At 57.2% G+C, this 57110-nt stretch carries 52 protein-coding genes and 1 pseudogene (1 of these 53 running past the window's edge); 26 read left to right on the top strand and 27 right to left on the bottom strand.

What is annotated here, in order from left to right; translation table 11 throughout:
- Positions 1-739, bottom strand: partial view of an NlpC/P60 family protein gene (locus AC27HQ_RS02445; RefSeq protein WP_487154263.1) — the 5' portion only. 89 nt of this gene lie to the left of the window's left edge; only the first 739 of its 828 coding nucleotides appear in the window; its start codon is at positions 737-739; the stop codon falls past the left edge of the window.
- A gap of 249 nt (positions 740-988) precedes the next feature.
- On the opposite strand from AC27HQ_RS02445, the gene AC27HQ_RS02440 reads away from it, so the two are divergent.
- Complete coding sequence (locus tag AC27HQ_RS02440; RefSeq protein ID WP_487154262.1) at positions 989-1900, top strand: response regulator; 912 nt, start codon at positions 989-991, stop codon at positions 1898-1900.
- 2 nt (positions 1901-1902) lie between these two features.
- Here the strand turns inward: AC27HQ_RS02440 and phoR are convergent, their stop codons facing one another.
- The 4 genes from phoR to AC27HQ_RS02420 all read right to left on the bottom strand — a co-directional run bounded on the left by phoR (position 1903) and on the right by AC27HQ_RS02420 (position 5480).
- A complete protein-coding gene (gene phoR / locus AC27HQ_RS02435; protein ID WP_487154260.1) occupies positions 1903-3198 on the bottom strand; it encodes a phosphate regulon sensor histidine kinase PhoR in 1296 nt (431 codons plus the stop codon).
- Positions 3199-3266: 68 nt separating this feature from the next.
- A complete protein-coding gene (phoB, locus tag AC27HQ_RS02430; protein ID WP_487154259.1) occupies positions 3267-3956 on the bottom strand; it encodes a phosphate regulon transcriptional regulator PhoB in 690 nt (229 codons plus the stop codon).
- Between the two features lie 92 nt (positions 3957-4048).
- The gene (ubiA, locus tag AC27HQ_RS02425) at positions 4049-4939 is read right to left on the bottom strand and encodes a 4-hydroxybenzoate octaprenyltransferase (RefSeq protein WP_487154257.1); all 891 of its coding nucleotides are present in this window, start codon (positions 4937-4939) and stop codon (positions 4049-4051) included.
- Positions 4940-4961: 22 nt separating this feature from the next.
- The gene (locus AC27HQ_RS02420) at positions 4962-5480 is read right to left on the bottom strand and encodes a chorismate--pyruvate lyase family protein (RefSeq protein ID WP_487154256.1); all 519 of its coding nucleotides are present in this window, start codon (positions 5478-5480) and stop codon (positions 4962-4964) included.
- A 141-nt stretch (positions 5481-5621) separates the two neighbouring features.
- Between AC27HQ_RS02420 and AC27HQ_RS02415 the strand changes: the two genes are divergently transcribed.
- The 3 genes from AC27HQ_RS02415 (at position 5622) to AC27HQ_RS02405 (ending at position 7433) form a co-directional block, all read left to right on the top strand.
- A complete protein-coding gene (locus AC27HQ_RS02415) occupies positions 5622-5789 on the top strand; it encodes a rubredoxin (RefSeq protein WP_487154255.1) in 168 nt (55 codons plus the stop codon).
- Between the two features lie 18 nt (positions 5790-5807).
- A complete protein-coding gene (locus AC27HQ_RS02410; RefSeq protein ID WP_487154253.1) occupies positions 5808-6962 on the top strand; it encodes an NAD(P)/FAD-dependent oxidoreductase in 1155 nt (384 codons plus the stop codon).
- A gap of 198 nt (positions 6963-7160) precedes the next feature.
- Positions 7161-7433, top strand: a complete 273-nt coding sequence (locus AC27HQ_RS02405) for an HU family DNA-binding protein (protein ID WP_487154252.1) — start codon at positions 7161-7163, stop codon at positions 7431-7433.
- Between the two features lie 71 nt (positions 7434-7504).
- Here the strand turns inward: AC27HQ_RS02405 and AC27HQ_RS02400 are convergent, their stop codons facing one another.
- From AC27HQ_RS02400 to AC27HQ_RS02390, 3 genes are all read right to left on the bottom strand, one after another.
- Positions 7505-8908 carry an HDOD domain-containing protein gene (locus AC27HQ_RS02400; protein ID WP_487154251.1) on the bottom strand — a complete coding sequence of 468 codons (1404 nt, stop codon included), beginning with the start codon at positions 8906-8908 and terminating at the stop codon, positions 7505-7507.
- A gap of 104 nt (positions 8909-9012) precedes the next feature.
- A complete protein-coding gene (gene recG / locus AC27HQ_RS02395) occupies positions 9013-11097 on the bottom strand; it encodes an ATP-dependent DNA helicase RecG (RefSeq protein ID WP_487154250.1) in 2085 nt (694 codons plus the stop codon).
- 9 nt (positions 11098-11106) lie between these two features.
- Positions 11107-12027, bottom strand: a complete 921-nt coding sequence (locus AC27HQ_RS02390) for a hydrogen peroxide-inducible genes activator (RefSeq protein ID WP_487154249.1) — start codon at positions 12025-12027, stop codon at positions 11107-11109.
- A 63-nt stretch (positions 12028-12090) separates the two neighbouring features.
- Here AC27HQ_RS02390 and AC27HQ_RS02385 point away from each other — a divergent pair, with 63 nt between their 5' ends.
- The gene (locus tag AC27HQ_RS02385; protein ID WP_487154248.1) at positions 12091-12939 is read left to right on the top strand and encodes an SDR family oxidoreductase; all 849 of its coding nucleotides are present in this window, start codon (positions 12091-12093) and stop codon (positions 12937-12939) included.
- 176 nt (positions 12940-13115) lie between these two features.
- Here the strand turns inward: AC27HQ_RS02385 and AC27HQ_RS02380 are convergent, their stop codons facing one another.
- The 4 genes from AC27HQ_RS02380 to gmk form a co-directional block, all read right to left on the bottom strand.
- The gene (locus AC27HQ_RS02380) at positions 13116-13496 is read right to left on the bottom strand and encodes a RidA family protein (protein ID WP_487154247.1); all 381 of its coding nucleotides are present in this window, start codon (positions 13494-13496) and stop codon (positions 13116-13118) included.
- Between the two features lie 17 nt (positions 13497-13513).
- Positions 13514-15655, bottom strand: coding sequence for a bifunctional GTP diphosphokinase/guanosine-3',5'-bis pyrophosphate 3'-pyrophosphohydrolase (gene spoT / locus AC27HQ_RS02375; protein ID WP_487154246.1), 2142 nt, complete (start codon positions 15653-15655; stop codon positions 13514-13516).
- Positions 15656-15738: 83 nt separating this feature from the next.
- Complete coding sequence (rpoZ, locus tag AC27HQ_RS02370) at positions 15739-15996, bottom strand: DNA-directed RNA polymerase subunit omega (protein ID WP_487154245.1); 258 nt, start codon at positions 15994-15996, stop codon at positions 15739-15741.
- Between the two features lie 84 nt (positions 15997-16080).
- On the bottom strand, positions 16081-16704 hold the full coding sequence (gene gmk / locus AC27HQ_RS02365; protein WP_487154243.1) for a guanylate kinase: 624 nt from the start codon (positions 16702-16704) through the stop codon (positions 16081-16083).
- Positions 16705-17160: 456 nt separating this feature from the next.
- Between gmk and AC27HQ_RS02360 the strand changes: the two genes are divergently transcribed.
- From AC27HQ_RS02360 to AC27HQ_RS02300, 13 genes are all read left to right on the top strand, one after another.
- Entirely contained in the window at positions 17161-18471 is a 1311-nt protein-coding gene (locus AC27HQ_RS02360; protein WP_487154242.1) for a nucleotide sugar dehydrogenase, read from the top strand.
- Positions 18472-18615: 144 nt separating this feature from the next.
- On the top strand, positions 18616-20043 hold the full coding sequence (locus AC27HQ_RS02355) for a mannose-1-phosphate guanylyltransferase/mannose-6-phosphate isomerase (protein WP_487154240.1): 1428 nt from the start codon (positions 18616-18618) through the stop codon (positions 20041-20043).
- Positions 20044-20096: 53 nt separating this feature from the next.
- Positions 20097-21602 (top strand): glycosyltransferase family 2 protein, encoded by a 1506-nt coding sequence (locus tag AC27HQ_RS02350; protein WP_487154595.1) that lies wholly within the window; start codon positions 20097-20099, stop codon positions 21600-21602.
- A 23-nt stretch (positions 21603-21625) separates the two neighbouring features.
- A complete protein-coding gene (locus tag AC27HQ_RS02345) occupies positions 21626-22789 on the top strand; it encodes a PilZ domain-containing protein (protein WP_487154238.1) in 1164 nt (387 codons plus the stop codon).
- Positions 22790-22798: 9 nt separating this feature from the next.
- Entirely contained in the window at positions 22799-24229 is a 1431-nt protein-coding gene (locus AC27HQ_RS02340; protein WP_487154236.1) for a tetratricopeptide repeat protein, read from the top strand.
- Positions 24226-25608 carry an alginate export family protein gene (locus AC27HQ_RS02335; RefSeq protein ID WP_487154234.1) on the top strand — a complete coding sequence of 461 codons (1383 nt, stop codon included), beginning with the start codon at positions 24226-24228 and terminating at the stop codon, positions 25606-25608. Before AC27HQ_RS02340 ends, AC27HQ_RS02335 begins: the two co-directional genes overlap by 4 nt.
- Positions 25609-25622: 14 nt before the next feature.
- The gene (locus AC27HQ_RS02330; protein WP_487154233.1) at positions 25623-27050 is read left to right on the top strand and encodes an MBOAT family O-acyltransferase; all 1428 of its coding nucleotides are present in this window, start codon (positions 25623-25625) and stop codon (positions 27048-27050) included.
- A gap of 9 nt (positions 27051-27059) precedes the next feature.
- Entirely contained in the window at positions 27060-28160 is a 1101-nt protein-coding gene (locus AC27HQ_RS02325; protein ID WP_487154232.1) for an alginate O-acetyltransferase, read from the top strand.
- An 18-nt stretch (positions 28161-28178) separates the two neighbouring features.
- Positions 28179-28826: an alginate O-acetyltransferase AlgF gene (locus AC27HQ_RS02320; RefSeq protein ID WP_487154231.1), complete on the top strand. Its 648-nt coding sequence runs from the start codon at positions 28179-28181 to the stop codon at positions 28824-28826.
- 25 nt (positions 28827-28851) lie between these two features.
- The gene (locus tag AC27HQ_RS02315) at positions 28852-30255 is read left to right on the top strand and encodes an alginate O-acetyltransferase AlgX-related protein (protein WP_487154230.1); all 1404 of its coding nucleotides are present in this window, start codon (positions 28852-28854) and stop codon (positions 30253-30255) included.
- Complete coding sequence (locus AC27HQ_RS02310) at positions 30246-31355, top strand: alginate lyase family protein (protein ID WP_487154228.1); 1110 nt, start codon at positions 30246-30248, stop codon at positions 31353-31355. Before AC27HQ_RS02315 ends, AC27HQ_RS02310 begins: the two co-directional genes overlap by 10 nt.
- A gap of 18 nt (positions 31356-31373) precedes the next feature.
- A complete protein-coding gene (locus AC27HQ_RS02305; RefSeq protein ID WP_487154226.1) occupies positions 31374-32855 on the top strand; it encodes a right-handed parallel beta-helix repeat-containing protein in 1482 nt (493 codons plus the stop codon).
- Positions 32856-33500: 645 nt separating this feature from the next.
- Complete coding sequence (locus tag AC27HQ_RS02300; RefSeq protein ID WP_487154225.1) at positions 33501-34610, top strand: alginate lyase family protein; 1110 nt, start codon at positions 33501-33503, stop codon at positions 34608-34610.
- A gap of 105 nt (positions 34611-34715) precedes the next feature.
- On the opposite strand, the gene AC27HQ_RS02295 is transcribed toward AC27HQ_RS02300, so the two are convergent.
- A complete protein-coding gene (locus AC27HQ_RS02295) occupies positions 34716-35582 on the bottom strand; it encodes a YicC/YloC family endoribonuclease (RefSeq protein ID WP_487154594.1) in 867 nt (288 codons plus the stop codon).
- Between the two features lie 122 nt (positions 35583-35704).
- On the opposite strand from AC27HQ_RS02295, the gene rph reads away from it, so the two are divergent.
- Positions 35705-36424, top strand: a complete 720-nt coding sequence (rph, locus tag AC27HQ_RS02290; protein ID WP_487154224.1) for a ribonuclease PH — start codon at positions 35705-35707, stop codon at positions 36422-36424.
- A gap of 54 nt (positions 36425-36478) precedes the next feature.
- Positions 36479-36859 carry a DUF4870 domain-containing protein gene (locus AC27HQ_RS02285; protein ID WP_487154223.1) on the top strand — a complete coding sequence of 127 codons (381 nt, stop codon included), beginning with the start codon at positions 36479-36481 and terminating at the stop codon, positions 36857-36859.
- Positions 36860-36930: 71 nt separating this feature from the next.
- On the opposite strand, the gene AC27HQ_RS02280 is transcribed toward AC27HQ_RS02285, so the two are convergent.
- The gene (locus tag AC27HQ_RS02280) at positions 36931-37710 is read right to left on the bottom strand and encodes an exodeoxyribonuclease III (protein ID WP_487154221.1); all 780 of its coding nucleotides are present in this window, start codon (positions 37708-37710) and stop codon (positions 36931-36933) included.
- Between the two features lie 70 nt (positions 37711-37780).
- Here AC27HQ_RS02280 and pyrE point away from each other — a divergent pair, with 70 nt between their 5' ends.
- The gene (gene pyrE, locus AC27HQ_RS02275) at positions 37781-38443 is read left to right on the top strand and encodes an orotate phosphoribosyltransferase (protein WP_487154220.1); all 663 of its coding nucleotides are present in this window, start codon (positions 37781-37783) and stop codon (positions 38441-38443) included.
- Positions 38444-38494: 51 nt separating this feature from the next.
- The gene (locus AC27HQ_RS02270) at positions 38495-39088 is read left to right on the top strand and encodes a DUF4124 domain-containing protein (RefSeq protein WP_487154218.1); all 594 of its coding nucleotides are present in this window, start codon (positions 38495-38497) and stop codon (positions 39086-39088) included.
- Between the two features lie 7 nt (positions 39089-39095).
- Here AC27HQ_RS02270 and AC27HQ_RS02265 read toward each other — a convergent pair whose 3' ends face one another.
- Genes AC27HQ_RS02265 through coaBC form a run of 5 tightly spaced genes read right to left on the bottom strand, consistent with a single transcriptional unit; the run spans position 39096 to position 44701 of the window.
- Positions 39096-39542 (bottom strand): acyl-CoA thioesterase, encoded by a 447-nt coding sequence (locus AC27HQ_RS02265; RefSeq protein WP_487154217.1) that lies wholly within the window; start codon positions 39540-39542, stop codon positions 39096-39098.
- Complete coding sequence (gene argB, locus AC27HQ_RS02260; protein WP_487154216.1) at positions 39543-40448, bottom strand: acetylglutamate kinase; 906 nt, start codon at positions 40446-40448, stop codon at positions 39543-39545.
- Between the two features lie 22 nt (positions 40449-40470).
- Positions 40471-42987: a phosphomannomutase/phosphoglucomutase gene (locus AC27HQ_RS02255; protein WP_487154214.1), complete on the bottom strand. Its 2517-nt coding sequence runs from the start codon at positions 42985-42987 to the stop codon at positions 40471-40473.
- Between the two features lie 34 nt (positions 42988-43021).
- The gene (gene dut / locus AC27HQ_RS02250) at positions 43022-43477 is read right to left on the bottom strand and encodes a dUTP diphosphatase (protein ID WP_487154213.1); all 456 of its coding nucleotides are present in this window, start codon (positions 43475-43477) and stop codon (positions 43022-43024) included.
- 9 nt (positions 43478-43486) lie between these two features.
- Entirely contained in the window at positions 43487-44701 is a 1215-nt protein-coding gene (gene coaBC, locus AC27HQ_RS02245; protein WP_487154212.1) for a bifunctional phosphopantothenoylcysteine decarboxylase/phosphopantothenate--cysteine ligase CoaBC, read from the bottom strand.
- A 166-nt stretch (positions 44702-44867) separates the two neighbouring features.
- Between coaBC and radC the strand changes: the two genes are divergently transcribed.
- The 3 genes from radC to rpmG all read left to right on the top strand — a co-directional run bounded on the left by radC (position 44868) and on the right by rpmG (position 46131).
- Positions 44868-45542: a RadC family protein gene (radC, locus tag AC27HQ_RS02240; RefSeq protein ID WP_487154211.1), complete on the top strand. Its 675-nt coding sequence runs from the start codon at positions 44868-44870 to the stop codon at positions 45540-45542.
- Between the two features lie 185 nt (positions 45543-45727).
- On the top strand, positions 45728-45964 hold the full coding sequence (rpmB, locus tag AC27HQ_RS02235) for a 50S ribosomal protein L28 (protein WP_487154209.1): 237 nt from the start codon (positions 45728-45730) through the stop codon (positions 45962-45964).
- An 11-nt stretch (positions 45965-45975) separates the two neighbouring features.
- Complete coding sequence (gene rpmG, locus AC27HQ_RS02230) at positions 45976-46131, top strand: 50S ribosomal protein L33 (protein WP_022960960.1); 156 nt, start codon at positions 45976-45978, stop codon at positions 46129-46131.
- A 68-nt stretch (positions 46132-46199) separates the two neighbouring features.
- Here the strand turns inward: rpmG and AC27HQ_RS02225 are convergent, their stop codons facing one another.
- Both AC27HQ_RS02225 and desA read right to left on the bottom strand, forming a co-directional pair.
- On the bottom strand, positions 46200-47081 hold the full coding sequence (locus AC27HQ_RS02225) for a peptidoglycan DD-metalloendopeptidase family protein (RefSeq protein ID WP_487154592.1): 882 nt from the start codon (positions 47079-47081) through the stop codon (positions 46200-46202).
- Positions 47082-47178: 97 nt separating this feature from the next.
- Positions 47179-48372 carry a delta-9 fatty acid desaturase DesA gene (gene desA, locus AC27HQ_RS02220; protein WP_487154208.1) on the bottom strand — a complete coding sequence of 398 codons (1194 nt, stop codon included), beginning with the start codon at positions 48370-48372 and terminating at the stop codon, positions 47179-47181.
- Between the two features lie 212 nt (positions 48373-48584).
- Here desA and AC27HQ_RS02215 point away from each other — a divergent pair, with 212 nt between their 5' ends.
- On the top strand, positions 48585-49112 hold the full coding sequence (locus tag AC27HQ_RS02215) for a fasciclin domain-containing protein (protein ID WP_487154206.1): 528 nt from the start codon (positions 48585-48587) through the stop codon (positions 49110-49112).
- Between the two features lie 270 nt (positions 49113-49382).
- Here AC27HQ_RS02215 and AC27HQ_RS02210 read toward each other — a convergent pair whose 3' ends face one another.
- From AC27HQ_RS02210 to AC27HQ_RS02185, 6 genes and pseudogenes are all read right to left on the bottom strand, one after another.
- Positions 49383-50516, bottom strand: coding sequence for a hypothetical protein (locus AC27HQ_RS02210; RefSeq protein WP_487154205.1), 1134 nt, complete (start codon positions 50514-50516; stop codon positions 49383-49385).
- A 92-nt stretch (positions 50517-50608) separates the two neighbouring features.
- On the bottom strand, positions 50609-51550 hold the full coding sequence (locus tag AC27HQ_RS02205) for a hypothetical protein (protein ID WP_487154203.1): 942 nt from the start codon (positions 51548-51550) through the stop codon (positions 50609-50611).
- Between the two features lie 134 nt (positions 51551-51684).
- Positions 51685-52647: a hypothetical protein gene (locus tag AC27HQ_RS02200; RefSeq protein WP_487154202.1), complete on the bottom strand. Its 963-nt coding sequence runs from the start codon at positions 52645-52647 to the stop codon at positions 51685-51687.
- Entirely contained in the window at positions 52644-55913 is a 3270-nt protein-coding gene (locus AC27HQ_RS02195) for a toxin VasX (protein ID WP_487154201.1), read from the bottom strand. The genes AC27HQ_RS02200 and AC27HQ_RS02195 overlap by 4 nt, the downstream gene beginning before the upstream one ends.
- A complete protein-coding gene (locus AC27HQ_RS02190) occupies positions 55910-56773 on the bottom strand; it encodes a DUF4123 domain-containing protein (protein WP_487154200.1) in 864 nt (287 codons plus the stop codon). Before AC27HQ_RS02190 ends, AC27HQ_RS02195 begins: the two co-directional genes overlap by 4 nt.
- A 6-nt stretch (positions 56774-56779) precedes the next feature.
- Positions 56780-57110, bottom strand: a pseudogene (locus tag AC27HQ_RS02185) (hypothetical protein); the annotation flags it as partial.

Genomic DNA, 57110 nt, shown 5'->3' with positions numbered 1-57110 from the left:
TGTTGCCCTCAATGACGTACAGAATGCCGCCTTCACTGAGCTCAACAACCATACCGATATGGCCTGCATGTGGGTTGCCCGGGGCATCACGGGTCCAGACCACGATGTCACCGGGTCCGGGAAGCTGTCCCTTGCTCGGGTCAATCCGCCATCCCCGTCGGGTAAACTGGTTGAGGATGTCCCGCGCGCCCAGGCTGTAGTTGTAAGGACAGCCCTGAGGGTGCTGGCTGTAGCACCAGCTGACAAAGCCGGCGCACCAGGGCAGGGGCGGCTTGCCGTTGGGATGCAGATACTTTTTGACGAACTCGCCATTATTGTTGCTGCCGATCTCCCGGGCGCCGGCATCACGTTCGGCAAAAGCCACCTGCAGGGCCTGACGGCCGCGCTGGGAGCCGCCGGCAGGTAATGAGGTAACGCGTGTGGGAATAGGTTGTTCGGCGGGTTGCGGCGCAGGAATCTCGATATGGACCAGGCGCCAGGCGGTCAAGGGCCCGACCAGTCCATCTGCCGCAAGTGGCAGGCCGCGTTCATCCAGTTGAGAGGCTTGAAAACTGCGCACAGCGCGTTGCGTATCAAGATCAAACAGATCGCCTGCGGCCTTGGTCAGAAAACCCAGAGCATGCAATCTGGTGTTCAGATAACGCACCTGCTCACCCTGTGAGCCGCGTCTGAGCAGCGTTCGCCTGACGTGATCGAGGAAAGCTTGATCAGCCTTGTTTAATGCTTTGCCTTTCGCCATGACCCACACTCCATGTTGGGTACCGACGACTGCGATGCTTGGCAGCATCCTGACGATAAACTAGCTTGCAATACGATGGTTTGCGTAACGATAGCTCAGGACAAAAGACTGTCAATGCTGGCAAAGTGAATATTTTCTGTGCTGGCAAATTGATCCCATACTTTTTATGACCTATCAGTCTGCATGTTGGCTGTGGTTTGCTGGCAGTCTGCGCTAAGCTTGCAAGATGGGCAGCTAAAGAGATGTGATATGGCCAAGGTGACTATTCTGGTAGTAGACGATGCACCCTTTATCCGTGATCTGGTGAAGAAGGCGCTGCGCAGCCTGTTCCCTGGTCTGCAGATCGAAGAGGCTGTGAATGGTCGCAAAGCCCAGCAGTTGCTCAGTCGGCAGCGTTTTGACCTGATTCTGTGCGACTGGGAAATGCCGGAAATGAGCGGGCTGGAATTACTGCAGTGGTTCCGTACCCAGCCGGAATCGGCCAAGACACCCTTTATCATGGTGACCAGCCGGGGTGACAAGGAGAATGTCATCGAGGCCATCCAGTCGGGTGTCAGCGATTATATCCCTAAGCCCTTCACTAATGATCAGCTCAGTGCCAAGGTCAAGAAGGCCTTGCAGCGCACCGGCAAGCTTGAGCAGTTGATGGGTCGCCAGCCTCAGGCCAGCGGGCCGACGGCCCAGGATTCGATTGCCAACCTGATGGGTGGGCGTCCAGCCCAGGCGGCACCAGCCGCGCCCGTTGCCAAAACCTCAGCTCCCAGCGCCGCGCAGGCTTTCGCCAAACCAGCCGCGAGTGCGCCGCCAGCCGCTGCCAGTCAGTCGGTCAAGGGTCAGGCGCAATTGCGTCTGGCGGGCGAACAGTTCGCCTGCGTGATCAAGACCTTGAGTTTGCGCGATGCGCTGGTGGTTGTCCGACGTGGTGAGCGCCTGCCTCAGGTATTTGAAAGCGGGGTGCTGGATCTGGAGCAGGAAGGTGACAAGTCAGTCGCCCGCATCAACGCCTATGTACATGCTGTCGCAGCACTTGAGGCCAACGTCGATTGCGAGTGGCTGAAGGTGACGCTCAAGTTTGTCGATCAGGATCCGCAGAAACTGGATTACCTGTCACGTTTGATTGCGTCGGGTAGTGCCCAGCGACATTATTCCCCCGGTGCCTGACCTCAGACGGCTACGCGTTCGCTAGGAAAGTGACAGGTAAAACTGCTGCCCTTGCCCAGACTGCTGCTGATATCCAGCTTGCCCTGATGACGTAACAGCACGTGCTTGACGATGGCCAGTCCCAGCCCGGTGCCACCAGTATTGGTGCTGCGGCTGGAGTCGACCCGATAGAAGCGCTCGGTCAAGCGATTGATGTGCTGGGGCGCAATCCCGCTGCCATTGTCACTGACGCTCAGGTGAGCCCCACGCTCGTCCTGCCACCAGCGAATCTGGATATCACCACGCTCAGGTGTGTACTTCACCGCATTGAAAACCAGATTGGAGAAGGCGCTACGCAGCTCGGGATCTATCCCCAGCAGGCACAACCCCTCATCGGCTTCCAGGCTGATGCGATGATTGCGTTCAGCTGACAGGGCAATGGCGTCCTGCCGGATCCCCAGCAACAGGCGAGGTACATCGACCCGCTGGACTTCACTGACCTCATCCGTGGTTTCCAGCCGCGCCAGCATCAACAGATCGTTCAGCAGGCTTTGCATGCGCTTGGCCTGTTGTTGCATCTGTTGCAGGGCTCGCTTCCAGCGTGGACTCAGGGGTTCATCGCTGTCCTCCAGGGTTTCCAGATAGCCGACCACCACGGTCAACGGCGTACGCAGCTCATGGGATACGTTGGCAACGAAGTCCTTGCGCATCTGCTCGAGGTTGTGCAAACGGGTTGTATCGCGCGCCACCAGCAGGCGGTCGCCGTGGCCATAGTGGGTAATGCCATATTGCAACCAGGTGTTTTCGTCCACCGGCGAGGGGATATCCAGGGGTTCGCTGTAGTTGTCCTGCTCAAAGAAACTGACGAATCGCGGGTCGCGAATCAGATTGGTAACATGTTGGCCGCTGTCATCCGGGGCACGCAGACCAATCAGGCGTTCGGCGGCGTGGTTCCACCACTCCAGGCGCCCATCCTTGTCGATCATTACCACGGCGTCGCTGAGGGCGGCGGTCGAAGCCTGGATACGGTCTATGACCATCTGCAAGCGCGTACGCATGCGGTTGTCACGGCGTTGCAGGCGGTAAATGCTGTCAAAGATATCACCCCAGACACCTTTGGTTTCCGGCGGCGGTTCATCCGGATGAAGGGTTATCCAGTTGTGAAAACGCAGCATCTGGCGCAGGTTCCAGACCAGGTAAAGGCTCAGGCCCACTACCAGCGTCCAGGCCAGATAACCGCTCAGCAGTCCGATGATCAGACACAGCAGCAGAGTCCAGAGCAGACGCTTGAGCACGCCGCCCAGCCAATTGGTTCTCAATCCGTTTCTCCCGATTACCTGTGTCATACACTACGATATAGCTGTGCTGACGTCATGTCTGGAACGGATCAGGTCTTGGTCGAAAAGCGGTAGCCAGTACCACGCACGGTCTGAACCAGATGTTCGTACTGATTGCCCAGAGCCTTGCGCAGACGCCGGATATGCACATCCACAGTGCGCTCTTCGACGTAGACGTTACCGCCCCAGACCTGATCCAGCAACTGGCCACGTGTATAGGCGCGTTCCTGGTGGGTCATGAAGAACTGCAGCAAACGATATTCTGTGGGCCCCATGTCGGCGGGCCGATCATCGATCGTCACACGGTGACTGGCCGGATCCAGATGCAGGCCATCGATGGTGATGGGGGCCTCGTTATCGACCGGACCGGCGCGACGCAGCACAGCTTTCAGGCGTGCTACCAGCTCACGGGGTGAGAAAGGTTTGGTGATGTAGTCGTCTGCGCCGACTTCCAGGCCCTGGATCTTGTTATCTTCCTCACCTTTGGCGGTGAGCATGATGATCGGGATTTCAGCGGTCAGGTCGTTGCGCTTGAGCCGGCGTGCCAGCTCAATACCGGTGGTGCCGGGCAACATCCAGTCAAGCAGGATCAGATCGGGTTGGCGGTCGATAATGCAGGCATGCGCCTGTTGGGTATTTTCCGCTTCGATGCAGTCGTATCCAGCCATTTCCAGTGCGACGGCAATCATCTCGCGAATCGGTGCTTCGTCGTCGACAATTAATATGGTCTTGCCAGTCATTGGGTTACCGTCCGTTGCAGAACATTCTCTTGCGCCGATTAGATAACACTTTTATTGCAGTTGTGTGACGGCGGCTTTGCCAGAAGATGAATTCAATGCAGCCAGAAGTCCAATGCCAGTCCGGCAAACACCAAGAGGCCGGCCCAGTGATTCGATAGAAAGGCGCGCAGGCAGGCCTGGGCTTCCCGCTCACGGATCAACCATTGCTGCCAGGCAAAGCCCAGTAACATGCCGAGCAAGCCGAGATAATAATACAGACCCAGCTCAAAGCGGCTGCCCACCAGGAGCAGGCAAAACAGCGCAAGGCCCTGCAACACGCCTATGACAAGGCGGTCCGCATCGCCAAACAGAATGGCGGTGGATTTCACACCAATCATCAGGTCATCGTCCCGGTCACACATGGCGTACTGGGTATCGTAGGCCACAGTCCACAGCAGGTTGGCCAGATAGAGCAGCCACAGGGTCATGGGCAAACTGTTGCTCTGGGCGGCAAAGGCCATCGGAATAGCCCAGGAGAAAGCGGCGCCGAGTACCAGCTGTGGATAAAAGGTGAAGCGCTTGCAGAATGGGTAGATGGCTGCCAGCGCCAGGCCGACAAAAGCCAGCTGGATGGTCAGGCGGTTAGTCAGCAGTACCAGCAGGCCACTGATACCGACCAGAATGCCAAAGGTAATCAGTGCCTCGCGGCTGCTTATCCGACCGGTGGCCAGAGGGCGCTGTTTGGTGCGACTGACATGACCGTCGATAGCGCGGTCTGCATAATCGTTTATAACGCAGCCTGCCGCGCGCATGAGGAACACGCCGATGACAAAGATCACCAGAACGCGCAGGTCTGGCAGTCCTGCGGCAGCCAGCCACAAGGCCCAGAGCGTTGGCCAGAGCAGCAGCCAGGTGCCGATTGGCCGATCAAGGCGCATCAGCTGAATGAAGTCCAGGGCGCGTGGATGGAGTCGAGCGAACGTGCGAGTAATCAGACCGGACACAAGGTGCTCCCTATTGTCAGATTCAGCGGGTTGGCCAGCCGGCCAGAAAAACCTCACAGACCAGCAATTGCAGGGGGCCGTCGCTGAACAGTGAGCGTCTGGCCCAGCAGTCAGGCGTACGCCAGGCAACGGGCAACCAGGCAGCGGGGTAGCGGCTGATTTCCAGTTTGCCACGGGATACCCGCGGGTGGCTGAACAACTGCAGGCCCAAACTGCGAGTACCGACATTCTGCAGGTCTATCCCGTCATGTGCCAGCGAAGACAGTGGCGCCACGCTGCGGGCAAAGACGCGTGGGGCGCCAGCGGTATGCAGCAATACTTCGCGCACCCATACCGGCTCACCGACGTTCAAACCGAGCGCCTCAGCTTCGTCTGCCCTGGCCGGCTGACTACACTGGCTCAGTACCTCAACACGGAAGTCGTCCTTACCCGCAGCGGTCAGGCGCAGTGTCAGTGAGCCCTCGTCGGTCAGCCAGTCAAACAGGACACTATCGGGTTGTTCAGGGTGGAGCTCGGCGGGGTGCCAGTTGGGCTGCGTCACAGGCTGATCTGATTCGGTTAAATGGGAAGATGCAAGATTAGCATGTTTGCAAAGCATGTCGCTTGGCTGTGACGGCCTTGGCCTTGCAGGCCATTTCGGGTAGTGTCCTTGGCAGTCTTTTAACCGCTCTAGGGTGTCGACATGAAGAAGTGGCAGTGCGTGGTATGTGGCTATATCTATGACGAAGCAATGGGCTGGCCGGATGACGGTATTGCCGCCGGCACGCGCTGGGAAGATGTTCCCGGCGATTGGCAGTGCCCTGACTGCGGTGTGGGCAAGGAAGACTTTGAAATGATCGAGATCGGTTGAGCCGACGAGGGATTCAGCATGTCCGATTCAGCAGCATTGGTCATTGTCGGTACCGGTCTGGCCGGTTACAACCTGGCCCGGGAATTTCGCAAACTGGACAAGACACGGGAGCTGGTGCTGATCAGTGCCGATGACGGGCGGTTTTATTCCAAGCCAATGCTGTCGACCGGGTTTGCCAAGGGTAAAGGCGCTGAGCAGCTGGTCATGCAGGAAGCTGCCAGCATGGCCACAGAGCTGAATGCGCGGATTATTACCGACATCCGTATCGAGCGTATCGATCCGGTCAGTAAAACGCTGCATTGGCAGGGTGGCGATCAAGCCTACGGCGAGCTGGTTCTGGCCTGTGGAGCCCATGCCCGTGCCTTGCCCGGCGCAGAGGCACTGACGGATAGCCTGTTGTCGATAAACAACCTGCAGGATTACGCGCGTTTTCGCGCCCTGCTGGGTGAGCGCCAGCGCGTGCTGATCATTGGTGCCGGTTTAATAGGGTGCGAGTTTGCCAATGATCTGGCTGCCGCTGGCATTCAGGTTCAGGTGGTGGCGCCGGATGTGCAGGTGATGCCGGGGTTGTTGCCGGCGGCTGTGGCCACGGCGGTGCAAACAGGGTTGGAATCCCTGGGCGTGCGCTTTCATCTGGGTCGCACAGTGACCGAATTGAAGGCGACCAACGTGGGCCTCGAAGCGCTGCTGGATGACGGCCAGCGCCTGCAGGCCGATATCGGCCTGTCTGCCATTGGTCTGATTGCCAATACCCAGTTGGCGCAGACAGCCGGATTGGCCTGTGGCAGGGGCGTCCAGGTCGACAGGCAGCTACGTAGCTCAAACCCGCAGATATACGCCTTGGGCGACTGCGCGGAAGTGTCCGGCCTCAATCTCATGTACGTGATGCCTTTGATGGCCGCAGCACGGGCTCTGGCGCAGACCCTGGCAGGCAATCCAACGGAGCTGAACTACGGTCCGATGCCGGTCATGGTCAAGACTCCGGCCTGTCCGTTGGTGGTGTCGCCGCCGGTCACCAGTAGTGAGGGTGAGTGGCAAGTCAGTGGCAGTGGTACGGATATCAGTGCCCTGTTCCATGACGCGCAGGGCGTGCTGCACGGCTATGCCTTGAGTGGCAGCTGTGTGTCCGAGAAATTGCAGCTGAACCGGCAATTGCCACCCTGGTTGGCCTGATACGACTGACCATTCGTGCCTTTTGTCGGGAAAACAGTGACGGACCCCACAGCCAGCGGGCATTGGCACTGGCGCGTCGCGCAGACTCGTGCCATGCTGGTTTCGCTGCAAAGGCCAGCCCAGAGAGCTCAGGATGGCTAGAGGAGTCGCTGCTAGGAAGCAGTGAGTGAACAACAAAAACAACAGAACGAGGTTTTTATGCGTAAACCGGATCTCGCAGCGGCTATCGCCGACAAGGCTGACCTGACAAAAGACCAGGCAAACCGCGTGCTTAACGCCATTCTCGATGAAATTACCCAGGCCTTGAGTCGCAAGGACACCGTTACTCTGGTAGGTTTTGGGACCTTCCTGCAGCGCCATCGTGGCGCGCGTACCGGCAAGAACCCACAGACCGGTGCACCGGTCAACATCAAGGCTAGCAACACTGTATCCTTCAAGCCTGGCAAAAGTCTGAAAGAATCAGTCAACTGAGTCAGTTTTGACGTAAGCCCGGCGCAGCCTGAGGCTGTCCGGGCTTCGTATCCCCGCCATCCATTTCCTGATTACTCGGCCTGAAAGTTGTGCACCAGCAACTTCAGCGCATCCCGTGCATCCAGAACCTTGTGCAATACCTTGACGGCATCTGCTTCGCTCAATTGCAGCCGTTGCAACAGACTGTCCGGAATCGGCATGAGCGGACCACTGCCAATACCTTCCTGACGCAGCAGAGCCAGAGACAGATAGACCAGATTGGCGTAGGTGCTGTCTGGACCCGCGTACTCGGCATCGTGTTGATAACGTATGGCTGTAGCGATCTCGCTGGGCATGTCCCAGAAGCGCATCAGCCAGCTACCGATCTGATCACGGGTTACACCCAGCAGATGTTGGTCGATCAGGTGTGCCGGTACATGTGGGTTGGCCTCCTGATGACGGCAAATGGTCTTGAAGTAGGGCGGAAAGATATAGGCCAGTACCAGGTAGCCAAAGTTATGCAGCAGGCCGGCCAGATAATTCAGGCCCAGCTCCGGGCGTATCGTTTTCGGCATGGCCTTTGCCAGGCCTTCAATCACCGCAGCGGTATAAATGGCCTGCTCGCGGTAAGGGGTGGTGTCCTCGGGCGAGTCCTTGGGCAAGGTAAAGGTTTTGCCCAGTGCCAGACCTACGGCCAGATTGATCACCAGATCAAAACCCAGTACGCGGCCGATGGCATCTTCTACTGAGCGAATTCGCCCTGGCGCAGCGTAAAACGGAGAGGAGGCCCAACTGACCACCTGAGCGGCCAGGCTGGGGTCGGTTTCCACCACATCGGCCAGGTCGTCGACCGTAGCGTCCGGATTGACCCGCAGCTTCATGACCTTTTGTGCAGTAACCGGCATGGGTGGGATTTCGATGGTTTCTTCCAGTCGCTGGCGCATGCGTAGAGCAGTGAAATTGCTGACGGCGCGGGTCAGGTCATCGCTGTCCTGCGCCGGGTCAAGGGGCAAGTTGCCGAGACTGTCTAGGGGTACGGCAAAACGCGCAGCGCTGGCTTTGGCCAGCAGGGTGCGTACATCGTTTTGGCCAAGCTCCAGACTCCAGCCAGCCAGCCCACTTTCAAGCCACAGGCTCGGCTGCTCGAGCAGGCTGTGCTCAAATACGCAAGGGGAGCTGAACAGGATCGGTAGCCCAGGCAGGTGATTCAGCTGATGTTTGCTGAGGATACGTTGCAACTGGCTGGCGCGCACTGGCTCCAGTTCACGGCCAAGCAGGCTGCCCAGGGCTTTCAAGTCGAGCAGGTGATCCTTGGGCAGCAATACCAGTACGGTGCCCAGGGTGTCGCACAGCAGGCAGGGCTGAACCTGGCAGGTATCGGCGCCGGCCAGTCGGGTTGGGCGCAGTTGATAACTGATATTTTGTTGTTGCAGCAGTTTTTCGATCAGGTGTGGCAAGGTGGCGCTGGCGTCCTCATGGAGGGCAAGGGTATTCATGGATAGCTTCCTTGTGCTTGACCGTGTTGCCTGGGCCTGAATGATATCAGCCCAGTGAGCATCTGCCTGAATAGTAGCACGGGGTCGGGCAGGGCGCTGTGCCGTCAGACCTGGGCGAACTGCTGTCCGTCGGCCAGCCAGCGGTCAATCAGGCGTTGGCTGTTGTGCGGATGGCTGACCTGCAGTTGTCTGGCGGCCAGTTGAACGCGCGGCAACAGGTCGGCATCACGCACCAGATCAGCAATGCGAAACTGCACCAGACCGGTTTGACGGGTGCCCAGTACTTCACCCGGACCGCGCAATTGCAGATCCTTTTCCGCGATCACAAAGCCATCGCTGCTTTCGCGCATGATGCTCAAGCGTTCACGGCCAAGGTGGGACAGCGGGTTGTGATAAAGCAAGACGCAGTGGCTGGCGGTGCTGCCACGACCTACACGCCCGCGCAATTGATGCAATTGGGCCAGGCCAAGGCGCTCGGGGTTTTCGATGATCATCAGGCTGGCATTGGGCACATCAACGCCGACTTCGATCACCGTGGTGGCGACCAGCAGATGCAAATCGCCGTTCTTGAAGGCGGCCATGATCTCGCCTTTCTCGCTGGCTTTCATGCGCCCGTGAATCAGCCCGATCGACAACTCCGGCAGGCTTTCACAGAGCGCCTGCCAGGTAACCTCGGCGGCTTGTGCCTGCAGCTGTTCGGATTCCTCGATCAGGGTACAGACCCAGTAAGCCTGGCGGCCCTCGGCGCAGCCGGCACGAACCCGTTCGATAACTTCGTCGCGGCGCCCATCGGCCACCAGTACGGTGTTGACCGGCGTGCGCCCGGGTGGCAGCTCATCCAGCACCGAGGTGTCCAGATCGGCGTAGGCGCTCATGGCCAGGGTGCGGGGTATGGGGGTGGCGGTCATGATCAACTGGTGGGGTGAAAAGCGTCCCGCGGCACCCTTGTCCCGCAGGGACAGGCGCTGTTGCACGCCAAAGCGGTGTTGCTCATCAATGATCGCCAGCCCGAGGTTGTGAAAGCGGACCTCGTCCTGAAACAGCGCATGGGTACCGACCACCATGGCCGCCTCACCCGTGGCAATCATCTGCAACTGGTTGTGCCGCGCCTTGCCCTTCAGTTTGCCGGCCAGCCAGGCGACGGAAATACCCAGTGGCGCCAGCCAGCGACTGAAATTGGCATGGTGCTGCTCGGCCAGTATCTCGGTCGGAGCCATCAGCGCCACCTGCCAACCAGCTTCCAGAGCCTGCAAGGCAGCCATCGCAGCGACCAGCGTCTTGCCCGAGCCCACGTCGCCCTGTACCAGCCTGAGCATGGGTTGGCGTTGCTGCAGATCATGGCTGATGTCGGCCCCGACGCGCTGTTGAGCGCCGGTCAGTGCAAAGGGCAGGTGTTTCAGAAAGGCTGTGGCCAATTCGGTACTCGGCGGCATGGCCGGGGCTTCCCGGCTGCGGATCTGCGCGCGCAGTCGCAACATGGCCAATTGATGGGCTAGCAATTCCTCAAAGGCCAGACGGTGTTGTGCCCAGTGCCGGCCTTCCTCGAGCGCCTGCAGGTCTATCGAAGGTGGCGGCCGATGCAACAGCTGAATGGCGTCCTGCAGGGACGCCTGCTCAAGGTCATCGAGCAGCTCGGTGGGCAAGAGCTCGGGCAGGCTATTGCCCTGTGCCAGCCAGGCCAGTGCGGCCTCGCTGAGGCTGCGCAGACGCTGCTGGGAAAGCCCTTCGGTGCTGGGGTAGATGGGCGTCAGGGTCTCGTTGACCGGCAGAGGCGTGCTGCTGTCGAGGTTCTGCAGCTCGGGATGGTAGATCTCCAGGCCTGAAGCGCCAGGTCGCACTTCGCCGTAACAGCGCCACTGGCTGCCGCGCTGCAAGTTGGCCTTGAGCGCAGCAGAAAAGTAGTAGAAGCGCAGGCTTAGCGTGCCGGTGCCATCCTGAATCTTGCACAACAGGCTGCGGCGTCGGCCCATGACCACATCGGCGCCGAGCAGGCTGCCTTCAATGACCGCATCCATGCCGGGGCGCAGGGCGCCGATCGGCATCACCCGAGTGCGGTCCTGGTAGCGCAGGGGCAAGTGAAACAGCACATCTTCAACCGAGCGCAGACCGAGTTTACCAAGCTTGTCCGCCAGCGCGGGGCCTATGCCCTTGAGCACTGTCAGCGGTGTGCTGTCCTGCCTGCTCGACATGGGGGTTGATCAGCTCCGTGGGGATGGCTGGCTGACCGAGCACAGACGGATCGAGTCGCTAAGCATTTCAATCGCTTTGGGCCGAGGGAAACTGGCGCGCCAGGCAATGGCGACGGTACGGTAGGGTACCGGCGCCTTGAATGACTTGGTGACCAGCAGATCGGAGCTGTAATAACGATCATCAGCGGCGGACATGGGCAGCACCGTCATGCCAATGCCGGAGGCAACCATATGCCGAATGGTTTCCAGCGAGCTGGATTCAATGGTGGTCTGACGTGCCTGCTCGTCACTCTTGCGCAGACTGGGGCAGGCTTCCAGCACCTGATCGCGAAAGCAATGGCCTTCGCCGAGCAGCAGCAGCTTGTTGTCGTCCAGTTCATCCAGGCTGATGGTGTCGCGCTTGGCCCAGGCGTGATTGGCTGGGATCAGTAAACTGAACGGCTCGTCATACAGGGGTTTGGTCAAGACATCCGGTTCGTTGAATGGCAGCGCGATAATGATCGCATCCAGGTCACCGTTGCGCAGCTTGTCGCGCAGCACGTGGGTAAAGTTTTCTTCGATATACAGTGGCATCTCGGGTGCAACGTTGTGCAGTTGCGGTACCAGATGAGGAAACAGATAGGGGCCGATGGTATAGATGGCACCGACCTTGAGTGGGGCGGACAGCTGGTTCTTGCCGGCGGTGGCCAGCTCCCGGATAGTCAGAGCTTCTTCCAGCACGCGCTGCGCCTGGGCAACAATGCGTTCGCCAATCGGTGTTACCCGCACGGCGCTCTTGCTGCGCTCGAAAATCATCACGCCCAGTTCGTCTTCGAGTTTCTTGACACCAACGCTCAGGGTCGGCTGCGACACATGGCAACGTTCCGCAGCATGGCCAAAATGCTGTTCCTGGGCCAGGGTCACGATGTAGCGCAGTTCGGTCAGGGTCATGGCGTATACTGCTCTTGTGTTAGATTTCCCCAAGCATAACGGGTTGATCAATAGAGGAAAACAATGAAACAGGTACTAATTGCCGGTTGTGGTGACCTGGGCACGGCTCTGGGCGAACGGTTGGCGCAGCGTGGCTGGCAGGTAACCGGTCTGCGGCGTGATCCTTCCGGGCTGCCAGAGGGTATTCAGCCGCTGGCGGCGGACCTGCTGCAGGAGCAAAAGCCTGAGGGTCTGCCGAGCCGAGTCCATTATCTGGTGTATTGTCCCGCCGCCGGCAAGCGCGATGCGCAGCTGTATCAACAGCTCTATGTTGAAGGCTTGCAGCGCTTGGTCGGCTGGTTGGGCGAGAATGCCAAACCGCTGCGCTTCCTGTTGCAGGTCTCGAGTACCGGTGTCTATGCGCAACAGGACGGCGAATGGGTAACGGAAAACAGCCCGGCGCTGGCCGACAGCGATACGGCCAAGGCATTGATTCGTGCCGAGGACGTGGCTTTGCGCAGCGGTGTGCCGGCGTCTGTCGTGCGTCTGGCGGGTATATACGGCCCCGGGCGCAATCGCCTGATTGAACAGGTCAAAGCCGGGGTTTGGGTGCCGCCCGAACCGGAACAGTTCAGTAACCGTATTCACCGTGACGATGCGGCGGCGCTGCTGGAGCATCTGCTGGTGCTGGCCGATGAAGATGAACTGCTGGCGCCCTGTTATCTCGGCGTGGACGACGAACCGGCAGCGCTGCATGAGGTCTGCAGCTGGCTGGCCGAACAGCTGGGCACCCGGCTCGACCCGCAAGCCAAACCCCTTGGCCGTACCGGCAGCAAACGCTGCAGCAATGCGCTGGCGCGGGAAAGCGGTTGGGAGCCGGTGTATTCGGGGTATCGGGAGGGCTATAGCGCACTGATTGGAAAGAATGCGTAAAAGCGGTTTTTAGCTGGAAGCTGGAAGCGTGAAGTGGTCCGTGTGATGGCGGGTTTTACGCGTTCAAGCATAGACATTTCTGGTTGACATGGCTGAATGCGGCCCCAGACTTTTCCAGCTTCCAGCTTCCAGCTTCCAGCTTCCAGCTTCCAGCTTCCAGCTTCCAGCTTCCAGCTTTAGCCCACCACCATCACCCCATCCATTTCCACCGGTACACCCTTGGGCAGCGCGGCGACGCCGATGGCGGCGCGGGCCGGGTAGGGTTGGGTGAAATAGCGGGCCATGACTTCGTTGACCAGGGCAAAGTGGCCCAGGTCGGTGAGGAAGATATTCAGTTTGACGATATCCTGCAGGGTGCCGCCGGCGGCCTCGGCCACCGCGCCGAGGTTGTCAAAGACCTGGCAGATCTGCTTCTCGATGCCCTCAACCACTTGCATGCTGGCCGGGTCCAGCGGAATCTGCCCGGACAGGTAGACGGTATTGCCGACCTTGACGGCCTGGGAATAGGTGCCGATGGCGGCCGGTGCACGGTCGCTTGTGATTACTTGCTTGTTCATGTCAACTCCAGAGGGGGTCAGTTTTTCATTCGGGTGATACGCATGACACCGCTGAGGGCGCGAATACGTTTGATCAAGTTGGACAGATGCAGGCGGTCGCGTACGCGCACGACCAGCTGAACCACGCTGATGCGGCCATCGCGCTCATCGACGCTGATCTTGTCGATACTGGCATCCGCCATGGTGATACTGGTGGCGAGTTGGGCAATGATGCCGCGCACATTCTCCAGCTCGACCTTGAGTTCGACGGTAAATTCGCCACTGACATCCTTGTCCCAGGTCAGATGAAGGGTTTTTTCGTTGCTGTGGCGGTGCTCCGACAGCTTGCTGCAGTTTTCCTGGTGGATCACCATGCCCTTGCCCGAGGTCAGGTAGCCAACAATGGGATCGCCCGGGATCGGGTTGCAGCAACGCGCGAAGCCGACCACCATGCCTTCGGTTCCGCGGATGGCCAGCGGCCGCTCGTCGCTACCACCAGGCTGTTCGATGATGGATACGCGCGACTCGTCTTCAGTCGGGTTGTCGCTGGCCATCAGGCGCCTTGCAACCACGTAGGCCATGCGATTGCCCAGGCCAATATCCGCCAGCAGGTCCTCCATCAGCTCCATGTCACATTCCTTGAGCACTACTTGCATGCGTTGCTCGGGAATATCGGCCAGACAGGTGTCGAAACTCGCCAGTACCTTGTCCAGCAGGCGCTCACCAAGCGCAATGGACTCCGAGTGGCGCTGGTGCTTGAGGAAGTGCCGGATATTGCTGCGGGCCTTGCCGGTAATGACAAAACTCAGCCACGCCGGGTTGGGTCTTGCGCCGGGTGCGGTAATGATTTCCACCGTCTGGCCGCTTTGCAGGGGTTCCGACAGCGGTGCCAGCCGACGATTGACGCGGCAGGCAATGCAGCTGTTGCCGACATCGGTGTGCACCGCGTAGGCAAAATCGACCGGGGTCGAGCCCTTGGGCAGTTCCATGATGCGGCCCTTGGGGGTGAAGATATAGACTTCGTCAGGGAACAGATCAATCTTGACGTTTTCAATGAACTCGAGGGAGTTGCCGGCGTTTTGCTGTAGTTCAAGCACACTTTTCAGCCATTGACGGGTGCGGGCATGGTGCCCGTTGATGACCTCGTCCTTGGATTTGTAGACCCAGTGCGCGGCAATACCATTGTTGGCCATGTCTTCCATTTCCGCCGTGCGGATCTGGATCTCGATGGGTACCCCGTGCAGGCCGAACAAGGTGGTGTGCAGGGATTGATAGCCGTTGGCCTTGGGGATGGCGATGTAGTCCTTGAAGCGACCGGGAAACGGCTTGTACAGGCCATGGACGGCGCCAAGAACCCGATAGCAGGTGTCGGGGCTGTCCACTATGATGCGGAAGGCATAGACATCCATGATTTCATTGAAGGCTTTGCGCTTGCCACGCATCTTCTGGTAGATGCCGTACAGGTGCTTTTCCCGGCCCATGACCTGGCCTTCGAGACCGGCGTTGGCCAGGCAGGCCTGCAAGGACTCAAGAATCTTGTTCAACAGTTCCTTGCGATTGCCGCGGGCACTGCGCACAGCACGGTCGATCATGTTCGAGCGCATGGGATGCATGGCCTTGAAGCCAAGATCCTCGAATTCGGTACTCAGGCTGTGCATGCCCAGGCGATTGGCAATCGGCGCGTAGATTTCCAGGGTTTCCTTGGCAATTCGCCTGCGTTTCTCCGGGGCCAGGGCGCCCAGCGTGCGCATGTTGTGCAGGCGATCGGCCAGTTTGACCAGAATCACGCGGATATCCCGGGCCATGGCCAGGGCCATTTTCTGGAAATTTTCGGCCTGGGCTTCGGCTTTGGTTTCGAAGGTCATCTGGGTCAGTTTGCTGACCCCGTCGACCAGTTCGGCCACGGTGTCGCCAAACTGGCTGACCAGTGCGTCCTTGGGGATGCCGGTATCTTCGATCACGTCATGGAGCATGGCGGCCATCAGGCTCTGATGGTCCATGTGCATGTCGGCGAGAATATTGGCAACAGCCAGGGGGTGGGTTACGTAGGGTTCACCGCTGCGCCGGGTCTGGCCATCGTGGGCCTGTTCGGCGTAGTAGTAGGCGCGCCTGACCAGATTGACCTGATCAGGCTCAAGGTAGTTGTCGAGGCGCTCGGCAAAGGCTTCTATACCAGGCATGACAATCTCCTGACCGCAGCTGGGTGCGATCTGGCGCCAGTGGCTGGCGCACGCGCGTGGCCTGTCACCGGTCGAGGCAAGTGTTACTCCTCGAAATCGGCTTCCAGCGAGTACAGCGGCTCCTGCTGATCCTGAATGGCTTCCTGTGCCAGTATCTCGTTGGAGACCAGGCCGGCGGCGATTTCACGCAGGGCCACGACGGTAGGCTTGTCGTTTTCCCAGGCCAGCTTGGGCTCCTTGCCACCGGTGGCCAGTTGGCGTGAACGTTTGGTGGCCAGCATGACCAGCTCAAAGCGGTTTTCTACATTTTCCAGGCAGTCTTCAACGGTAACGCGGGCCATGGGTGTACTCCGGAACGGCTTGAATATCGTAATTCGACGCGCTCCATATGGAACGCAGGACCAGACAGTCTACTTAATTGCCTGTCAGTCTGACAAGAGCGCTGACAGTAATGCCTGATAACGACGCTGTTGCAGCGGTTGTGACAGGCGACCATTACGCATGATGGCCTTCAGGTCGTCGAGGGCGATATGGAATTCGTCGTTGATGACCAGAAAGTCATATTCCACGTAATGACTGATTTCATCCACTGCCTGGGCCATGCGCTTTTCAATGACCTGCAGGTCATCCTGGCCGCGGTTTGTCAGGCGGTCGCGCAGAGCGTCACGGGAAGGGGGCAGGATAAAGATGGACTTGGCCTGTGGCATGGCCTTGCGCACCTGCTGAGCTCCCTGCCAGTCAATTTCCAGAATCAGATCATGGCCCTGCAGCAGGGTCTGCTCGACCGTGCTCTGTGAGGTGCCATAGAGGTTGCCGAAAACTTCGGCATGCTCGAGAAAGTCACCGCTGCCCACACGCTGCAGAAAGTTTGAGCGGTCAGTAAAGTGGTAGTTCACGCCATCCACCTCGCCAGGACGGATCGACCGGGTGGTATGCGATACGGATACGCGAAGTTGCTCGACCTGGTCCAGCAGGGCCTTGACCAGGCTGGTCTTGCCGGCCCCTGAGGGTGCTGAAACGATATAAAGAGTACCGCTGGCGTGCGTCATCGGGTCGGGTCCTGATTGCGAGGATATGGCCTTGAGCGACGATTATAAAGAAGTTCGCAGGTTCAGTCATTGTCGTGCTTGTACAGGTCGTTTCGGGCTTACCGATCAAGCCTGCGTGACAATTAATTATTGACGTCAACATTCCGAAGTCCTTTCAGTTCTGCGCACTTTTTCAGTGCGCTACCGAACATAAGAAACCACATGGCACAATGACAGCGCCTGATATTTGGCGCATTTTACAAGATTTCAGAAATTGTCAAAAAAACAGCTTTGCGCGCTTGCGCCGTCATATTTACTGGGATATACCTTGTCCCATAAGTGATGCAATACACCTTTTTGATGTATCGCCCGATACGCAGTTCATACCAAAAAAATCAAACCAAACCAGACTAAAAACAAAACCAACAAGGCTGTTGGGTTTGGCGTTTGCCATTTCGAGACATATGGAGAGTGACTATGAAAATCAGCATCTTTGGTTTGGGTTATGTTGGCGCAGTGTGCGCGGGGTGTTTGTCCTCGCGCGGGCATCAGGTAGTTGGCGTAGATGTATCGCAGGTCAAGATTGACCTGATCAACCAGGGCAAGTCGCCCATCGTTGAGCCGGGTCTAGAGGAGTTGCTGCAACAAGGCCTGCAACGTGGCCTGTTGAAAGGTAGTACCCAGGTTGAGCAGTCTGTTCTGGATACCGACATATCCTTTATCGCCGTTGGCACGCCAAGTCTGCGTAATGGTGATCTGGACCTTGGCTACATGGTTACTGTCTGCGAGCAGATTGGTGAGGCGCTGCGCAACAAGACCGAGCGGCATACCGTGGTGGTGCGCAGTACCGTGTTGCCGGGCACCGTGATGAATGTGGTTGTTCCCGCGCTGGAGAAAGCCTCTGGCAAGCGCGCCGGTGCCGACTTCGGTGTCGCTGTGAATCCCGAGTTTCTGCGTGAAAGTACCGCCATCAAGGATTACGACTTTCCGGCCATGACGGTAATTGGTGAACTGGACAGCCAGTCAGGCGATCTGCTCGAGGCGCTGTACAGCGAACTCGACGCACCGATCTTTCGGCGCCCGATTCAGGTCGCGGAGATGATCAAGTACACCTGCAACGTCTGGCACGCGGTCAAGGTGACCTTCGCCAACGAAATTGGCAACATCGCCAAGGCCTGTGGTGTTGATGGCCGAGAAGTGATGCAGATTGTCTGTGAAGACAAGAAGCTGAATATCTCCTCCTACTACATGCGCCCGGGTTTTGCCTTCGGTGGCTCCTGTCTGCCCAAGGATGTGCGTGCCCTGACCTATCGAGCAGGTCAGATGGATGTTGATCACCCGATGCTGGCCGGCGTCATGGCCAGTAATCGCAACCAGGTGCGATCTGCCTTTGCGCTGCTGGAAGGCTATGGCAAGCGCAAGGTTGGCATGCTCGGTCTGAGTTTCAAGTCCGGTACCGATGATTTGCGCGAGAGCCCGCTGGTCGAATTGGCGGAAATGCTGATTGGCAAGGGCTATGACCTGCGCATCTTTGACAAGAACGTCGAATACGCCCGCGTCTTTGGCGCAAACAAAGAATATATAGAATCCAAGATCCCCCATGTTTCATCTCTTTTGCACTCCGACCTGCTACAGGTAATCGAGGCCAGTGATGTCATCGTGATCGGTAATGCTGATCCGGTGTTCGCCGAGATTGTCAAAAATCCCCCGCCCGGCAAACAGATCCTTGATCTGATTGGCTTCATGGACAAGCCCACTGAGGGTTTGCTCGAAGGTATTTGCTGGTAATGCGATACAACCTGGCAGCGCGTGCATGGCGCGCCGGGTTGGCGAGGGACGGTTTGAACGGGGCAGTTGCCCAATAAACCACATTCAGTCTGACAGTTTGTGCGTACCCGCAATGCGAGTGCGTTACAGACAGGGAGAAATATCATGATTCCTCTGGTTCTTTCCGGTGGAAACGGTACGCGGCTTTGGCCTTTGTCGCGCAAACAGTTTCCCAAGCAGTTTCATGCACTGACCGGCGACCTGACACTCTTTCAACAGACGCTAAAGCGCCTTGAGGGTTGTGTTGATGAGTCACCGATGGTGGTCTGCAATCGTCAGCATCGCTTTGTTGTCAATGAGCAGTTGAGTCAAATGGGTATGGAGGCCTATGCCGTCATGCTCGAACCCTTCGGACGCAACACCGCACCGGCTCTGGCCCTGGCTGCCATGCAACTGGTTGCTGATGGTCGTGATGAGTTGATGCTGGTATTACCGGCGGACCATCTTATCGCCGACGTGTATAGCTTTCGCGCGGCGCTCAAGCTGGCTGCTGAAGCAGCAGAAGCCGGGGCCATGGTGCTGTTCGGTGTACCGGCCCGGCATCCGGAAACTGGTTACGGCTATATCAAGGGTGGTCAGCCTGGCAGTGGACCGGTCAAGGGCTCGGTCAGCGTCGAAGCCTTTGTTGAAAAGCCCGACCATGAGCGCGCTATGGAGTACGTAGCCGATGGTGGCTATTACTGGAACAGCGGTATGTTCGTATTCCGCGCCAGCCGCTTTCTCGACGAGTTGCGCGAGCACTCACCGGATATCTATGACACCTGCCAACTGGCATTGAGCCGCAGCAAGCACGATGGCCATCATATCGACATTGATAGTCAGGCCTTCCAGTGCTGTCCGGACGACTCTATCGATTATGCGGTGATGGAAAAGACCCGTTCAGCCTGTGTTGTCCCGCTGATTGCCGGCTGGACCGATGTCGGATCCTGGTCAGCCCTGTGGGAAGTTCAACCCAAGGACGCCCAGGGTAATGTGGTACGCGGTGATGTCACCCTGCAGGACTGCCGTAACAGCTATGTGCACAGTACCAACAAGCTGGTCTCTATGATCGGTCTTGAGGATGTGGTGGTGGTTGAAACCAAGGATGCCGTGATGGTTGCCCACAAGGATCGGGTGCAGGATATCAAGCAGACCGTCAACCGTTTGGAGAAGCAGGAAAGGTCCGAGGTCATCAATCACACCCAGGTTTACCGGCCCTGGGGCAGCTACGACTCGGTTGATCTGGGCAGTCGCTTTCAGGTCAAGCGTATTACCGTGAATCCCGGCGCCCGTCTGTCGTTGCAGATGCACCATCACCGTGCCGAGCACTGGGTCGTGGTGTCCGGTACCGCCGAGGTGACCTGTGATGACAAGGTCTTCCTGTTGACCGAGAACCAGTCGACCTATATTCCGGTTGCCTCGGTTCACCGCTTGGCCAACCCGGGCAAGATTCCACTCGAAATCATCGAAGTACAGTCCGGCGGTTACCTGGGCGAAGACGATATTGAGCGGTTGGATGATGTCTATGGACGGACTGAGGCGCTGACGCAGTGACAAACGATCCTGTACGGGGTGCCGAGGCAGCGGATCTCGGCCCCCGCGATTTCATGGAAACGACGTTTCATACACCAGGTTGGCGCAGTCTCTGTGGCTGGGCCTGCCTGTTTGCCCTGATTGCGCTGGCCTCGAATATGGTCGATCCGAGCTATCTGGATCCAGCGCACCACAAATTCATCTTTCTGATTGGCGCACTGGGTATCTGGCGTTACACCAACGCCGTTACTCATTATTTGCGCGGCATGTATTTCCTGCATTGGCGTTTCCCGCGTATCCGCCGTGCGGTGGAGAAAATGGGTGACGCTGCGTTGCCGTCACACATGTATATGGTGGTCACCAGTTTCCGTATTCCAACGGAGACCACCTTCAAAGTCTATCGCTCGGTATTCCGCGAGCTGCAGCAGCTGCCGGTGCCAAGCACCATCATTGCCTCGATTGTGGAAAAGGCCGATGAGAATTTTATCAAGCAGTTGATGCGTGATGAGATACGCGACCGCGATGATATTCAACTGGTCATTGTCCGGGCCCGTGGCACCGGTAAGCGTGACGGCCTGGCACATGCCTTCCGGGCCTTGTCCAGACGCATGCCAGTGGAAGATGCGGTGGTCGGCGTAGTGGATGGCGACACCATCATGCTGCCGGGTTGCATTGAGCGTGCGGTCAAGCTGTTCGCCTATTTGCCGACGGTTGGCGGCGTCACCACCAACGAGTTCTGTGAGGTGGAAGGCAGCCGGATGATGCGTGAATGGCACACCATGCGGTTTGTGCAGCGGCATATCAACATGTGCTCTATGTCGCTATCCAAGCGCGTGCTCACGCTCACAGGGCGTCTGTCGTTCTTCCGCGCCAGCATCATGACTGAGCCGGAGTTCATCAAGGATGTCGAAGCGGATTTTCTCGCGCATTGGCGTCTTGGGCGTTTCCAGTTTCTCACCGGCGATGACAAGTCATCCTGGTTCAGCCTGATGCGTGCTGGCTGGGATACCTTTTATGTACCCGACAGCCATACCCTGACGGTCGAGCACCCGCCGGATAGCAACTTTTTCCGTGCTACGCGACAGCTGATGTACCGCTGGTACGGCAACTCTCTGCGGCAGAACTTCCGCGCCACCCGCGAATTGGGTTGGTCACGTCTGGGGCTGTTTGCCAGCTATGTACTGTATGACCAGCGCATCTCCATGTGGACCTGTCTGGTGGGGCTGACTGGCTCCATCGTTGCCGGTCTGTTCCTGGGCATTCAGTACCTGTTGATTTACCTGTTCTGGATTCTGTTGTCGCGCACGCTGGTGTGCCTGCTGTTTTTCCTGACGCGGCATCCGGTGCATCCGCTGTATCCATTTGTTCTTTATTACAACCAGATAGTCGGGTCAGTGATGAAGGTCTACTCGATGTTCCACATGGATCAGCAAAGCTGGACCCGGCAGAAAACCACGCTGGGAAAAAATAATGATTTTGATGCGGGGCTGAACTACTGGACCTCGAAAATGATGCTGGTGTCGTCCATCGCCATTTTCTTCGGTGTGATTTCGGCGCTGCTGGATATTTCGCAACTCTGAGTAATGGATTAGGGGCAAAGGACATGAGCACATCAATTTTGAAAGATCAGGTTGTCCACGAGGCAATCGACGAGCGCCAGCACATTCGTACCCGCATTCCGGCGCAGGCCAGACTGACCGGCAGCCAAGGTGAAAGCATCCTCTGTGATGTACAGGATATCTCCTTGGGTGGCATCGGACTGGTTTATCCCGAGCCATTGAAAATGGGCAGCCTGTACGAAGTGGCCATCACCCTGGGCATGAGCCGGGTTGATTTGAGTTTCAAGGCCAAGGTTAAAGTGGTGTCCCAGCACGATGATCAGGTAGGCACCCAGTTTGTCGATCTGGATCCGCAGAAAGCCGACATTCTGCGTTATCTGATCTCTTCCTATATGTCCGGTGAAATCGCTGATATCAATGGCTTGTTCAATGTCATGCAGCGGGAAAACTACATCAAGGAGCGCAAGCAGAAGCACAATACCCATCGCACCCCGGGTGAAAGACTTAAGGCGGCTGCCGGCTCACTGGTCTTTCTGCTGATTGGCCTGCTGGCCTTGGTTTATGTGCTGTTCAAGGCCTACGAGCTGATGTTCCGCATCCCGGCCAGTCAGGCTCTGGTGAGTGCAAACAGTTTTGTGGTCAGTATGCCGGAGAACGGTAACGTACGTTTTCTGGTTCCTGAAGGGCAGACCCAGGTGACCACCGGCCAGCCACTGGCGAGTATTTCAACCCAGCTGAGTACCAGTATCACCACGCCGGCCGATATCGCGGCAATGATGGATCTTGCGCCGGGTGACGTCGAGGCGCTGCTGGGCCGCACCAATATTGAAACCGTGATTTCCAGCCCCTGTGATTGCACGGTGTTTTACCCTGGCAGCCGGATGAACGGCTTTGGCTACAAGGGCGATCCGTTGTTGCACCTGCTGCCGAACGACCAGCCGATGTTTGTTCAGGCCAGCGTGCCCTTCGAAAAACTCGACACCCTGCGTCGCACCCAGCGCGTCAGCTTGCAGCCCTATGGTGCTGAACAGGCGATCAGCGGCCGTCTGGTCAGCGCCTCGGTCAATCAACAGAACCAGATGATCCTGCTGAATATCGAACCGGAAACTGCATTGTCCATGGAGGACTACCAGAAGCCGGTTTGGGTCGAGTTTGTACTTGGCCTGCCCGGTGTACCCGGTAGCGATGTCATCAGTGAATTGCGCTAGGTAATGACCATGCGTTCAATCACTCTGCTATTACCGCTGGCCCTGGTGGCTGTGTTACTGAGCACGCCAGCTCAAGCGCGCGGGCTTGAACAGATTCGTTATGAGCTGTTCAAAAACCCGCAGGCGGATGTTGAGGCTGACTTGCGTCGTCTGGTGGCACGCGGTGATCTTGAGGCCATGCATCTGCTGGGTGATGTATTGGCCGCGGCTGAAATATCCTCTCACCGGGAAACCATCTCGCTCTATGGGGCAGCCTTTGCCCGTGGACAAGGAGACGTATCTGCATTGGCCTCCCTGGCTAGGCTCATGGAGCGCTATCCCTTCCGCCGTGACCAGTATCGCCCCTATTTTCGGCAGGCCCTGCAGTTGTACCCACATAGCCGTGATCGGCAAACCCTGGCAACGACGCTGGAGGTTTTCCTTACCTATCCGGAGTTGTTTGACGCTGCGGCCGCCGAGAGCCTGATTGAACTGCATCAACGCGCTTGTCTGCTTGATTGCGCCACCGAGCTGTATTGGGCGGTATTGGCCGAGCGTCAGGGCGACCTGCAGACAGCAGACAGCTACTACCGTGCAGCCATGCTCAACGATGCTCGTGCTGTTGAACGTTACTACAGCTTTCTAGGTGACCAACAGGACCAGAGATTCCCGCAGGCTGCTCAGGAACTGGAGCCACGCATCGACGAAATAAGTGCGGATGCAGCGAACCGCATCAGTATGGTGCTAGACCGTATCAGTGATCTGTATCGCATCAATGAGCAGGTTGCTGAGCGCCAGCAGCGTGAGCAGGCAGAGTTACAGGGCATTCAGCTGGCGCCTAATCCCGTCGGATTTGTTGCCGAATCGCAACGCCTGCGTAACCAGGCACTGCGTTGGGCCGAGCATTCCGCAGCGCGCAACTGGTTGCCAGCGCTGGTCTCAAGCTTCTACTTCATGACCTCCATGCCGGATAACTACAGTGGCGCTGAAGCCATGCAATTGATCGAGCGCATCAGGCTGCAGGATCCGGTTCGTGCTCGTTCCTTGCACGCCAGCGCCCTGATGGTAACCAACTGGAACACACTCAACCCCGGCAAAGCCCATGAGCTAATCCAAGGGCTGATTGCCGACGGTTATGCAGAAGGCTCGATGCTGTTGGGTGATCTATACAGCCGAGGTGGTCTCGATGAGCCTGACCAAGAAAGGGCCCTGGCGCAATATCAGCAAATGGCCGAGCTTGGCTCGGCTGCCGCCTACTACCGGCAAGCCTCATTGTATGCCTCTGGCAGAGCCATCTGTCACGACCACGTCAGGGCCTATGCCTATGCCATGGTGGCGGTCGATTTTGGCATTGTGCGCGCGCGCGGCTTGATGCGTCAGCTTGAGTACCATCTGGATGACGCTGACAAATCCAGGGCGTTGGCCCTTCGCGACACCATTATCAGGGAGTTTGGCATATGAACGGATTGTCACCACGCCGGACAGCAGCGATTGGCCTGTTGTTGGCCGCCAGCCAGAGCACTTGGGCACAGGACGAGTCTGCCGCGCAGCTCGGTGAGTTGCCCTTCTCTGAAGAGATCATTACCTCGGAAGTGCGTAACAAGCTGACTTTGCAAGGTGGTTACGGCCCAGAGGATTCAGTGCTTGGGGCTGATCGGGAAAGCTTTTACAGTCTGCGCTACGAACCCACCTTTATCTGGTACTCACCGGAAAAACGCTGGTCGCGCTGGCAGGTATTCACCCGTGGCTGGTTGGCTTATGACTCAAGCGCTGCTGCTACGCCACTGCAGGAAGACAATCAGGAGCAGGTCGAAGGCTTCAACGCCGAGCTGCGCGAGTTCTATGTACGTCGCAATCTGCTGGGTGACGATCCACGTTTTTCAGTGACGGTCGGTCGCCAACGCTTCGCTGACCGATTGGGGATCTGGTGGGACGATACCTTTGAAGCGGTACGCTTTGATTACAACGACAGTTTTTCGCGTGGCTTTGTTGCGGCCGGACAGCAGTTTTATTACTACAACTCTGATGTGCACCAACTTGACCCTCTCGACGAGAAGATTTTCCACCTCTTTGGCGACTATGCCTGGCGTTGGCAGAACAGCCACTGGGCGGGTGTGCGGATGATGTACGAGCGCAATCATTCCGGCCGTGAGCTGGATGATCCGAACGACTTCGATGGCTTTCGCTATGGCGTGTTTGCCACTGGCGACGGCATCGTCTCGCCCTGGCTGAGTGATTACCACATTGAGTTGGCCGCCGTGCATGGCGAGCGTGAGACCTTCAACCAGCTGGGCAGCGAGAATACCGATATCCGTGGCTGGGCCCTGTTGACCGAATTGGGCAAGCGATACGACGACCTGCCGTGGAAACCCAGGCTGGTCATGCGCAGCGGTCTGACTGATAAGCCGAGTGAGGATGCTGACGGTTTCTATCTTAACCGCATCCAGTCGGATCGCCTGATTAACCAGGACACCTACAGCACTCGACTGGTCAGCTCCTTTGTACGGCTGGATATCAGTAACCTGGTGTATTACGGCCTGGGAATCGATCTGCAGCCGACGGAAAGAACCAGCCTGGATATGCGCCTGAGTCAGCTTTGGTTGCGTAACAGTGAGGGCAGCCTGCCGGTGCGTACCAATACCCCTCAGGACACCAGCAGTAGCAATGTCGGTCAGGTACTGGATCTGAACTACTACTGGCAAAGCTTTCCGCTGGCCTACCGTGGTCGGCAATTTGATATGAATACCCTGCTCAGCGCCAGCTACTTCCGGGCGGGTTCAGCCACAGGAGACCTGGATGATGATTATCAGGTTTCCTTCGGCATCGTCATGCGTTACTGACAGGGACGTCGGCCATGGTCTTTAGCTCAAACATATTCCTGTTTTTATTCCTGCCAGCCTTTCTACTGCTGTATTACGTCGTAGGCACACGCTGGCGGTCATTTGTGATTGTGTTGGGCAGCTACCTGTTCTATTCGTGGTGGCGGCCAGACTTTCTGTTCCTGTTTATCGGCATAACCTACTGGAACTACTGGTTTGCACTGCGGATCAAGGCCAATCTGGATGCGGACAACAAGCAGCGGGCATTTCGCTGGTTGACGGTCGGCGTTGTCGGAAATCTGGCTACCCTCGGTTATTTCAAGTATGCCAATTTCGGTGTGGATGTCATTGCCGCTGCCCTCGAGCCACTGGGGATCAATACCTTTACCCTGGAACATATCATCCTGCCCCTGGGGATCTCGTTCTATGTATTCCAGGCCATCAGTTACATCGTCGATATTTACCGAAAGCAGGCTGAACCAACGCGAAGCTTCATTGACTTTGCCGCCTACATTGCCCTGTTTCCGCAGCTGATTGCCGGTCCGATCGTGCGCTATAAGCTGGTCGACCTGCAGCTCAAGCAGCGTACGCATTCCATGGAGCTGTTTTCCCTGGGTGCGAGCCGGTTCATGCTTGGTTTTATCAAAAAGGTGCTGATTGCTGATTCGCTGGCACCGCTGAATGTGATGTTTATCAGCGAAAGCGAACCGCAGTTGATGGATGCCTGGCTGGGCATGCTGATTTCAATTCTGCAACTGTATTTCGACTTTTCCGGCTACTGCGATATGGCCATCGGACTGGGCATGATGATGGGTTTCCGTTTCCCGGAAAACTTTAATCAGCCGTTTTTGGCTCAGAGCATTACCGAGTTCTGGCAGCGCTGGCATATGACGTTGGCAGACTTTCTGCGTGACTATGTCTACATGCCTTTGGTGCGCAAGCGTGTTGCCGGTCTTATGGTCGCCTTGATTTACACCATGCTGCTTTCAGGTTTCTGGCATGGCGCCAGCTTCGCCTTTATTTTCTGGGGCTTATTTTTCGGCGTAGGCATGGTGATTGAACGACGCTTCGGTCTGGCCACCAAGATCAAAACGCCCTACAAATTCTGGCGTAACGCACGAACCTTTTTGTTGATTACCCTGAGTATGCCGCTGTTTTTTACCGGTGACCTCCGGCATAGCCTGGATATTTATGCCGGAATGATAGGGTTAAACGGCCTGGGTAACGTTGAGGGTTATGTTTACGGCGCCTCGATGATGAGCCTGAGCTTTATCGTGCTTGGCATAGTCTGGTCGATTCTCGCCGGACGTATCAATTTGCGTTATTACGCCAGTCAAAAGCAGCCCTATTTCATGCAGCACGTTGGTGGTTTTGGTGCTTTGTTGCTCTGGGCCGGGTTTGTCGTTGCGCTGAGCCGTCTGGCCGCCAATTCCTTTTCACCATTCCTGTATTTTCAGTTTTAGGGTGCCAGCATGCTTCCTGTAATGAAAACGGCCGGTAAAGTTAATGGTTATTTATTCATCCTGATGTTGGCGGGTATGTTCCTGTATTCGCTGCCGGCAGTTTTCAGTTTTTCCCGCGCCCAGACCCAGGCAGTCAGCCTGTTTTTCGATGGTCAGTTATTACGGCAGTTCGAGCAGTTTTACGATAAGCGCTTTTTCCTGCGGGATTTCTCGGTGCGGCACTGGGCCAGTTTGCAGTACCTGTTGTTTCGTGAGGGCTCAAGTGGAGCTGTGCTGGGCCGGGACGGTTGGTTGTATACCAACCAGGAGTACCTGATTCCCAATGATTTGCAGCGCAACATGGACAATCAGTTAGCGCACATCGAGCGTATCAGGGCGCAACTTGAGGCCTCTGGTAAGCGCCTGGTGGTTCTGCCGGTGCCGATGAAACTGGATGTGCACCAAGAGCATGCCCAGCAGCAACCGGATAGCAGACTCATTGGGTTGCATGACGATTTTGTCGCTGGGTTACAGGCCCAGGGTGTGGCCGTCAGCCCGGTTCGGGATGTTTTTTTGGCGCACCGCGGGGAGGATCTGTTTGTCCGTAATGACACCCATTGGAGTCCCGCAGGTGCTCGCCTGGCCGCCAATGAACTGGCTCGTCAGTACCCTGAGCTGATTGGTCACACTGAGTATGTCAGCGAAACAGCCGGCGAAAAGGCACTCAAGGGTGATCTGGTCAACTTTCTGAATTTTGATCCGCGCCTTGCGCCGGTGTTTTTCCAGCCTGAACCGGTGCTGCTGTACGAAACCGTGCAGCGACAGGAAAGCATTGGCGCCGCTGACCTGTTTGGCGAGGTCGAGCACAGTCTGATGGTGGTCGGCACCAGTTACAGCCAGATTGATGACTGGAACTTTATCGGCTTCCTGAAACAGGCACTGCAAACCGACCTGCTGGTGATCGCATTGGAGGCACGTGGGCCCTTTCAGGCCATGGACGCCTTTCTGGCCAGTGACGCCTATGCCAGTCCGGAATTAACCACTGTTATCTGGGAATTTCCCGTTCGAACCCTGTTGGCACACCGCACAACCCTGCGCGGTTCCAGTCAGCAATCTGTAACCCAACTTTAATCATGGAAGGTAGTGACAATGAACAAGCGCGCGATTTTCTCCACATTAGTAGCCTGCTGGCTGATGCTGTGCAGTGCATTGGCGACAGCCCAGGACGCCAATGCGGATCTGTATGATGCAGTGGCGCCTGCCGACTCTGCCTTTATCCGGGTCCTTAACCTGAGCGATATCAGCATCGAGGTCGGCCTGACCAGCAAGACCCTTACCCAGCGCGTGCCGGTTGGGCAGTTCAGTGGCTATCGCTTCGTGCCTCCAGGCACTCACCGCATCACTATTGGTGAGCAGTCACTGGAAACTGAACTCAAGGCCAATACCGCCAGCACGGTGATATACCGTGATGGCCAGCTGCAGTTGCTTGATGATGCCTTTGTCAACGAACCACGCCGCGCCCAGATTGCCTTCTATAACCTCACAGGTATGCAGGCCGCGCTAAAGACCGCAGACGGTCAACATGTCGTGGTTGATACCCTGGGCCAAAACCAGACCGGCAGTCGTATGGTCAACGAGGTCAAGATTGGCTTTGCCGCCTACGAAGGGGAGCGCTTGCTGGTCAACTACGAGGAGCAGCTGCTGCGCAAGGGCCGCTCCTACAGCTATGCATTGATGCCGGATGCCAGCGGCTTCCGCGCAGTGATGCTAGCCAACACCATTGACCCCATAGAATGATGACCAGGATACAAGGATGACAACCGTGGCGAGCAAACCCCTGCGCAGCGCTGCTGTGATTATAAGTCTTGGGCTGTTGGCTCAGACGGCGATGGCCAGCGAGCCGACAGAGACCTGTAGCGATCTGGATTGTCTGTTGTGTCCGGCAATGCAGGACCCGAACAGCTACCTGGAAGGTAATATGAAGCTGATAAACCAGCTGACGCCGGGTACTGATCGCTGGCTGTTCCGCTCGGATGTCGACCTGACCAACAACTTTGGCATGCCAGCTGATATGCAGCCAGAGTTTACCCGCCTGGTTGAGGCTTTTTCTGCCCAGGGCACCCATCTCGCCATGGTTGTGCAGCCGACCCGTGGCCTGATGCACCGTGACAAGGTTAGGCCTGACTTTACTCAGGGTTTTGATTATCTGGTGGCCTCGGCCAACCTGCGGGCTTTTCTGCAACAACTGAGTGACGCCGGCGCTATAGTGCCGGATATCATGCAGTTGGTGGACAATCCACCGGCTGAAGAGTATTTCTTCCGCCGTGACCACCACTGGACGTCGGCTGGTGCGCGGGCCACCGCTCGCGTTGTTGCCGATCACCTGCTGCAACACCCGGTGCATGCCGAGTTGACTCCGAAGAGCTATCGTACCGAAGCGGGTACGACTCAGTTCAAGGACGGCACAATGAACCAGGCGCTCTCCAGCCTGTGCGGTAATCACTATGGTTTCCAGTATGTGCCAGGCTATCGGACGGTGCCCGAGATTAATGACGCCAGTGCGTTATTTGACGAGGAGCCGGTCCCCGAAGTCATTCTTCTCGGTACCAGTAACTCGGCAGCGCGTGATGAGGAAAACAAACAGTACAACTTTGACGGCTTCCTCAAGGAGTATCTGAGTGTTGACCTTCTGAACTTTGCCATGCCCGGCGCTGGTGAGTATGGCGCCATGGTCGAATACCTCAATTCGGATAGTTATTCTGTCGATGAACCACCCAAATTGGTTCTTTGGGAGCTGCCTGCGAACTATCAATTGGCTGACCCGCTCATGTACCGGCAGCTGATTCCGGCTATTGAAGGCCAGTGCAGCGCTGACGACACGCTGCTCAGCAGCCGGCTGGAAAGGCCCGGCTTGCAGGTTAACGAGCGGGTCGAGTTGCTCAGCAATACCGGTACCGCGCGCCTGGACCTCACAGGGCATGATGGCTATCTGGATATCCGCGTGAGCAACGGTAACCTCAAGCACTTCTATTTGATCGTCTATTACGACAATGGCACGCGGGACAAGGTGTGGGTTCGCCGCGAGGCTATCGTCAGTGGTGGCCAGTACTTTTTGGAGCTGAGCAAGGCACCGGAGTACCGCAATGCCAACCTGCTGTCGGTATTCATGGAGCCCACTGAAGCCTTGCAAGCCCCTACCAGCCTGGAGGTGCGATTATGCCGCTGAGTCGCTCCCATGCTGCTGTTATCCTCATGTTGGTTGGTCTGAGCATGGCACTGCCTTCCAGTGCCGCCAACAGCATCTGGCCTGCCCGTGAAACACCTCAGTCAGCCATGCTGACCAGCTACACCGGGCTGACCTGTCCGAGAGTGCCGCCTGCCGCCTACACCGGGCATTTGCAGCTGGACAGCAAATATGACCAGTCGGATGCCAGCAAGACCACCTTGACTCGGCTGTCCCGGGATACGCAGCGGGTCCGCGACCACATCAACGGCTACCACCGTGGTCTGCTTGAGATTGTCAGTCGATTTGAGCGAGCGGAGAACACGGCGGAAGCCAACCTGGCGTTGGCCTGTCTGCACACCTGGCTTGAAGCCTGGGCCACGGAAGGCGCGTTGCTGAGTACCGATGTCAGTGGCACCGGCCGTGCCGTGCGTAAATGGTCTTTGGCCGCGATCAGCAGTGGCCTGCTCAAGGTCCGCGCCATCAGCAACCAGCGTTTCCAGCTCTCGGCGGTAGAGCAAAGCTGGTTAGAGCAGCTCAGTGTGGCGGTCATGGCCGACTACAGCCCGCGCCAGCGCCTGGACTATGACTGGTTCAACAATCACGACTATTGGGCGGCCTGGGCTGTCAGCGCCACCGGCATGTTGCTGGATCGGGATGGTTATCTTCTCTGGGCCGACCGAACCCTGCGTCTGGCCCTGGAACAAATGCAACCGGGCGCCGGCAATTATCTTTATTTGCCCCTGGAAATGGCCCGCAGCAATCTGGCGATCGACTACACCCATTATGCACTGGTGCCACTGGTGCTGCTGGCTGAGGCGGCAGAAGTGAATGGTCGCGGTTTGACCGAGACAGAATGGTCGCGGTTGGGGCAACTGGTCAACCTGGCCGCCCTGGGAGTATTGCGTGAGGATGCGGTTGCCGAATTGACCGCGAATCAGCGTCAGGTCTCGGACCACAAGATGGTCTGGTTACTGCCGTTTTTGCACAGGCAACCGCAGCATGTGCTGGCGTTGGAATTGTATGGTGAAGTGGGTAGCAATATTGGCCATTACGGTCAGGTTGGCGGCGATCTGCGCGCCTTGTATCCCGATATCGATTGATAGCGAAGGAATAACAGCATGGATGTTTCAACTATCGCCAGGTTCAGTTTGATCGCCTGCCTGCTGGCTACCGGCCTGTCCCATGCCGAGCAGTCGAGCCCACTTCTGGTGGTCGATGCCGATGCCCATCAACAGACGCTTGAGGCTTACCGTGAACTGACGGATCAGGCGACCCAATTGAGCTTGAACGCGCGCGCGACCCCCGCCGGACGCGCTCAGGCCTCCCTGCAGCCGATGTTTTCCTCGCAGCAGGGTAGCTGGCCCTTTGAGCCCTTTGTGCACAACGGTCTGTTTCGCGCCATTGCCGGTTATCAGAACCAGCATCCGCGCGCCGTGGTTATCAGCGGCGGAACGATCAGCCTGGCGCAACTGCATGCCGAATTGAACAATGATCGGGTTCTGTCGCGGCATGAGGGGGGCTACTTGCTGCATTTCCCGCTGATGATCGAGCCGGGTGCCGCCTTGCTGATCGAAAATACGCAACTGTATCTGTACAGCTATTCCGGTACGGCGTTGATCAATCGCGGCCAACTCATCCTGCGCCAGGCTGAGCTGCATGGTTACAGTGATGGTCGGCCGCACGCTACCGATCGCCCGTACCGACCCTTTGTCATCAACTGGGCTGGCAGCCAGGTGCAGATACAGAGCTCCGAGCTCAGCAAGTTGGGCTATAACGGCCATCTTTCACGAGGCATGAGTACCGCGCGCAGTAGCCAGCAGGGCGCCAGTGTGGCGCCAGCCAGCGTGCTGGTCAGCGACAGCCGTTTCAGTGACATGTCGGTGGGGCTGGAATTGACCCAGGCCCAGGCCCGGATCGAGACCAGCGCCTTTGACAATATGCAGCAGTACGCTCTGGATCTGGCTGATAGCCGTTTTGAAATCAAGCACAACCGTATCGAGGGGGTGCGCAACCTCAGCGGCATTCGTGTTGGAGGCCGTAGTCAGGGCCTGATCGAAAGCAACCGGATCCTCAAGGCCAGCAAAAGTGGCATTGAGGTCAACCTGCTGGACGGCAATCTCAGCGTGCGGGCCAACCAGATGGGCGGCAATGCAGGCTACGGCCTGCTGCTGCGTGATCTGTCAGCCAACAGCCGGCTGGTATTTGAAGACAACCTGATTGGCAATACGCAGCTGACCGGTATTGACGCCAGCGGTTTGCACCAGGGCATGCTGGTCAACAACCACATCATGGGCACGCCGGAATATGCCATCAGTATCCGTAACGAGCAGCGCCTAAGCGGCCCTTTGCAACTGACTGGCAACCACCTCGAGCAGGTTGGCAAGGCAATGATGCGGGTTGAGGGTGTGAGCAACCTGGTGCTCGGCGAGAACCGTTACCTGGCCAACCCGCTACAACAGAATCTGCTGATTGGTGATCTGCTGCCGTTCCAGGCCGAGCTGCTCGAGGCCACCCTGAAACAAGGCTGCCTGATTTCGGTGGATATGGGCTTGCGAGCTGCGCAAAACCGGCCAAGGCTGGTGTGTCCCGTAGGCAGTTGAGAACACAGGCTGACAATGACTGACAACCGCTACCCGCGTCATGTTCTCATGGGTGGGTACGGGTAATAACAGACAATTGCGCCTGCATTGTCTGTGTATGAACTGCCCTTGGTGAGCGCCTTGCAGCCGAGGTTCAGAGAAGGCCGGCGTCAGGCCGTTTTGACTCATTCAGGATTGTTCACGACGGGCGCTGATCAGTAACTACTGCATCAGCAGCCCGCCTATCAATTCTCGCTTCGGCAGTAACTAGCCACCCCCCCCTTCACAGTTTTATCCGTTGCAGCGATTCATCGTTGTTGGCGTAGGCATTTGTTTTTTTCACCCTTCGATCAGTGAGTAACTGGAAAACCAGTCTGCAGCCCCGCAATCGTTGAGCTGTAGCGATAGTCAGCATAATGGCGCCAAAAAGGTGACTTGCATCACAAGTATTCAAAACAATTCCAGAAGTACTAGGCAGCAGCATCTGTTTGGGTAATCTGTCGGTGCGCTACTGCACAAAGGCGGAGTATTTCATCCGGTTTTTTAATCGCTAGAGCCACTTTTTTTAACCAAACAAGGATCCCCAGTTTCGCAATACCAAGATGCTGTCGGTATGCAAGACGCCCTGCGAAGCGCTGCTAACTAACTACCTATAAAGGTAAGATTATGCCGATCAAGCACCCTGTCAGAACCGCTGTCGCCCTATTGTTATGCCTGGGCATCGCACTCCCTGCCACAGCCGCGAACACCATCTGGCCAGCCCGTGAAACCAGTCAGTCAGTCATGATTGGCGACTATCGAGCGGTCACTTGTCCGCAACTGCCACCACAACCCTATACCGGTCATCTGCGACTGGACAGCAAGTACGACCAGTCAGATGACAGCAAAAGCACGCTGACTAGCCTGTCTCTAGAAACCCGGCGCATAACCGCGCAGATCGACAGCTACCACCGTGGTTTGACTGAAGGCATGAACCTCTTTGACCGGGCCAGAAGTCCAGCTGAGGTCAACCTGGCCCTGGCTTGCCTGCACACCTGGATGGAAAGCTGGGCCAAGGGAGGCGCGTTGTTGACTACGACTAGCAATGAGACCGGGCGTGCCGTACGCAAATGGTCGCTGGCTGCGATCAGTAGCCGTCTTCTGAAAATCGAAGCGCTGACCAATGAGCGTTATATCGTCACGCCCGTGCAGCGAAACTGGTTGCAGCAACTCAGTCAGGCGGTAATGAACGACTACACTCCCCGGCAAACCGGCGATTTTGCCTGGTTTAACAATCACGACTATTGGGCGGCGTGGGCGCTCTGTGCCACCGGCATGCTGCTTGACCGAAATGACTATCTGCACTGGTCGGCAAAAACCTTCGTGCTGGCCCTTCAGCAGATGCAGCCCGGCGACGGCGATTATCGTTATCTGCCACTGGAAATGGCCCGTGGTAACCTGGCGCTCGATTACCATCACTATGCCTTGGTACCTCTAGTGTTTATGGCCCAGACCGCAGAAGCCAATGGCAGAAGGCTGTCAAGTGATGAGTGGTCGCGTATTGGCGGACTGGTCAACCTGGCAGCCTTGGGTGTTTTGCATGAGAGCTCAGTGACTGAGTTGACCAGCACGCAAACGTCAGTCTCCAGTCAGAAAATGGCCTGGTTGTTGCCCTTCCTGTCGATGCAGCCCAGACACGCACTGGCTTTGGAGCTGTATAGCCGGGTGGGAAATAATGTTGGCTATTACGGTCAGTTAGGGGGCGATCTACGGCCGTTTTATCCGGATATTGATTGATTTATTTCTAGCCATGCACTCTGGCGCCGCTGAGTAGCGGCGCCAGAGTGGTCTTGGGATACAGGCGGCTTATCTGGGTATTGCTGGTGGTTGATACCCACCAGGTTACTCTATGTTCTGCACCTGTTCGCGCATCTGTTCGATAAACACCTTGAGATCAACGGCGGCCTGGGTGCTGCGGCTGTCGATGGCCTTGGAGCCCAGGGTGTTGGCTTCGCGGTTGAACTCCTGCATCAGAAAGTCCAGACGCCGACCCATCGCCTGACTGCCATTCAACACATGGCGGGTTTCATTGACATGGGTGTCCAGACGGTCGAGCTCTTCGGCGACATCGATTTTTTGCGCCAGCATCACCAGTTCCTGCTCGATCCGACCTGAGTCAAGTTCCAGCTGGGCTTCATTGAAGCGGTCAATCAACTTTTGCCGATGCGCAGCCAGCAGTTCCGGCATCATGCTGCGCAGGCGGCTGACCCGCTCGGCGATGGCGTCAATACGCTCTTCGATAAGCTTTTTCAGTTCGGCGCCTTCACGAGCGCGCTGCGTCTTCAGCTCGGCAATGGCCTGATCAAACAGCTGGCCAGCACGTTCCAGTAGTTGATCACTGTCGGGTTCACGGCTGGTCAGTACACCTGGCCAGGCCAGCACAGCGAGTGGATCAATGGCGGCCGGGGCTTGAAGGCGAGCTGAAACCGTTTCAGCGGCGCTCAGCAGTTGGGTCAGCAGCGCATCGTTAATGCTCAGGCTCTGCTGGCTGCCGGATACCGGGTTGAAACGCAGCGTGCACTCCAGCTTGCCGCGGGCAAAGGTCTTGCGCAGTTTTTCGCGCAACGGGCCCTCAAGGTCGCGAAAGGCTTCCGGCAGACGCAGGGTGGGCTCCAGATAGCGATGGTTGACCGAGCGGATCTCCCAGGCCAGATTCCCCTGGTCTGTGCTGAGTTCGCTGCGTGAAAAAGCGGTCATGCTGTAGACCATTACCAGGCTCCGTTCGTCGGTCATTGATACGCCATTGTACTCCTGCGCAGTCCCAGGTGTCGCCCCGGGGTCGCGCACCGTATAATCCCGGTTCACATAGATGCTGTACAAGGATATGCCCGATGAAACGACCCAGTGGCCGCGAAGCCGATCAAATGCGTCAGGTTACTCTGACGCGCCATTACACCAAGCACGCCGAAGGGTCAGTGCTGGTGGCATTCGGCGACACCAAAGTGCTCTGTACTGTCAGCGTCGAGGCCGGTGTGCCACGCTTCCTGCGCGGCTCTGGTCAGGGCTGGATTACCGCCGAATACGGCATGCTGCCGCGTTCCACCGGTGAGCGCATGCAGCGCGAAGCCAGCCGCGGCAAGCAGGGCGGACGCACACTGGAAATTCAGCGCCTGATTGGCCGTTCGCTACGCGCAGCCGTGGATTTGCACAGCCTGGGCGAGAATACCCTGCATATTGATTGCGATGTGATCCAGGCCGATGGCGGCACCCGTACCGCCTCTATTACCGGCGCCTGTGTTGCCCTGGTCGATGCGCTGCGGGTCATGAAGCAGCGTGGCGCGATCAAGAAGATGCCAGCGGTGCAGATGATTGCTGCCATTTCAGTAGGTATTTATCAGGGCCATCCGGTGCTGGATCTGGACTACCCGGAAGACTCGGCGGCAGAAACCGATCTGAACGTGGTGATGACTGACAAGGGTGGCTTTATTGAAGTGCAGGGCACCGCGGAAGCGGCCCCGTTCAGTACTGATGAACTCAATGCTATGCTGACGTTAGCGCAGCAGGGAACAGATCAGCTTTTTGCCATGCAGTTGGCTGCCCTGGAAGACTGAGCTACCGATGGCGCCCCCGGGCGCCATTCACGGACCTTGTCGAGGATCAGTGCCATGACCGATACCCAGCAATCACCGGACAATCACAATATGCCCAATGCGGAAACGCGTCAGTGGGCCATGTTTGCTCATTTGTCTGGTTTCATCGGCTGCGTCTTTCCCTTCGTTGGCAACCTGATTGGTCCGCTGGTGATATGGCAACTGAAAAAGGATGAAGATCCCTTTCTTGATGATCAGGGCGAGGAGGCGTTGAACTTCCAGATCACCGTATCCCTGTTGGCCATCGTCTGCCTGATGCTAATGATAGTGGTGATCGGTTTTCTGCTGCTCGGGGTGGTGTTCGTAGGGGCAGCAGCCCTGATGATTATCGCCGCGATCAAGAGCAATGAGGGCAAGGCCTACCGGTACCCCTTCTGCTGGCGCATCATCAAGTAAGCTGCAAGCTGCAAGCTGTTAGCGACAAGCGACAAGCGACAAGCAAGACCCCAAACTCACTGGCTTGAAGCTTAGATGCTCAGTGTCCAGTCGTAATCGATCACCACCGGGGCATGCTGAGAGAAACGGGCGTTGCGTGGAATTGTGGCGTGCTTGACGAAGCGGCGCAGTCCGGGGGTGAGTATCTGGTAGTCAAAGCGCAGGCCCAGATTCAAATTCTCGGCCTGCTCGCTGTCCGGCCACCAGCTGTACAGCTCGGCTTCTCGGGTCACTTCACGGAGCGCATCGACATAGCCCAGGTTGCCAAAGATCTCGTCCATCCAGGCCCGTTCCGGGGCCATGAAGCCGGGTTCATTCTGGCAATCGCGCCAGTTCTTCACGTCCAGTTTCAAATGCGCACTGAACAACGAGCCGCAATAGATGAACTCACGACGCTTGCGCCGCTGTTTGTTCAGGTAGGCGGTAAAGTCGTTCATGAACTTGAATTTCTGGTTCAGGTTGGCATCGCCGCCGCGCCCGGAGGGCAGCAGCAGGCAGCCGATGCTGACCTTGTCGAAGTCAGCCTGGATATAGCGGCCATAGCGATCAGCCAGCTCGAAGTCCAGGCCCATGATGATGGCCTTGGGTGCGGTCTTGGTGTAGATGGCCACACCGCCCTGGCTGGGCACTTCAGCTTCGAAGCAGTATTGCCAGTAACCATCAATCCAGTAGGGATCCTGCTCCAGCTCAGGGGCTGTGAGGCGAATGTCCTGCAGGCAGATCACATCGGCATCCTGTGTGCGCAGCCAGTCAAACAGGCCACGCGCCGCTGCGGACTCGATGCCGTTGACATTCAGACTGATGATTCGCATACATGGCTCCCCCAAAATCGAAAGTGTATGATAACTGAGCTTGAACGATTTTTGTTAAGAAGAGGGCGGGATGCAGGAATATCAGCGGGAATTCATACGTTTTGCACTGGACCGAGAGGTATTGCGTTTTGGCGAATTCACGCTGAAATCAGGCCGCATCAGCCCGTACTTTTTCAACGCAGGCCTTTTCAACACCGGTTCTGCCCTGGCGCGACTTGGACGATTCTATGCCCAGGCCTATGTGCATAGCGGTCTGCCTGATGTGGATGTGATCTTTGGACCGGCTTACAAGGGCATTCCGCTGGCGGCTGTGACGGCGGTTTCTCTGGCTGAAAGTTTTGATCGCGATGTGCCATACTGCTTCAATCGCAAGGAAGCCAAGGACCACGGAGAAGGTGGCAGTCTGGTTGGGGCGCCACTGAAGGGCCGGGTGTTGATCATTGACGATGTGATCACCGCTGGCACGGCCATTCGCGAAGTCATGGGCATTATTGAGGCGGCCAATGCCAAGCCGGCTGCCGTGATGATTGCCTTGAACCGTGAAGAACGGGGCCAGGGTGAGCTATCTGCGATTCAGGAGGTCGAGCGTGATTTCGGGATACCGGTTATCAGCATCGTATCCCTGACCCAGGTGCTCGACTTTCTTGAGGAAGACAACGAGCTGCGCCACTACTTGCCTGCTGTGCAGGCGTATCGCGCGCAATACGGTATCCAGGCCAGTCAGGAAACCTGATTCTGGTAAGGAATGCAGGGGCTGAGCCCCAAGGGAAAAGGGTATCCCGGAATGTTGAAACAGGGTTGCTGGTTGATCATATTGCTCTGCACGAGCCAGGCCTTACAGGCGCAGACGGCGCAGTTGTACCGTTATGTCGACAATAACGGTGTAACGGTTCTCGATAACCGGGTGCCGCCTGACATCATCAGCCGCGGCTACGAGATCATTGATTCGCAGGGTCGAGTCAAAGAGGTGATTCCGGCGGCACCGACCCCGGAAGAACTTCAGGCCATGCGCGAGGCGCGGGCCGACCAGGAGCGCCAGCAGCAGGCCGATATGACCCTGCTGCGGCTTTACAGCAGTGTCGGCGATCTGGACCGCGCTCGAGATCGGCAGATATTTCAGATTGAAAACCTGATACTGACTTCCAAGTCGAGTATTGATGGTCTTCAGGTTCAGCGCGAGGAGTTGCAGCGTCGCGCAGCCGTGCAGGAGAGGGCGGGACGCGAGGTCGATGAACAGATTCTCAAGGATCTGGCTGATGTGGATGCCGAGACCCGGCGCCTGGAACGCTTGATCAGCTCAAAGCAGCTGGAAATTCAAGAAGTCCACGAGCATTTTGCCGCTCAAAAGGAGCGGTTGAGCTTTCTGCTCGCGAACTGAACCGCGGTCAGTCCGGTTTGGCCCCACCAGGTTGCACGTTTTCAAAGGCGCATACAGCATCGCGGAAAGCTTGCGGTATAGGTGTTGGCCGACGTGTCTGCTGGTCGGCATGCACATAGACGATCTCCCCGGTCACCAGTAGGGTGTCGTCGCGGTAGATGCCAATCAGAAACTGCATGCTCGAATTGCCCAGTCTGCTAATGCGTACATGTACATCGAGCATATCGTCGAAATAGGCGGGTGACTGGTACTCCAGCAAGGTACGCACGGCAAAGAAATCAGCCCCTTTGACGCCGGTTTCGGCATCATAGGCCTGACCCATGGCGCGGAAGTACTCGGTAATGCCGACGTCGGCATAGGTCAGATAATGACCGTTGAAGACAATACCCTGCAAATCGGCCTCGGCCCAGCGCACGCGCAGGGCGTGACTGAACCGGAAATCGCTCAATTGCATTCAATCCACCTGTTTCTGGTTGGTAATCAGGGTGCCCACGCCGGCATCGGTAAAGACTTCCAGCAGCACCGCATGGGGTACCCGGCCGTCGACGATGATGGCGCTGCCGACGCCGCCCTGCACAGCGTCCAGGGCGCAACGGATCTTGGGTAGCATGCCGCCGTAGATGGTGCCATCGGCAATCAGCTCGTCCACCTGGGCGGTGCTCAGACCGGTCAGCACCTGACCTTCCTTGTTCATCAGGCCGGCGATATTGGTCAGCAGCATGAGTTTTTCAGCTTTCAATGCCTCAGCGACCTTGCCTGCTACCAGATCGGCGTTGATGTTGTAGGAGGCGCCGTCCGCACCCACACCAATAGGCGCGATGACCGGGATGTAATCATCAGAGACCAGGCGGTTAATCAGTTTGGTGTTGATTTCCACCACTTCACCGACATGGCCGATATCAATGATTTCCGGCTTGTCCATGCCCGGACTGTTGCGCGTAACCTTGAGTTTGCGCGCCTTGATCAGGCCCGCATCCTTGCCGGTCAGGCCAATGGCACTGCCGCCATGTTGGTTGATCAGGTTGACGATATCCTTGTTGACCTGCCCGCCCAGCACCATCTCGACCACGTCCATGGTTTGCGTGTCAGTCACCCGCATGCCATCGATAAATTCGCTCTGGATGTTCAAGCGCTTGAGCAGGTCACCAATCTGTGGGCCGCCGCCGTGCACAACCACCGGGTTGATGCCTACAGCTTTCATCAACACGATATCGCGGGCAAAGCTGTTCTTCAGGTCATCGCTTTCCATGGCGTTTCCGCCATATTTGATGACGATGGTCTTGCCGGTAAAGCGCTGGATGTAAGGCAGTGCTTCGGTCAGTACCAGGGCAACCTGGGTAGCGGCATCACGGCTGAGCATGGTGATCTGCTGTCTCCTGAAATCAGAATATAAGGGTCAGATCGCTGGCTGCGGCGGCCAGCTGATCACGGAAAATCTGTTTGATACTCTCCAGCTCGTCCTCGCTGTCGGCTTCGAAGCGCAGCACCAGTACCGGCGACGTATTCGAGGCGCGAACCAGGCCCCAGCCGTTGGCATAATCAATCCGCAGACCGTCAAGGGTAGAGACCTTGCCCTGGCCCCAGCTGGCATTCTTCTTCATTGCCTCGATGATCTCGAACTTGCGTGTTTCGGTGGACGGCAAGTTGATTTCCGGGGTCACTATGCCTGCGGGATACTTGTCAAAAACAGTGGCGCTTTCATCGACATTCTGCGCCACGATGGACATCAGTTCGAGCAGACGGCAGGCACTGTACAGGCCGTCATCAAAGCCGAACCAGCGCTCCTTGAAGAAAATATGCCCGCTCATTTCGCCCGCCAGCAGGGCGTTGGTTTCGAGCATCTTTGCCTTGATCAGCGAGTGACCGGACTTCCACATCAGAGGGCGGCCCCCCATGCGGCTGATCAGGGCCGGCAGGCGTCGTGAGCACTTAACGTCAAACACGATGTCGGCACCGGGATGGCGGGTAACAATGTCTTCGGCAAACAGCATCATCAGGCGGTCAGAGTAGATCAGCTCGCCCTTGGCGGTGACCACGCCGAGACGATCACCATCGCCATCAAAGGCGATGCCGACGTCAGCGCCCTGACGTTGTACTTCAGCGATCAGGTCCTTGAGGTTGTCAGGGTTGCCCGGGTCGGGATGGTGGTTGGGGAAGTTGCCATCCACCTCGCAGAACAGGGGTGTGACTTCGCAGCCCAGATCGGCGATCAATTGCTCGGCAATGACGCCGGCAACACCGTTGCCACAGTCGATCACCACCTTGAGCGGGCGCACCAGTACGACGTCATCGGTGATCTGCTGACGATAGGCGTCCAGCAGGTCGAGCTGCTGGCGACTGCCGGCGCCCTGGCTGAAGTCGTGATTCAGAATGCGCTTGTACAGATCCTGAATGCGCTGCTCGGCCAGTGTTTCGCCGGCAATGACGATCTTCAGGCCGTTGTATTCGGCAGGGTTGTGGCTGCCGGTGAGCATGACCCCGGAGGTGGCCTCGGAGGTGTGTGTGGCGTAATACAGCACTGGAGTAGGCACCATGCCCAGATCGGTAACGTGGCAGCCACTATCAATCAGGCCGCGGATCAGCCCTTCGACCAGCTCTGGCCCTGACAGGCGTCCGTCGCGGGCTACCGCCACCTTGGCCTCGTCAGCGTCCAGCGAGGCGCTGCCGATCGCGCGTCCAATCCAGTACACGTTGTCGGCAGTCAGGGTCTTGCCGACCACGCCACGGATATCATAGGCCCGGAAAATCTCTGCCGGTACGTTCAGCCCCGGCGCTGATGGGCTGTCCGCGGCGCTCATGCCAAAGGCGTCATCATCGCCATCGATGATATCGATATCGAGGATGTCAGTGCTTTGGAAAATCGGATCGGCAGGTATCTCCTCAGCCGCCGGTTTTTTCGGGCTGTTCTTGCCTTCACGCTCGGGGCTGGGTGGCGATTTCTGACCTGAGGTGGTGGCCAGCTGCATAATGCGTTGTGCCAGTGGCTCAAGTGCGCCGAGCTGCAGCCCGGCGACCTTATGGCCCTGGGTCAACTGCAGCAGTACCTCGGCATCTGATTTCAGACTGCGAGCCCAACTGCGTTGCAACCAAGCCAAGCCGGCAATCAGACCTGCTAGTGCCAAGAGTATGACGCTCAAGGGTAGCAACGGATTGACCAGGCCGGCACTCAGCTGCGGGCCAAGCTTAAAGTCCAGGCGCCAGGCCGGATTGTCGGTGCCCATGGATTGCGCAGTGCCAAAGCCCTGACCCTGCTGGTATAGGACCTGCTCGGGGCCACCGGGGAAGCTCTGAACCAGACTGACCTGACCGCTGTCGGTGGGCAGTACGGGCATGCTGTTAATCAGACGCTGCAGCTCAAACACGGCTACCAGAGTGCCGCCAATGGGTGCATTCTCGGACGCGCGCAGGGGTTTTGCCACGTACAGCAACCACTTGCCGCTGACCGGGTGCACTTCCATGCTGACTGGCATGTTGCGCTCAACGCGGCGAATCATGTCGAGTGCGGCAAAGGTCAAGGGCGCGCTGGGATGATCTGTGACCTGGGCCTGGCCCATCGCATTGACATGCAGGGCCAGATTCAAGGCCAAAGGCGTGCGCAGCAAGCGCTGGAGAGCAACGTCATCATTCTGTTGCAGGGCGACCTGCAGTTGCGGGTTGGCTGCCAGGCGCGCCAGATCATCATCCAGCAGGCGCATGCTTTGATTCAGGGCGCTGGTTTGCTGGCTGAGGTAGGCTGTACTCAAGTCACTGTGATAGCGATCCGCTCCGGTACCGTAAAAGGTAAGCCAGATCGGAATGATGGCCAGCGCCAGGCCGCCAAGCGCCAGCAGAAGAGGAATCAGCGTAGCGGGCTGAGCTGTGGCGGTTGCGCCGTTGTTATTCTTTTTCAACTTGATCACCGGGTAATGCCTCCCTGCCGACACTGTTATAGGTTCAGTGATTGCCAGTATGGCCGAAACCGCCGGCCCCACGCTGACTACTGTCAAACTCGCTGACCACCTCGAGTTGCGCCTGCAAAACCGGCACCAGTACCAACTGCGCAATGCGTTCGCCAGGCTCAATGGTAAAGGCCAGCTGCCCGCGGTTCCAGCAGGATACCATCAGCTCGCCCTGGTAGTCGGAATCGATCAGGCCGACCAGGTTGCCAAGAACGATGCCATGTTTATGCCCTAGACCCGAGCGGGGCAGAATCATTGCTGCGAGCCCTGGATCAGCAATATGAATGGCCAGACCGGTGGGGATCAGCTGGGTCTGACCGGGCTCAAGGCACAGCGGCTCCTGCAGCATGGCGCGCAGATCCAGTCCGGCTGATCCGTCGGTGGCGTAGGCGGGTAGTGGCCAGTCCTGACCAAGACGCGGATCGAGTACTTTGGCTTGCAGCCTGTGCATGGTGTGTCCTTATTCTGAGTGGCCGCTGAAACGCGAAGCAATGTGGGCAATGATCTGCCGGGCCAGTTTCTGTTTACTGGCGCAGGGCAGGTGGTGTTGTTGCAGTGCTCTATCAATCAGGGTAACGGCGTTGTCGTCGCTGTTGAAGCCGATGCCGGGTTGGCTGACATCATTGGCGATGATCAGGTCCAGATTCTTGCGTTGCAGCTTGTCGCTGGCGTACTCCAGCAGGCGATCGGTTTCGGCAGCAAAGCCGACACTCCAAGGGCGCTGAGGATGGCTGGCAAGGGTCGCGAGGATATCCGGATTGCGCACCATGCTGAGGGTGAAGCCTTCACCTGAGGAAGGATCCTTCTTCAGTTTGGACTCGGCCACCCTGGCGGGTCGATAGTCAGCGACGGCCGCCGAGGCAATGAAGATATCGGCCGGCAGGGCCTGCTCGCAGGCGCTGAGCATGTCTTCAGCACTGACGACATCGACCCGCGTTACCCGGCCCGGTGTTGGCAGCGTGACCGGTCCGGCCACCAGCGTGACCCGGGCACCGGCTTCAACCGCCGCCTCGGCCAGGGCAAAACCCATCTTGCCGGAGCTGTGGTTGGATATATAGCGCACCGGATCGATGGCTTCCCGGGTTGGGCCGGCATTGATCAGGACATGGACGCCGCTCAGGGCGCCATAGCTGAAACAGTCGGCAGCCCGGGCGGCGATATCGGCAGGTTCAAGCATGCGGCCCGGGCCAATATCACCACAGGCTTGCTCGCCGGCGGCCGGACCGAATACCTTGAAGCCGCGCTCCACCAGCAGTTGCAGATTGGCCTGGGTAGCCGGATCACGCCACATGGCCTGATTCATGGCTGGTGCCAGGGCCAGCTCGGCGTCAGTGGCCAATACCAGGGTAGTCAGTAGATCGTCACCCCGGCCCTGGGCCAGTCGCGCCATCAGATCAGCCGTGGTCGGTGCAATAAGAATCAGATCGGCCCAGCGTGCCAGCTCGATATGGCCCATGGCGGCTTCGGCATTGGGATCGAGCAGATCGCCGTGTACCGGATTGCCGGATAGCGCCTGCAGGGTCAATGGCGTGATGAATTCCCGCGCCCCACGGGTCATGACGACCCGCACATCGGCCCCGGCGTCTTTTAGCCTGCGCACCAGTTCGGCACTCTTGTAGGCGGCAATGCCGCCGCTCACGCCCAAAAGCACCCGTTTGTTCACCAACCGCTGCATGTTCAGCTCCCAACAAAGCACCTGCGGTGCCAATTCAAGGCCCAAAGATAGCACAGCCATCCGCTGCGCACGGCGGGTGTCGACCCACGCCCCGGCTGCTTTATATAATCGGCCTATAGTACACCGCACGAACAGGAAGTACGTGCCCAAATCAAAGGGAATTGCCATGCCGATAACCGATTGGCCGGTCGCTGAGCGGCCGCGCGAAAAGTTGCTCAATCAGGGGGCTGCGGCCCTCTCCGACGCCGAACTGCTGGCGATTTTTCTGCGTACCGGTTTGCCCGGGCGCAGCGCGGTTGATCTGGCCCGTGACCTGCTGCAGGGCTTTGGCAGTCTGCGCGCCTTGTTGCAGGCTGATCTGGCCGGGTTCTGTCAGCATGCCGGGCTGGGGCCGGCAAAATATGCGCAGTTGCAGGCGGTCATGGAAATGGCCCGCAGACATTTATATGAGGAGTTGCAGCGCGGCTCGGCGCTGACCTCGCCACGCGAGGTCAGGCAATACCTGCGCAGCCGCCTGGCGCACCTGCCGCATGAGGTGTTTGCCTGCCTGTTTCTTGACAACCAGCACCGCGTGATTGCCTTCGAAGAACTCTTTCGCGGCACACTCGACAGTGCCAGTGTCTATCCGCGTGAGGTGCTCAAGCGGGCACTGTCGCATAACGCCGCGGCGCTGATTCTGACCCACAACCATCCCTCTGGCGTGGCGGAACCGAGTCAGGCTGATCAGATACTCACACGACGTCTTAAGGAGGCTCTGGCCCTGGTGGATATTCGCGTGTTGGATCATCTGGTAGTGGGTGACGGCGAGCCGGTTTCCTTTGCCGAGCGTGGCTTGCTCTAGGCAGGAATAATGCGAAAATCATTGCTTGCCCTGCCTGCTTTTGGTATAAAGCTCCGCTCTTCTCGGGGCTGCGCCTGCACAGATGTTATTGCAGGTCAGCAAAAAACGCTTGCCCCGGCTGGAAAACACACATTTTATGGCTTCCAACCAGTTCGGGTTGGGCAAGTGGTTGGAGAGGGTTAACCATGTCTCGAGTATGTCAAGTGACCGGTAAAGGTCCAGTGACTGGGAACAATGTTTCCCACGCTAACAACAGAACCAAGCGTCGTTTTCTGCCTAACCTGCAGCACCATCGTTTTTGGGTAGAATCAGAAAACCGTTTCGTACGTCTGCGTACATCCACTAAAGGTATGCGTATCATCGACAAGCGCGGCATTGATGCCGTTCTCGCCGACATGCGTGCCCGTGGCGAAAAAGTCTAAGGAGAAGTCCCATGCGTGAATTGATTCGTCTGATTTCTTCTGCCGGTACTGGTCATTTCTACACCACCGACAAGAACAAGCGTACTACTCCGGATAAAATCGAAATCAAGAAATTCGATCCGGTTGTCCGCAAGCACGTGATGTACAAGGAAGGCAAGATCAAATAAGGTCTGCCTCCCGCAACAAAAAACCCGCCTTGGCGGGTTTTTTGTTGGCTGTCATTCCGCGCAGGACCTCAGGGATCACCGCCCACAGCAAAGTTGGGTAGCCGGTCAACCGGCTGGCTGAAAGCAAAGGGGATCGATACCGTCTCCAGTCCCACGTTCTTCTGCACAACAAAATGCAGGTGTGGGCCAGTGCTGTTACCGGTATTGCCGGATCTGGCCAATGGCGAGCCGGCATTCACCCGTTGGCCCTCGCTGACCAGTACCGAGCGATGCTGCAGGTGCAGGTACACGCCCATGGTGCCGTCATCATGCAGAATGCGCACAAAGTTGCCGGAGGGGTTGGTGCCGCGCCCGGTCTGGCTGTTTTCCGTGCGAACCACTACCCCGGGACGGGCTGCCACGATTGGTGTGCCCTCCGGCATGGCAATGTCAATCGCATAGCGGCCCTTGGGACCCGTGTGGCTGTAGCGTCCGCCAGGGCCTTGTGTCACCCGGAAGGGACCGCCACGCCAGGGCAGGGGGTAGTCGGTCACGGCGTGGCGGGCACGCGGATCGCCCACGGCATGGCGTAAGCGATAACTGTAACTGGGTGTGCCCTGGCCATTCGGTGCCAGGGTCAGCAGGCGCATCTGCTGCTTGGGTTGCAGTATCCAGCGGATCGGGCGCTCGGGCACGCCGGTCAGGTGGCGGGCATCAACAATACTCAGCTCGATCTCGACCGGTGCAAACAATTCATTATGGACAATAAGGGTTTCACCGCCCTCATGCTTGCGGGTGCTGACATAGACTTCCTTGTCGAAGGTCTCGACCATTTCATCACGGAATACCAACACCTCCGCCCCGGCCACTTCCTGGTCGGTATAGGTCACTACGCCGTTGCTGTCGACGTACTTATAGATGGTGGACGCCAGCCCGTAAGGACTGGTTATCAGCAGGGCCAAGCCCAGCATCAAGGTTCGCATCCCTGGCAACCTCTGTTCCGAACGGTTAAGGATCATGCAGCGATGATAATGCCGGGGACGGGTCATGGCGACCCGCCCGTCCGGGTTAGCGACAGGCCGCTGTGGCCGGTTGCAGCGAGTAGGTGCGCAGGCTCGCGGCAAAGTCCTGCAAGGCCTTGATACCGCTGGCTTCGGCCTGCTGGCACCAGTCACCCAGCGCCTGCAGCATATCGTGCCCGTTGGCACTGGTGCGGCCCCAGATCTGTTGTAGCGCCAGACGCTTCTCGTAAATCAGTTTCAGCGCCTGACTGTGTGCCAGCATCTTCTGCAGACGGGCCGCGTTGGACTCGTCGAGCAGACTGGTTTCACGGCTGAGCAAGGACTTGGCGCGGCGGAACAGGTGGCGTACCGAGTCATCGACGCGCTGCATTTCCTGCTGAACCAGTGGCTTGATGACCAGCTTGCGGTACTGGGCCATGATCTGGAAACGGTTGTTCAAGATTGCCATGGCGGTATCCATATCCAGGGTCTTCTTGCCCTCGACGCGATGCGCAATTGGCGCCGTGCGACGTACCTGGGCCAGCCCCAACAGACTGAACAGGCGAATCCAGAACCAACCCAGATCGAACTCCCAGGGCTTGACCGAGAGCTTGGCCGAGTTGGGGTAGGTATGGTGGTTGTTATGCAGCTCTTCACCGCCAATCAGAATGCCCCAGGGCATGAGGTTGGTCGCGGCGTCCTTGCATTCAAAGTTGCGGTAGCCCACGGCGTGGCCAAGACCGTTGACCACACCGGCAGCAAAGACGGGAATCCACATCATCTGAACCGCCCAGACGGTCATGCCGAGTACGCCGAACAGCGCCAGATCGATAATTGCCATCAGCGTCACACCGCCAATCGGGAAGCGGCTGTACAGATTGCGCTCAATCCAGTCATCCGGACAGTTCTTGCCGTAGATACGCAGCGTCTCTTCGTTCTTTGACTCCTCCATGTACAGCTCTGCACCCTTGCGCAGAACGGTAGCCAGGCCCTTGTGGACCGGGCTGTGGGGGTCATCGGGGGTTTCGCATTTGGCGTGATGCTTACGGTGGATGGCGGTCCACTCGCGGGTATTCATGCTGGTGGTCAACCACAACCAGAATCGGAAAAAGTGTTTCAGCGCCGGGTGCAACTCAAGTGCACGGTGCGCCGAGTAACGGTGCAGGTAAACGGTAACGCTGACGATGGTGATGTGCGTCAGTACCAGAATCACGGCCAGAACCTGCCAGCCGCTGAGTTGCAGTAAACCTTCATACCACATGAGTTTTATAAACCTCGCGTTATGTCTCTCAATTGATTATGTACCACGATTCGCAGAAAGAACATGACTGCACGGGCCAGTGCGACCAGTGACGTTCCCTGTCAGTGAACAGAAAAGCCGGTTGACTGTAACAGGACTTGTACTTTGGCGAACTAAACGCATAAAACCTGTACAAAGGTTGTGCAACCCAAAACAGTCCTCTGGAGGATATTATGTTTGCACTTACTCAAGGTTTTACTCAGCGCGTGCGTTACACCCTGTTGGCACTCTTCAGTGTCAGCGTGCTGGCAACCGCTCCGGCTTATGCAGGCCACCACAGCGAGATGGAGAAAGCGCCGGCTGACATCGTCGACACCGCCATCGCTGCCGGTAGCTTCTCAACCCTGGTCACTGCGGTACAGGCAGCCGGTTTGGTTGACACGCTCAAGGGTGAAGGTCCTTTTACCGTATTTGCACCGACTGACGAAGCCTTCGCCAAGATCCCCCAGGCTGACCTTGAGGCCCTGTTGGCTGACAAGGAAAAGCTGACCGCGGTACTGACCTACCACGTAGTGGCAGGCAAGGTGATGGCCGCTGATGTGGTTGGCATGACCAGTGCCGAGACAGTGCAGGGCAGTTCGTTGACCATTGATGCAACCGATGGTGTCAAAGTCGATGCAGCCAATGTGGTCAGCACCGATATCGAAGCCAGCAACGGCGTGATCCATGTGATCGACACGGTATTGATGCCGGGCATGTAATAGCCTTTCAGCCGTAATAAAGGGCAGACTTCGGTCTGCCCTTTGCGTTTCTGGCTCAGGCCAACCCTCTGCATCATCCTCCCTCGCGGAGGCTCAAGGCACCGGTGATACCCCATGCCTGTAGGAGCGGGCTTGACCGCGAAGAGGTTGGCTTAATCCATTGATTCCTGTGGCTGTATTACTCTTATCAAAGTCTATCTTGCTGTACTAAAGACCATCACTGCAGTGATGCCGGTGTTGCTTCACACTCGTAAACAATACGGCATATTTTCAGTTGAGCTCATCCCCAACCTCCTGTCTGGCCTGAGCGAAAACAGAGGCAATAGGCGCTTGTTGCTTCTTCGACCAGATTCGTTTTACCGCCGCACTCTGGCGCTTAAGCAGTTCACTGGGCTTGGCCCATTGGTCCTTGGGTAAGGGCTCAGACCACTGCGCCATTTTCTTTGGAATGGCGGTCTGGGGGCGGCGCTGCAACCACAGTGCTTCACGTTGTGCGATAAAGGCGGGCAAGGTCCATAGCGTCATGATGTGATAAAGGTACCAACCAAATATCATCCAAAGACCTACCTCGCCTTCCCGATAGCGCCGGTGCAACCTACGTCGGGCATTGCGGAAGGTGTGCAGTCCTTCATAGGGCGGATCGCCGGGCTCATGCAGCTCATCCTGACCATGGATTTCTTCAAGGCTGTGTACCTCATATTCCATATAGGCCCGTATGGCTTCCCAGGTGCTGATGGCCAATGGAATGGCCGGATAAGGATACTCAAGAACATAATCACGATCGCTGGTCGTATCGTGAAAACCGATACCCAGCGCGTACTGACGCTGCACCCCGTACTGAGTGACCCCTTGCGCCTCAGTAGTCCAGACTGACAGTGACTCCCAGGGGACGATATAGGCTTTACTGCCACCTTCAGGCACAAAGCACACTTCACGGCGTTGGCGATTGAAGCGAGGAGGGGCCAGGTATTTTTCGGTTGTTCTTAAGCGGTACCAAACACCTAGGCATATGAACACCATAACAATGCTTGAAAAAGTAGCTACACCAAGGAACCCGTTATGCGTGTTGTAAAAAAAATCCTTCGCGTCAAACCAAGTGCCTCCCAACAGCAATGTACCAACACCTGCTATAAGAGGTAGCAAAAGGACAAATAATGCAAATACAGTTAGAGGCCCTCCAAGCGTCATCTGCCATGAAAACACCGTTGCTCGTCCCGAGCCATATACGAGATATGTATCATTAAGCACCCCAACGACTTGCTGATAATCTGTTGCCGGATGCCGGGTAGGCAGGGGCAATGGCGCAAGATAGGTTATGACCCCCGAGGGGAATGGCTGTTTGTCTCCGGCTTTAGGGTTATGTTTCAGATACTCGCGCGGTGCGGGTTTGTTACGATTGGTCATTGCTTCCCTGCGGCATAAAGTTAAGCACTGCTCTGACCTAGTCGCATCATGAGCGTGAAAAGTGTGTTGGGCCACCAGCCATCTCTTAAAAACTAGGCTGCCTGCGACGGTGGCTCAGTATTCAGTGCGGCCAGGTCCTGCTCTCTTTCAGCTATGGCTGCTTCCAGCTCAGGCGACCGTTTGGCCCACTGCTCGGGTGGCAAGGGCTGCGACCAGGCGATGCCCTCCGGGCTCTCCAGATCAGGTATAACGGCAAACTTTCTTCTGTGCAGCCAGTGGTAAGTCATAATGTTAAACAGCACGCACCACACGCCGATGTCCCATAATACGGCTACAGCAAAGCCGTGCTTTTCACGCACGTCGTTAAAGCCATCAAGAAATATGTCCTTCAAACTTTTGTCGCGAAAATCCTGCATAGGCTCAGGAACGGCCTCCGGCCCGACTTCCATAAAGCTGCGAATACACTCCCACTGACGCATGGCCGCAATGCCTGGGCCGGGGCTGACCATCATCACCCAGCCTTCCTTTTTCTTATGGTAGGGCTGATCAATCTCATGGGCGTAGGGAAACCACAGAATCAGACCGCCCATCTGCGCGGCCCCGAACTGACCAATCATGGTGGCACTTGGGGCTAGGGCATGCACTCGCTCCCAAGGGACTGTCCACTCCTCGCCATCAGGCGTTGTAATGCGTACTTCTCGGCGTTGGCGGTGAAAGCGTAACGGGGGAGCGAGTGGGCGACGATAAAGGCCAATAAACAGGCTCCAGCAAAAGCCCATCAGCAGCCCCCCTACCACTAACATCATGACAACAGCCACATAAAGCTCTACCACTAATGCAGAAATCATGACGGAAAGAAAAATTACCGTACCAACATGAGCTATTGCCCATGATCCGGCCAAAGAAAGACTGCCAATATCCAGGTAACTGTCATTCTTGCGCCATATCAGACTCAAAATATCGGATGCGGGTTGGCCGGTAGGAATGGGCAATGGGGAGAGGTATTCCTGCTTCCATAGAAAGCCCTTTTCCACCTTGCCGGCAGGCGGCGAATTGTTATTCAAAGGTATCCCTTCCTCATCTGCACAGTTCCTTGTGGCAACGTAGTAGCCAAGCTGTCTTGCCGGTTCGCTTAACCAGCTAAGCGCGCTAAGTCATACCTCAAAAACTAGGCCGCCTGCGACGGTGGCTCAGCATTCTGTGCGGCCAGATCCTGTTCCCTTTCAGCTATGGCCGTTTCCAACTCAGGCGACCGTTTGGCCCACTGTTCGGGTGGCAAGGGCTGCGACCAGGCGATGCCCTCCGGGCTTTCCAGGTCAGGTATCACGGCAAATTTTCTTCTATGCAGCCAGAGGTAGGTCATCAGGTTCAGCAGCAAACAGCCCACCCCTATATCCCGTAATAAAGCTAAAAACAGGCCATGTTTTTCTCGTGTTTTATGAAACTCTTCAAGAAAGAGTTCTTTCAGATTTTTGCCGCGCAGATTCTGCAGTGGCTCAGGAACGGCCTCCGGCCCGACTTCCATAAAGCTGCGAATACATTCCCACTGGCGCATGGCCGCAATGCCAGGGCCGGGGCTGACCATCATGACCCAGCCTTCCTTGTTCTTATGGTAGGGCTGATCAATCTCATGGGCGTAGGGGAACCACAGAATCAGACCCCCCATTTGAGCTGCCCCAAACTGACCAATCATGGTTGCGCTGGGGGCTAGGGCATGCACCCGCTCCCAGGGTACTGTCCATTCCTCGCCATCAGGCGTTGTAATTCGCACTTCTCGGCGCTGGCGGTGAAAGCGTAACGGGGGTGCCAGTGGGCGACGATAAAGGCCAATAAATAGGCTCCAGCAAAAGCCCATTAACAATGCCCCCCCCATGAACATCAAAAAGGCGAACCAATATTGCCCATGCAGCAACGAAAAAACTGTAGAGGAAAGAAAAATTACTGTACAGACATGGGCTATTGCCCATGATCCTGCCAAAGAAAGACTGCCAATATCCAGGTAGGTGTCATTCTTGCGCCATATCAGACTCAAAATATCGGACGCAGGTTGACCGGTAGGAATGGGCAAAGGGGAGAGGTATTCCTGTTTCCATAGAAAGCCTTTCTCCACCTTGCCGGCAGGGGGTGTCATGGTGTGCTCCTGGGTTGTAATGCGTCGTAATTCAATACGATTCTCATAGGCTGGTCATCGCTTGGCAAAGGACCGTCGTCGCTAACGTGCTCGGTAACCTCGCCGTCGTATACGATATAGCGCATACCTTGCTCACCACCAATGATCGGTTGCGCCTCGTCCAGCGTGCCCGTCAGCATCGCGATGGGGCTGTGATAGCGCACTTGAACCTCAAGATGCTGGTTCCGTGCTATATGCCGGACAGGACCTTGTAGTCGTAACCCCATGCCTTCCTGAATGGGTAGCCACTCGCTTTGCATGGAAGCCAGCCACTCCTGGGTAATATCGCTGACTGCCTTCCTTGACTGGACAATGATGATTTTGATGGCAACCCGAGCGGTCTCAGGGTCGGCGCCGGGCAGCACCAGGTCAAGCCCCTTGGTAACCCAGTAGGGCTCAACGGCCAAAGGCAATACAGGGGCAACCCCAAATAACTTCATTTGTTGGATACTGAAGCTGGTTGCCACATCCAGCTTGGGTTTGAACATCATATCGATCAAGGCTTGAAACTCGTTGTCCTGATCGCTTTGGCTATCACCCCAGCGTCGCTGTGTACCCCAGCAGCTGGATTGCAGAAAGTCCTGAATCTCACTGACACGGGTATAACTGCGCCAGGCGAAATACAGCACCTCGACAATCAGTACGGCCCAGCCCAAGCGCGCGGCCCCCCCCTTGAACACGTTGGTTGCCACCTCCGACGTCCAGCGATTCAGCAGGACCATGGCGGTGGTATAGCCACCTAACCCAGCATAGGCGCCTGCCAGTCCGGTTTGGGCAAGACCTCTTGTTAGGCGACCCCATTCGTCCATGCTCCAGTAGTGATCAGATTTTTGCTGCTCAATCGAGAACTTAATAAGGTCTGAAAACCCTGCGGCTGCTGCAAAAGTACCCGTCACAAATCCTAGCATTGTGATCAGTGGTAGTCTGGTCGTAAGAATTTGAGTCTCCAAGGATTTACTTGCAATCGCTGCATTCTGCATAACCGCACTTAAAGCCGCTGCGGTGGCCATAACTGCTGAAAAATGCTCGGCCCACCTAATACCATCATGCTCACGATGTGCATCCCGTTCCCGTAATAAAGCCAGATTGATGCCGTTTAACAGCAAGGCGACCAGCGAGATAACGCCGCCGTAGGCCTGAAGGGATTGTGCCTGGTGGGTCATTGGTGCCAGTCCGGCGCGAATGCGTTGTGAGGCGTCGCGGCCCCAGTCCCAGACCGTGGTGCCAAGGGAGCCGGTCAATTTGAAGCCATCCTTGCCAAGCTGAACGGCCATATGCGCAGAGGTTTTAAGCACCAACATCATGGAGAGGAGGGATTTAGGGAACTGCTGAATTGAGACTGGAGCGCCTGTCGCCCCTTTGAGATGCTCCGCTTCCAGCTCGACAAAGGCCGCGCCAAGGCGTGAAACGGCATTGCCCCAATCGGCCCCGTCGGGCCCGCCCAGGGCTTTTAGCCAGGCCAGCTTTTCAGTACTGGCCAGTCCTTCGAGAATATCGCCGGCCAACTTTGCGTTATCGGCAGTCAGTGCCCCCTCGATTTCTCCCATTCTGTTTACGGTTTCAATCCAGAACTCCAGGTCCGGGGTAAAGCCACTGGCCAGGAATGACAGGGGTTTGGACGGGTCGGGTGCGCGCAATAAATTGGTTGCAATTTCAACACCCGCGCCGACTGTACAGAGCTCGCTTAGGGTGTTGAGCGCCACCTCACTCAGCCAGGCACAGTGTGATGACGTGTTGTAGTCCACAAACCAGCTGGCTTCATGATGGCGAACAAGCAGGGGTTTGGTGTCATTCAATATCGCCTTTCGACGACTGACAATCCAAGCCCGGTGGGGCTCTGCGACGGTTTCAACCCAGTGATTCATGTCATCCAGACGCACGCGTTCTGCTACCTGTGCGCCCATGCGGCTGTCGGTAATATTGCGTGCCTTGGTTGCTCGATAGTTGAGTACTACACCTTGAATATGGCCATGCAACTCAGGGGGAACAAAGCTCCGAACGGGCTGCAGAATCACCTGCTGCTCGGCATGGACACGGGTAAGTTGGGCGTCAGCTACGGTATGGCCTTGTTGCCGGCGTACGTCATGATTGATTTGTGTTTCTTGGTCGATCAAAGGCCGCAGATCGCGCTGGGCTTGCAGAAGCTGTTCACCCTGCTCCGGCGTTAACTGAATATCATGATCCCGGTATCGATAATTGATTACGGAGGAAAGCTCTGCGCCATCTTCGTTAATCAAGCTGTTGATAAAGCCGGCAATCAGGCCCTTGTGAGCATTGACCTCATCCCATTCATACTGTGCTTTGCTGACAGCCAGTTGATCCGTATTCAGGTCACGCAACATTCCGAAGACATCATCAACAGCTGCAAACACAGCGTGCAAAGCACCTGTTTCTGATTTCGCCTTGGCAACCCACCTGTCGGTAGCGGGCACATCCCAACCTACGCTACTCCAATGGCCCGGAGGAAAATCACCCGCGTCCGGGTGTCTGTGCGAGGCTTGTTGGCGCTCGTGCAACCAGGTGCTGGCATCGACATAGGCTTGTACGCGAACCGGGCTTGGGTCAGACATCATTTGTTGCCCCAACGTCTCCACGCCACCCCGGTAGGCATCGCCATTCTGGTGGTAATCATGGGCCAAGGCTTTGTCACGCACGTCAGGCATTAGCTCAGCAAGCACGCTTTCCGCGTTGTCCAAGGTTGGACAATGGGTCGTTTCCAGCGAGGTTGCAATTTGCGGCAGGGATATTGAACGCATGCGCTTGTTGCGTATAGCCGGTGAACTGCTTAGTTGTTCACATGCATCCGGGGGAAGCGGGATCTCGGCATACATGAGCCATGCTGTCTGCTGCTTGTTCAGGACCAGGCCTGCCTGGCTACCCCGATCAAGCCCCACACTGGGATCACCGAGTGCCTGCTCCTCCAACAAGCCGTCCTTGGCCACACCGAAGCGGCGAAGCGGGCCTTCACCGTGCCACAGATACAAGTAACCGGGGCGCAAACGACGCAGCGCAATCGGATGACTCTGGGGAGTGATGTCTGGCTGAATACAGTCATGCTCGGCAATGTCCTCCGACAGCGCGTAGCGCGTCGGCAGGATATAGAGTTCATCTTGCCGTGCCGGACAAGGGGCAACCGGGCTGTCTATGGCCTGTTCTTCAAAGCCCTGTTGAGCAGCTTGATCTGCCTGGGCCAGCGATACGGATTGCTGTTGATTAGTAGTGCTCACGCGACGGGTTCCTTGTCCTGAGTCAGCAAGTGCCGCTGAATTTCCATCATTACGTTATCGAGGCGCTGCATGGGAGTGGCTTGCGGCTCTGTTAGCAGAGCGCGGTAGACCTCATGTTCCTGAGCTGTTGGAAACTGGCTGCCGAGCAGTGCGGTACATCCGGCCCAACGGGCCACCTCGCGTGCCGTGCTGTAACCGTATTCAGCCGCCTGGCTGCGGCACTGTGCTGCCCATTCCTGTCGCCCCTGCTCGCCAACATTGGCAAGGCAGGCTGGAAACCATGTGTTCACATGCTCGATCAGGCGCTGATCGAAGCATTGCTGCCTGGCCATGTTGAGCTGCGCCAATTGATCGCTGTCCATCTGCAGCCAGGGAGCGTTGTCATATGTCTGGCCATCAGTCAGCGTCGGGTTTTGGTATATCTGTGTCTGACCTGTTTGAGGGTTGAGCAATTGAATGTTGGCAATTGGCCCCATGACATGCGCACGTTCCGTATCATTCAGGCTCTCCAGCCATAGGTGCAGAATGCGAGGATCGTAATAGCGAAAGAGTAAAACAACGTCTCCGCTGGTACGCAGATGAATCAGGCTGCGCAAGTGCTCAACCAGGGAAGATTCGGGCATGGGCGAGTCAAACGTAACGCCTGCGGTCGCCATCCAATGTGACTGAAACTCAGCGTACAAGTTACTGCTGGGCTCCGCTCTTACCAACACAGGGCCCACGTCAGCCAGCTCGGCATATCGAGTCTGTTGGTAGAGCAAATGAAACTCGGGGTCAGGCTCCAGCTCGTAGATGCGCCGGAGCAGGCCATCGATCTGAGCGCCGTCGAGCACCAGATAGTGCTGTGTTGAAACTGCCATGCAGCCTTACTCCCCTTTCTCGCAGACTTCACATACGGGCTGAGCCGTAAAGGCTGCACGCCTGAGAGCCTGTTTTTGAGCAGCGAGCAGGGGTTTCCCCGCCTCATCACTATCCGCCGCCAACACATTCCCCGGCAGTACCGGCGCCGCACCACTTCCTGACCCCGGACTACCGCCCGAGTTGATCTTGACGTTAGGGCCGACCAGGGAGATGCCGCTGGGGTCGAGTTTGACGAAGCTGCCGCCGACCTTGAAGGTGATTTCGCTGCCGGCGTCCAGAACCACTTTCATGCCGCTGGAGAGGTGGATTTCCTGTCCGGCTTCGATGAACTGGCCG

This window comes from Halopseudomonas sp. 4NH20-0008 (assembly GCF_057548395.1).
Note: the sequence above shows the minus strand (reverse complement) of the source record. Positions and strands in the feature narration are given on the sequence as shown.

What these genes read in the sequence shown, in the direction of transcription:
- AC27HQ_RS02440 (WP_487154262.1), top strand. Translation starts at nt 989, where the DNA reads ATGGCCAAGGTGACTATTCTGGTAGTAGACGATGCACCCTTTATCCGT.
- phoB (WP_487154259.1), bottom strand. Translation starts at nt 3,956, where the DNA reads ATGACTGGCAAGACCATATTAATTGTCGACGACGAAGCACCGATTCGC.
- AC27HQ_RS02415 (WP_487154255.1), top strand. Translation starts at nt 5,622, where the DNA reads ATGAAGAAGTGGCAGTGCGTGGTATGTGGCTATATCTATGACGAAGCA.
- AC27HQ_RS02410 (WP_487154253.1), top strand. Translation starts at nt 5,808, where the DNA reads ATGTCCGATTCAGCAGCATTGGTCATTGTCGGTACCGGTCTGGCCGGT.
- AC27HQ_RS02405 (WP_487154252.1), top strand. Translation starts at nt 7,161, where the DNA reads ATGCGTAAACCGGATCTCGCAGCGGCTATCGCCGACAAGGCTGACCTG.
- AC27HQ_RS02400 (WP_487154251.1), bottom strand. Translation starts at nt 8,908, where the DNA reads ATGAATACCCTTGCCCTCCATGAGGACGCCAGCGCCACCTTGCCACAC.
- recG (WP_487154250.1), bottom strand. Translation starts at nt 11,097, where the DNA reads ATGTCGAGCAGGCAGGACAGCACACCGCTGACAGTGCTCAAGGGCATA.
- AC27HQ_RS02390 (WP_487154249.1), bottom strand. Translation starts at nt 12,027, where the DNA reads ATGACCCTGACCGAACTGCGCTACATCGTGACCCTGGCCCAGGAACAG.
- AC27HQ_RS02385 (WP_487154248.1), top strand. Translation starts at nt 12,091, where the DNA reads ATGAAACAGGTACTAATTGCCGGTTGTGGTGACCTGGGCACGGCTCTG.
- AC27HQ_RS02380 (WP_487154247.1), bottom strand. Translation starts at nt 13,496, where the DNA reads ATGAACAAGCAAGTAATCACAAGCGACCGTGCACCGGCCGCCATCGGC.
- spoT (WP_487154246.1), bottom strand. Translation starts at nt 15,655, where the DNA reads ATGCCTGGTATAGAAGCCTTTGCCGAGCGCCTCGACAACTACCTTGAG.
- rpoZ (WP_487154245.1), bottom strand. Translation starts at nt 15,996, where the DNA reads ATGGCCCGCGTTACCGTTGAAGACTGCCTGGAAAATGTAGAAAACCGC.
- gmk (WP_487154243.1), bottom strand. Translation starts at nt 16,704, where the DNA reads ATGACGCACGCCAGCGGTACTCTTTATATCGTTTCAGCACCCTCAGGG.
- AC27HQ_RS02360 (WP_487154242.1), top strand. Translation starts at nt 17,161, where the DNA reads ATGAAAATCAGCATCTTTGGTTTGGGTTATGTTGGCGCAGTGTGCGCG.
- AC27HQ_RS02355 (WP_487154240.1), top strand. Translation starts at nt 18,616, where the DNA reads ATGATTCCTCTGGTTCTTTCCGGTGGAAACGGTACGCGGCTTTGGCCT.
- AC27HQ_RS02350 (WP_487154595.1), top strand. Translation starts at nt 20,097, where the DNA reads ATGGAAACGACGTTTCATACACCAGGTTGGCGCAGTCTCTGTGGCTGG.
- AC27HQ_RS02345 (WP_487154238.1), top strand. Translation starts at nt 21,626, where the DNA reads ATGAGCACATCAATTTTGAAAGATCAGGTTGTCCACGAGGCAATCGAC.
- AC27HQ_RS02340 (WP_487154236.1), top strand. Translation starts at nt 22,799, where the DNA reads ATGCGTTCAATCACTCTGCTATTACCGCTGGCCCTGGTGGCTGTGTTA.
- AC27HQ_RS02335 (WP_487154234.1), top strand. Translation starts at nt 24,226, where the DNA reads ATGAACGGATTGTCACCACGCCGGACAGCAGCGATTGGCCTGTTGTTG.
- AC27HQ_RS02330 (WP_487154233.1), top strand. Translation starts at nt 25,623, where the DNA reads ATGGTCTTTAGCTCAAACATATTCCTGTTTTTATTCCTGCCAGCCTTT.
- AC27HQ_RS02325 (WP_487154232.1), top strand. Translation starts at nt 27,060, where the DNA reads ATGCTTCCTGTAATGAAAACGGCCGGTAAAGTTAATGGTTATTTATTC.
- AC27HQ_RS02320 (WP_487154231.1), top strand. Translation starts at nt 28,179, where the DNA reads ATGAACAAGCGCGCGATTTTCTCCACATTAGTAGCCTGCTGGCTGATG.
- AC27HQ_RS02310 (WP_487154228.1), top strand. Translation starts at nt 30,246, where the DNA reads ATGCCGCTGAGTCGCTCCCATGCTGCTGTTATCCTCATGTTGGTTGGT.
- AC27HQ_RS02305 (WP_487154226.1), top strand. Translation starts at nt 31,374, where the DNA reads ATGGATGTTTCAACTATCGCCAGGTTCAGTTTGATCGCCTGCCTGCTG.
- AC27HQ_RS02300 (WP_487154225.1), top strand. Translation starts at nt 33,501, where the DNA reads ATGCCGATCAAGCACCCTGTCAGAACCGCTGTCGCCCTATTGTTATGC.
- AC27HQ_RS02295 (WP_487154594.1), bottom strand. Translation starts at nt 35,582, where the DNA reads ATGGTCTACAGCATGACCGCTTTTTCACGCAGCGAACTCAGCACAGAC.
- rph (WP_487154224.1), top strand. Translation starts at nt 35,705, where the DNA reads ATGAAACGACCCAGTGGCCGCGAAGCCGATCAAATGCGTCAGGTTACT.
- AC27HQ_RS02285 (WP_487154223.1), top strand. Translation starts at nt 36,479, where the DNA reads ATGACCGATACCCAGCAATCACCGGACAATCACAATATGCCCAATGCG.
- AC27HQ_RS02280 (WP_487154221.1), bottom strand. Translation starts at nt 37,710, where the DNA reads ATGCGAATCATCAGTCTGAATGTCAACGGCATCGAGTCCGCAGCGGCG.
- pyrE (WP_487154220.1), top strand. Translation starts at nt 37,781, where the DNA reads ATGCAGGAATATCAGCGGGAATTCATACGTTTTGCACTGGACCGAGAG.
- AC27HQ_RS02270 (WP_487154218.1), top strand. Translation starts at nt 38,495, where the DNA reads ATGTTGAAACAGGGTTGCTGGTTGATCATATTGCTCTGCACGAGCCAG.
- AC27HQ_RS02265 (WP_487154217.1), bottom strand. Translation starts at nt 39,542, where the DNA reads ATGCAATTGAGCGATTTCCGGTTCAGTCACGCCCTGCGCGTGCGCTGG.
- argB (WP_487154216.1), bottom strand. Translation starts at nt 40,448, where the DNA reads ATGCTCAGCCGTGATGCCGCTACCCAGGTTGCCCTGGTACTGACCGAA.
- dut (WP_487154213.1), bottom strand. Translation starts at nt 43,477, where the DNA reads ATGCACAGGCTGCAAGCCAAAGTACTCGATCCGCGTCTTGGTCAGGAC.
- coaBC (WP_487154212.1), bottom strand. Translation starts at nt 44,701, where the DNA reads ATGCAGCGGTTGGTGAACAAACGGGTGCTTTTGGGCGTGAGCGGCGGC.
- radC (WP_487154211.1), top strand. Translation starts at nt 44,868, where the DNA reads ATGCCGATAACCGATTGGCCGGTCGCTGAGCGGCCGCGCGAAAAGTTG.
- rpmB (WP_487154209.1), top strand. Translation starts at nt 45,728, where the DNA reads ATGTCTCGAGTATGTCAAGTGACCGGTAAAGGTCCAGTGACTGGGAAC.
- rpmG (WP_022960960.1), top strand. Translation starts at nt 45,976, where the DNA reads ATGCGTGAATTGATTCGTCTGATTTCTTCTGCCGGTACTGGTCATTTC.
- AC27HQ_RS02225 (WP_487154592.1), bottom strand. Translation starts at nt 47,081, where the DNA reads ATGCTGGGCTTGGCCCTGCTGATAACCAGTCCTTACGGGCTGGCGTCC.
- desA (WP_487154208.1), bottom strand. Translation starts at nt 48,372, where the DNA reads ATGTGGTATGAAGGTTTACTGCAACTCAGCGGCTGGCAGGTTCTGGCC.
- AC27HQ_RS02215 (WP_487154206.1), top strand. Translation starts at nt 48,585, where the DNA reads ATGTTTGCACTTACTCAAGGTTTTACTCAGCGCGTGCGTTACACCCTG.
- AC27HQ_RS02210 (WP_487154205.1), bottom strand. Translation starts at nt 50,516, where the DNA reads ATGACCAATCGTAACAAACCCGCACCGCGCGAGTATCTGAAACATAAC.
- AC27HQ_RS02200 (WP_487154202.1), bottom strand. Translation starts at nt 52,647, where the DNA reads ATGACACCCCCTGCCGGCAAGGTGGAGAAAGGCTTTCTATGGAAACAG.
- AC27HQ_RS02190 (WP_487154200.1), bottom strand. Translation starts at nt 56,773, where the DNA reads ATGGCAGTTTCAACACAGCACTATCTGGTGCTCGACGGCGCTCAGATC.